We start from the raw sequence: 57671 nt of genomic DNA, 5'->3' as shown, positions 1-57671 counted from the left end.
CTTTAAGTTTAGCCATTTTTCTAATTTCATTATTTATGGCATATCTGTTCCGTTCATTCAGAATGATTATTGTGTCTTTAATTCCTAATTTGTTGCCATTATTAGTTACGGCTGGTTTAATGGGTTATTTAGGTGTGCCTATAAAGCCTTCGACCATATTAGTATTTAGTATTGCATTTGGTATTTCTGTAGATGATACCATTCACTTTTTAGCAAAATATAGACAAGAATTACAAGCTAACCACTGGAAAATTAGGAAATCCGTTTATGCAGCATTACGAGAAACCGGAGTCAGTATGTTTTATACTTCTATAGTATTATTCTTTGGTTTTTCAGTATTTACAATTTCAAGTTTTGGTGGTACAGTTGCCTTAGGTGCATTAGTATCCATAACATTACTTTTCGCCATGTTATCTAACTTACTTTTATTACCATCTTTGTTATTATCATTAGAGCGTAACATTGCAAATAAAGAGGTATTGAGAAAGCCAGCAATTAATATTATTCCTTCGGAAGACGAAACCGAAGATGATATAGAAAATCAAGAAGAAAATTTATCTTAGCATTTCAAAATAATTAAAAATGACAACAAAAACCGTAGCAGAATTACTATCGCAAGATGTAACCATACAAGACGTTACTGTAAAAGGATGGGTACGAACGTTTAGAGCGAATCGCTTTATTTCATTAAATGATGGCTCAACTATAAATAATATTCAGTGTGTTGTAGATTTTGAAAATTTTGATGAAGCCCTTTTAAAGCGAGTTACAACAGGTGCAGCAATTCATATTTCAGGGGAATTAGTAGAAAGCCAAGGTAAAGGACAATCTGTTGAAATTGCTGTGAAAACAATAGAGGTTTTAGGAGATTCTGATCCTGAAACGTATCCGATTCAACCAAAGAAACATACTTTCGAGTTTTTAAGAGCTAATGCTCATTTACGTACTAGAACTAATACGTTTAGTGCTGTAATGCGCTTGCGTTCGTCACTATCGTTTGCAGTTCATAAGTATTTTAACGAGAATGGCTTTTATTATATGCATACACCTATCATTACTGGAAGTGATGCTGAAGGAGCTGGTGAAATGTTTCGTGTTAGTACATTAGATCAGAAAGAACCACCATTAACAGAAGACGGCAACATAGATCATACTAAAAATTTCTTCGGAAAAGACACAAACCTTACTGTATCTGGTCAGTTGGAAGCGGAGACCTATGCCATGTCTTTAGGAAAAGTTTATACTTTTGGACCAACGTTCAGGGCTGAAAATTCTAATACATCTCGTCATTTATCTGAATTCTGGATGATTGAACCAGAAGTCGCTTTTATGGATTTAGCTGGTAATATGGATTTAGCAGAAGACTTTATGAAATCTGTTTTGGGCTATATTCTTGAAAATAACAAAGAGGATTTAGAGTTTTTAGATAAACGTTTACTTGACGAAGAAAAGAAACTTCCTCAAGCGCAACGAAGTGATATGAACTTAATTGGAAAAATTAAGTTTGTTGTAGATAACAATTTTAAACGCGTAAGTTATACTGAAGCTATAGACATACTTAGGAATTGTAAACCTAACAAGAAAAAGAAATTTAAATATTTAATCGAAGAATGGGGAGCAGATTTACAATCTGAACATGAGCGTTTCTTAGTAGAAAAACACTTTAAATGTCCTGTCATATTATTTGATTATCCTGCAAACATAAAAGCATTTTACATGCGTTTAAATGAAGATGGAAAAACGGTAAGAGCAATGGACATTCTTTTTCCAGGCATAGGTGAAATGGTTGGAGGTTCTCAACGTGAAGAGCGTTTAGATGTGCTTAAAGAAAAAATGAAGGCATTGGATATTCCTGAAGAAGAATTATGGTGGTATTTAGATTTACGTAAATACGGAACAGCCGTACATTCTGGCTTTGGATTAGGTTTTGAACGTTTAGTAATGTTCACCACAGGAATGGGAAATATTAGAGATGTAATTCCTTACCCAAGAACACCTCAAAATGCAGAGTTTTAATTACTTTTATATTTAAGTAGATTTTATGTCATTAAAACAATTTTTACAATTTAAGCTTTCTCAAAAGCTGTCACCTCAACAGATTCAACTTATGAAGTTGATTCAGTTGCCTACACAAGCTTTTGAGCAACGTTTAAAACAAGAATTGGAAGAAAACCCTGCACTAGATACGGGAAAAGAATCTGAAGCTTCTGAAGACGATATTGATGATTTCGATAATTCCACAGATGATTATGATGACAACGAATCAATTGACGCAGACGATATTAATATAGATGAGTACTTAAGCGATGATGAGATTCCTGAATATCGCACACAAGCAAATAATTATAGCGCTGACGATGAAGATAAAAGTGTGCCTTATGCTGCAGGAACTTCATTTACTCAACATTTAATCAACCAACTTAACACTTTTAGGTTATCTGATCAAGAAGAAGAAATAGCTTATTTTTTAGTAGGTAGTGTTGATGAAAGCGGTTATATACGTCGATCCTTATCTGACATTACAGATGACTTGGCATTTACTCAAAATGTCTATACCACAGAAGAAGAAGTCGAAAAGGTATTACAAATTGTACATCAATTAGATCCTGCTGGTGTTGGAGCGCGTAATCTTCAAGAATGTTTAAGTATTCAATTACATAGAAAAGAACAGCATCCAGATGTTGAATTGGCAACCTCGATCATAGATAAGGGGTTTGAACAGTTCACTAAAAAGCATTATAAAAAGTTGATGCAGAAGTTCAGCATTAACGAAGAACAACTTAAAGATGCTATTGAAGAAGTAGAACGTCTTAATCCAAAACCTGGTGGCTCTTATGCTGGTAATAACAAAATTGTTGAGCACATTGTACCCGACTTTGCTATTAAGATAGTTGATGGAGAATTAGAATTAACCTTAAATGGCAGAAATGCTCCAGAGCTTCATGTATCTAGAGAGTATAACAATATGCTTAAGGGCTATAAGGTCACTAAAGAAAAATCTAAAGCTCAAAAGGACGCAGTAATGTTTATTAAGCAGAAGCTTGATGCTGCCAAATGGTTTATTGAGGCTGTTAGACAGCGTCAACAAACATTGTTTGTGACTATGAGTTCTATAATGCATTATCAGAAAGAGTACTTCTTATCTGGTGATGAGCGTAATTTACGTCCGATGATTTTAAAGGATATTGCAGACGAAATTGAAATGGATGTTTCAACTATTTCTCGTGTAGCCAATAGTAAGTATGTAGACACTCCATATGGTACCAAACTGATAAAAGAATTTTTCTCTGAGTCGATGACTAACGATCAAGGTGAAGAAGTTTCTACAAGAGAGATTAAGAAAATTCTTGAAACTGTTATTGAAGAGGAAAACAAAAAGAAACCTTTGACCGATGAAGCACTTTCTAAACTATTGAAAGAAAAAGGCTATCCTATTGCAAGGCGTACAGTTGCAAAATATAGAGAACAATTAGATATTCCTGTTGCGCGTTTAAGAAAGGAACTATAAAGAACTCATTTGGATGAAAAATTTTATTTTAAAAAGCATTTCGTTTGTTTTTCATCCGCTGATTATGCCTTTATTAGGCGTATTATTTTACTTTTCTAAAACACCTCGCTTTATTCCTGAGCCTGTAATGAAGGCTAAGATTTTTTCTATTGTTATTCTAACTATTATTCTTCCCATCTTACTCTTCTTTTTATTGAGAACGATAAATAAAGTGGATTCTATTTACTTAAAAAGTACCAAAGAGCGATTGATTCCTTTATTTATCAATTGCGTTATTATTGTTTTAATTCTTATTCGTGTTCTATCATCTAATGAAATAATTGAGCTCTATTATTTCTTTCTTGGGATTCTCTGCTCTACACTTACCTGTTTCATCTTAGCTATATTTAAAATAAAAGCTAGTATCCATATGATTGCTGCTTCTGGTTTTTTTATGTTTGCTATTGCCTTAGGTATTCATTATCAAATAAATATTAATGGAACTATTGCACTAATGATGATAATTCTTGGGGCTATTGCAACATCTCGCTTACATTTAAAAGCACACACCAATCAAGAACTGATTATAGGTGTTTTTACAGGATTATTTCCGCAATTGATACTATTGAATTACTGGCTATAGAATATAAAACATAAGTCCTATTTTAAAGAATTTCATATCTATGGCTTTACTGTTTAGTTTAGTACTATCATCAAATATAGAATTCAATCCATAATACACATGAAAATTCCAAGTGCCATAACCAGCACTTAAGGTTAAACCATACTGAATTTTATTAAAGTCGTCGAGATTAGAAAGGTTTAGATTACCTGCATCGCTTTTAAATTTAGTAGAATTATATAACAAATAGCCAACTTTAAAGCCTGTATAAATACGCCAAAAATTATAATCTGTAGCAGTAGATGTTCTCCATCGAATCTCAAATGGCAATTCGACCAAATAAGTTGTGAATTTATTTTTAGATACATTGACTTCGCTTTCGTCAATTATGCTATAAGTAATATCATTATTCGTTTCTAAAATAGAAAGGTTTTGATTATATGAATTTGTAGAAATACCTAAACCTAATCCTATTGCAAAATTTCGTCTTTTATTAATTGGCATGTCTCTAATAAAACCCAAATGAAAACCCGAAGAAAAACCACTTTGAGACACTTTATTAGGCTTATTATTAAGAAGATTATAAGTTATAGAAGCATAGAACTGATCTTCTCTATAATTTTTATAAAGTTCTTCCTTATCTGCATTATTGTTTTGAGAAAATCCTAAACAACTTACAAATACCAATAAAAGGAGAAAGTATCGCTTCATGTTGATAAATCTACAAAATCTTTAGATGTTTATGAATAAAAAAGCGTCCAGATTCCTCAGGACGCTTTGTCTATAAAATTAAGATTTTAAATCTTATTGTTCAGTTTTTGTATTAGCAATATACATTACTTTTAATGCATTAGCTTTACGTAATTCTTGCTTAATATCTGACACTAAACCTGCATTGGTTTCTTTATCAATTTTAAGACCAACTACAACTTTACTTTGCAATTCCTCATTCATTTCAGTTATTCCTTGATAAATTGAAGGCTGAATATCCTCTATACCAATAAATGCATCATTATATTGAATTCGAGGTTCTTCACCAAATTGCTTGTACTGACTACTAGGCTTACCTGCATAGATAAAAATAGTTCTATCTTTTTTAAGTTTTTCTACTTGATCTGCACTTGGCAACCTATTTTCAATCATTAAAGAACTGTCACGCATTACCGTAGCTACCATGAAAAAGAAAAGTAACATAAATACAATATCAGGTAAGGATGCCGTCGAAATCGCTGGCAATTCATTTTTTCCTCCTTTTTTAAATTTTGACATAATTGCTACTTTTAATTTTTATCAGGTTCAGCTTCAGACAATTTCATAGGAAATAATTTCTTAATGGTCTCAATACGCTCATTAAGTTTTTCATCCTTACTAAATTGATTCTTTTCTTTCTCTTCTAACATTGCCGTGAACACTTTCTCAGCATCTGGATAATACTTTTGATACAGTCTTGCGGCTTCTCTTTCTCTTAAGATATTATAAGCTGCAACAAGTTCGTTCTGTACATCCATGTATTGTTCATACGATGTCTCTCTATCATGCTTCATCGAGATAATTGCTTTGTCAGGATGGTCAGATGAACTTTCTGATCGTTTCCCTTTACAATAATCACAACGTTCGCCCGCTGGATTTGTTCCTCCACCATTATCTAAGAACTCAATTGCTGCTTTTCTTAAATCCTTTAATTCCATTTGCTCATCTTCTACAAGCAATTGGTTATTACGATTTATAAGTACAGTAAATAAGTTTTTTTGCTTAATAATTGGTGGCTCAACCTCTGAGTCATCAATAGGTGGTAAACTTCTTAATAATCCTTTGTCTTTCTCAATCGTAGTTGTTACTAAGAAAAAGATAAGTAGTAAGAAGGCAATGTCAGCCATTGATCCTGCATTCACTTCGGGTGCTGCTCTTTTTGCCATACTATATTATTTACTAATTATTTTTTTAACTCCTGCAAAAATCATAGTTGCGGCAGCAACAAACAATAATATATAGAAAGCTACTAAACCAGCTCCTACCATTGTAGATTGTTCATCTGTAGCAAAACCATCTTGTAATTTATATTGCATTGCATCTCCGCCAGATACCACATAAGCAATTATCAATACTGCTGCAAAAGCACCAACACCAATAAGTGTATTCTTAAGACCCGCTGTATTTGTGAATAGATTCTTTAAAACAAAAACCACCACAAATAATAAAGTTAGTCCTAGTATAATATATGCAACCCAAGCCATTGGGTCAACAAGACCTGCCTTTTCACCAGTTTTGATAGCATCATCTCCAGCAGCCACAATTCTGACTAAGAAGATAACACCAGCAAGACCAATTACGGCAGCTACTATTTTTAATATTTTGTGTAAATTCATAATTACGTGGTCTTTTTATTTTTTGTGTCTTACTAATAAATCCATCAATGTAATTGATGCATCTTCCATATCATTTACAATACTATCAATTTTAGCAATGATATAATTATAAAAAATTTGAAGTATAATCGCTACGATAAGACCAAATACCGTTGTTAAAAGTGCAACTTTAATACCACCTGCTACTAAAGAAGGTTGCATATCACCAGCTGCTTCAATTTTATCGAAAGCTTGGATCATACCAATTACAGTACCCATGAAACCAAGCATTGGTGCCAAAGCGATAAATAAAGAAATCCAAGATACATTCTTTTCTAACTGTCCCATTTGAACTCCACCATAAGCAACTACAGCTTTTTCAGCAGCATCGATATCTTCATCTGCTCTATCCAAACCTTGATAGAATATGGAAGCAACAGGCCCTTTTGTATTTCTACAAACTTCTTTAGCAGCTTCAATGCCACCAGAGGCTAAGGCGTCTTCTACGTTTTGGGTTAATTTTTTAGTGTTTGTAGTTGAAAGGTTTAAAAAGATAATTCTTTCTATAGCAATTGCTAATCCAAGAATTAAACATAGTAGTACAATACCCATAAAGCCTGGACCACCTTCAATAAAACGCTTTTTTAATTCTTGATGGAAACTCAAATCTGCATCAGCAGCAGCATCTTGAGTTACACTTGTTGTTAGAGTTGCTGTTGTTGTTGCAAATGTCGTTGCATTAGCATTAACAGTTCCGATAGCCATTAAACATGTTATGGCAAGGATAGAAAATAATCTTTTCATTGTTCTGAATCTTAATTTTATTAGTTAAAGTGTTAAAGATAAAAAAAATAATGTAACTATCGCGTAAAATATCAGCAGAGAGGAAGGGATTCGAACCCTCGATACCCTTTTGGAGTATACACACTTTCCAGGCGTGCGCCTTCGACCACTCGGCCACCTCTCTGTAAAATTTTATTTAAAAATTACTGTAGGGCAAATAACGAAAAAAACTTTAAACGCTAAAATTTATACTGTTATTTTTAAGACATTTCGCCTCTTAAAGATCTTTCGAAAATAGATTGAAAATTTTCAGGCTTTATATTTTCACCTAAAAGATACATCAATTTAGTAATAGCAGCCTCTGTTGTTATGTCTTTTCCAGAGATAACTCCAATAGATTTTAATTGAGAACTTGTTTCATATTGTCCCATAGTTACACTTCCACCAGCGCATTGTGTGACATTAATTATATACATACCTTTATCAATAGCTTCTTTTAATACGTCTATAAACCAAGATTCGGTTGTAGCATTACCAGAACCATAGGTTTCAATAATTAAACCTTTAATCAATTGACTTCTAAGAACAGCTTCTATAATAGGTCTTGAAATTCCTGGAAATAATTTTAAAATACCAACATTAGTATCCATTGCTGTGCGTAGGACTAAACTTTCTTTAGGCTTTGAACGCCATAAATATCCTTTATTCACTTTTAGGTGCACGCCAGATTCTGCTAAATGTGGATAGTTTAACGATTCGAAAGCTTCAAAATGATCTGCATTTATCTTTGTAGTACGATTACCTCTGTAGAGTTTATGTTCAAAATACAAGCCGACTTCCCTTACTACTGGCAAACCATTCTCCTGTAACGATGCCATTTGTATAGATGTAATTAAATTTTCTTTAGCATCTGTACGCAAATCACCTATTGGTAATTGCGAGCCAGTGAATATAACTGGTTTCGTTAAGTTTTCTAACATAAAACTAAGCGCAGAAGCTGAATAACTCATTGTATCACTTCCGTGTAGTACTACAAAACCATCAAAAATTTCATAATTAGATGCTATGATTTGTGCAATATCTGCCCAATATTTTGGATTCATATTAGAAGAATCTATTGGTTCATCAAACGAAATCGTTTCTATATTACAATCTAGTAAACGCAGTTCCGGAATACGAATTAAAATACTATCGAAATCAAATGCTCTAAGGGCACCAGTATCTGCATCTTTTATCATTCCGATAGTTCCGCCAGTATAAATTAATAGGATATTAGGTTTTAGCATCATTTAAATTCCGAATACGTTTTTTGAATTTTCTGTTGTGATATTTGCGATTGTCTCTTCACTCATTCCGTAAAGTTCGGATAATTTTTCTAATACCTTATTAATATATAAACTTTCATTACGTTTTCCGCGATATGGCTTAGGTGCTAAATAAGGAGAGTCTGTTTCTAAAACGATATACTTTAAATCGATTTGATTGATAAACTGATCTATTTTACCATTCTTAAATGTAACGACTCCACCAATACCTAATTTCATATTATAGGAAATGGCTTGTTTCGCTTGTTCTAAATTTCCGGTAAAACAATGAAAAATTCCGAATAAATCATCAGACCTTTCTTGTTCTAAAACTTCAAAAATCTCGTCAAATGCTTCTCTACAATGTATTACAATTGGAAGTTTATATTGCTTTGCTAAATTTATTTGATATCTGAAGGCTTCAATCTGAATATCTAAAGTTGTTTTATCCCAATATAAATCTATTCCTATTTCTCCAACAGCATAAAATTTTCTTTTAGCAAGTTGCTCTTCAACATGGTTTAATTCATCTTTAAAATTCCCTTTAACATGAGTTGGATGTAATCCCATCATTAAAAAAATGTGATTAGGGAAATCTTTTTCAAGTCGAAACATAGATTCAGTATATGTAGAATCTATCGCAGGAATAAAAAAGCGTTTTACATTGGCATCAATTGCTCTCTGAATCATTTCCATTCTGTCTTCATCAAATGCTTCACTATATAAATGGGTATGCGTGTCAGTAATAATCATGATGCAAAAGTAGTTGTTTAGAATAATTTCAATCGAAAATTGGTTTTATATTTACACAAATTAAAAAAATGGAAACCTTAAAAGACTTTCTTACTAATAAAGGGTATTCTAAAATTAAATTGAAGTTTACGAAAACCAATCATTTTGAAATTAAAGCTTCAATTAATGGTGTTAAAGGACAATTTATTTTAGACACAGGAGCTTCTAGTAGCTGCGTAGGTTTTGAAGCAATAGAGCGTTTTAATTTAAAAGTAAAAGATTCTGAAATTAAAGCAGTTGGTGCTGGTGCTTCTGATATGATGACCAAGATTTCTAATTCTAATAACTTAAAAATTGGTAGGTGGAAAAAAAGCCGTGTAGCTTTAATTTTATTCAATCTTTCTCATGTTAATACTGGTCTAATTAACCATAATGCAGATCCTGTAGATGGCATCATCGGAGCTGATATCTTAAAGAAAGGCAAAGCCATAATAGACTACGAGAAAAAATACTTGTATTTAAAATTAAAAGAAATTTTATAAACTAGGGATTCTTAGTATCTTCACAATAATTGTTTAGTTGAATTAATAGTAAAATGAGCCCAACCATCATCATTGCAGATGACCATCCTTTGGTCTTAAAAGGTCTTCAAGATTTTTTAATTGAAAAAGAGTTTAATCTCTTAGCGAGTGCCAAAAATGGAAAAGAAGCTTTAACCTTAATTAAAGCACATACTCCAGATATTGCCATTTTAGATATTAAAATGCCTTTTCTAACAGGCTTACAAATTGCTGAGAAGTGCAAAGCTGAAAAATTACCTACCAAAATTATACTTATCACTTTTGAGAAAGATGAAAAAACATACTATGATGCAAAAGCTTTAGACATTTATGGTTATGTATTAAAAGAATTCGCCCTAGAAGAAATTGAGAATTGCATCGCATCGGTCGTAAAAGACAAGGCTTACTTTAGTCCAGAATTAATTGCATACCTAAAAGTTAACAATCCACCTGAAAAATTAGAATCTTTAACTGAAGCAGAAAAAAAGATTTTGAAGCTCATTTCTGAAGCTAAAACTGCCAAAGAAATAGCAAAAGAGCTATTTATTTCTGCCAGAACAGTAGAAAAACACAAAAGTCACATAAGAACTAAACTCGTATTAGGCTCAAAATCAGAAAGTTTGTATTTATTCGCCAAAGAAAATCTGGAATATCTCTAAAAATACGTAGTTCTACGTATAGTATTGCATTGTTTTATTTATGACCTTTACATTGTTATTAATTAAGGGTTAATAACGAGCTATTAATTAGTTCTTAGGGGATTATTTAAGCCTTGGACATTTGTTCAAGGCTTTTTTATGCACTTACCTTTCTTCTTGTTTTTAATCAAACATGTAAACATGAGGTAATTCTTAAGTTACAGAAGCCCATTTGTGGCAATTTTCAAAAGATATAGTATAGCTAAGAATAAAAAAAGTGACGAAAAAAATAAACGGTTTTAGTGATTTATGATGACAGAAAATAATTAAAAACAGGTATTTATACCTATAGCTTTGCATTGTTTTATTTATCACCTTAGCAAGGTTATTAATTAAGGGTTAATAACGAGCTATTAATTAGTTCTTAGGGGATTACTTAAGCCTTGAACATTTATTTAAGGCTTTTTTTATGAAAAAAAGCCAAAAAATACGTAGTTCTACGTATAGTATTGCGTTGATTTTATTCAGAAATTTACATCAGCTATTAATCAAAGCCTCAGATTAAGTTCTTAAAACTCTGGATTAGTTACTAATTCAGAGTTTTTAAAAAAGTTATTTTATATGGAAACAATGAAAGACAATACCTCAAAAAAAGATAGAGTATTTATAATTTTATTAATTATAAGTTCTGTAATAGTAATTTCAGCGAATGTAGCTGTTAATTTTTTTAGTTAGTTGCTCTTGTTAGTTAGGAGTAAAAAAAGCGCAATTTTGACAAAATTGCGCTTTTTTAGTTTTATTATTTAGTGTTTTATAATTCTAAAGCTTTCTTTACATTATTATCCATTAATAATTCTGTTGGGTTTTCTAAAGCTTCTTTTACGGCAACTAAGAATCCTACAGATTCTTTTCCATCAATGATTCTATGATCATAAGATAAGGCTACGTACATCATTGGATGTATTTCAACCTTACCATCCACAGCTATTGGTCGTTGAATGATATTATGCATTCCTAAAATTCCACTTTGTGGTGGGTTTATTATTGGTGTAGATAACATACTTCCAAAAACACCTCCATTAGATATAGTAAAAGTTCCTCCTGTCATTTCATCAACTGTAATTTTACCATCTCGAGCTCTTATAGCTAAACGCTTTACTTCAGACTCAACTCCTCTAAATGATAAGTTTTCAGCATTTCTAATTACTGGTACCATCAATCCTTTGGGTCCTGATACTGCAATACTAATATCTACAAAGTCGTAAGACAACATTTCTTTACCATCTATCATAGAGTTAACAGCAGGATACATTTTTAATGCTCTTACCACTGCCAAAGAAAAGAAACTCATAAATCCTAGACTAACACCGTGTTTAGCTTTAAAATTTTCTTTGTGCTGCTTACGCAAGTCAAAAATTGGTGTCATATTAACCTCGTTAAATGTGGTTAACATTGCTGTTGTGTTTTTAGCTTCTACTAAACGTTCTGCTACTTTACGACGCAACATTGACATTTTGCTATGGGATGTTCCTCTGTTTCCACCTGTCGGAGTTCCCATTGATGGTATTGCATTAAGCGCATCATCTTTAGTAATTCTGCCACCTTTTCCTGAACCAGATACAGAATTCGCATCCATTCCTTTTTCAGCTAAAATCTTTTTAGCAGCAGGACTTGCTGTTCCTGTAGCATAAGTTTTAGTTTCTGTAACAGCTGGTTTTGGTGCTTCTTCTTTTTTCTCAGTCTTAGCTGGAGCTTCACCTCCTTCTGGTTTTACAGCACTTGTATCAATTAAACATACAATAGCTCCAACCTCAACAGCATCACCTTCTTCAGCTTTTAGTGTAATAATTCCACTTGCTTCTGCTGGTAATTCTAAAGTTGCTTTATCACTATCTACCTCAGCAATGGCCTGATCTTTTTCTACGTAATCTCCATCTTGCACTAACCATTCTGCAATTTCTACTTCAGTAATTGATTCGCCTGGTGAAGGCACTTTCATTTCTAAAATCATGGGCTTTATTTTATTTAAGCTCTAATTTGAGTTGTATTAATTCTTCTTATCTCTGGTTGTTTTTGGTTTTATCAAAAACGTAATCTATAACTTCTTTATGACGCTTTTTAGAACGCACAGAACTACCTGCTGCTGGTGCACCATATGGTCTTCTACTCGCTGATCTAAATTGTCTAGCTTCATCTAAATGCATTAATAAATGACTGTAAGCTCCCATATTTCTTGGTTCTTCTTGTGCCCAAACAATATCGTCAGCATTTTTATACTTTTTCATAGTTGCTCGCATAGCTTCAGCTGGAAGAGGAAACAACTGTTCTACTCTAACTATAGCAACATCATCTCTCTCTAATTTCTCTTGCTCATCTGATAAATCATAGTAAAATTTTCCAGTCACAAAAACTAAAGTTTTTACTTTATCTGCTTTAGCAGTATCATCATCAATAAGCATTTGAAAGCTTCCATTTGCAAATTCATCTACAGAGGATACTACCTTTGGATGACGTAATAAACTCTTTGGAGTAAAAACAATTAATGGCTTTCTGAAATTTGCCTTCATTTGTTTACGCAATAAATGAAACATATTTGCTGGTGTTGTACAATCTGCAATAAACATATTGTCCTTAGCACACATCTGTAAATAACGTTCCATACGACCAGAGGAATGCTCTGCACCTTGACCTTCATAACCATGTGGCAATAACATTACCAAACCATTTTGCGTTTTCCATTTATCTTCACCAGAAGATATATATTGGTCAATCATAATTTGGGCACCATTGCTGAAATCTCCAAACTGTGCTTCCCAAATGGTTAATGTATTTGGACTTGCCATAGCATAACCATAATCAAAACCTACAACTCCATATTCTGACAATAGTGAATTATATATATTGAATTGGCCTTGCTCTTTAGAAATATTTTTCAGTAAAACGATTTCTTCTTCACTATCTTCTACCTTTACAACAGCATGTCGATGTGAAAACGTACCACGTTCAACATCTTGACCTGAAATTCTAACATCAAAGCCTTCAGATAAAAGCGAACCATAAGCTAAATGTTCTCCCATTGCCCAATCTAAACGATCTTCATCAAACATGGTTTGACGAGATTCAATCAATCTTTGGATTTTGCGAATAAACTTTTTATCAGATGGAAGATTAGAAATAACCTTAGTAATGTTTTTTAGAACAGATTTAGATACTGTTGTATCCACCTGCTCCATCATAACACCTTCTGCAACTCTAGTTAAACCTTTCCACTCTTCTTGCATAAAGGCCGTTATCTCCGTTTTATCCTCTTTACGCGAATCCACTAAGTTTTCCTCTAGCTTCTCTTTATATTTTGACTCAATGTGTTTTACATAACCTTCGTTAATTACACCTTCATCAAGTAATCGTTGTGCGTAAATATCTCTTGGATTTTTATGTTTTGAAATCGCCTTATATAAAACAGGTTGAGTAAATTTAGGCTCATCACCTTCATTGTGACCATATTTTCTATAACCCAATAAATCTATAAATACATCGCGCTTAAACTTCATTCTAAAATGCAAAGCGAAAAGTGCTGCATGTACTACAGCTTCTACATCATCAGAATTTACATGAAGTACTGGCGATAATGTAACTTTAGCCACATCTGTACAATATGTACTAGAACGACCATCTAAATAATTCGTCGTAAACCCTATTTGATTATTAACAACGATATGTATGGTTCCATTGGTTTTATAACCTTCTAATTGCGCCATTTGCACAACTTCATAAACCAACCCTTGTCCCGCAATTGCGGCATCGCCATGCACAACAATAGGAAGTACCTGAGATGCATCTATAATCTCATCTTTATCTTGCTTTGCTCTTGTTATACCTTGTACAACAGCTCCAACAGTTTCTAAATGTGATGGATTTGGTGCAATATTGAGATTAATCTTTTTATTATTATAAGTTTCTCGATTACTCGTCCAACCTAAATGATATTTCACATCTCCATCAAATACCTTTTCTTCATAATCTTTTCCATCGAACTCACTAAAAATATCCTTCGCTGATTTTCCAAAAATATTGGTCAATGTACTTAGACGACCTCTATGAGCCATTCCCATAACAAATTCCTTTACACCTTCATCTGCAGCCTTTTCTATGATGGCATCAACAGCAGGAATTAAAGATTCGTTACCCTCTAAAGAAAAACGTTTTTGACCTACATACTTTGTATGCAAAAACGATTCAAAAGAAACAGCTTTATTTAATTTCTTAAGAATATATTTCTTTTCATCCGTAGTGAAAATCGTGTGATTGTCATTTATATTTAACTTATTCTGAATCCATTGTATTTCTTCTGGCTTTCGGATATACATATACTCTACACCAATAGAACCACAATAAATGCTCTCTAAGTGATCTATAATATTTTGAAGTGTAGCAGAATTTAATCCTAGAATTTCACCTGCAGAAAAAGTAGTTCCTAAATCATTTTGGTTTAACCCGAAATTTTCAATTTCTAAAGTTGGAGCATACTTACGTCTAGCTCTAACAGGATTTGTTTTTGTAAACAAATGTCCTCTATTTCTATAACCATCAATAAGTTTTAAAACCTGAAATTCCTTTTGAAGTTGTTCTGGTATCTGAGTTGATACACCTTCAATAATTTCACCTTCCATTCCATAACTTTCCGAACCAAAATCGTAACCTTGAAAAAAGGCTCGCCAACTTGGTTCTACTGAATCAGGATTTTTTAGGTATTGTTCGTATAAATCAGCAAAATATGCTGTATGTGCTGCGTTGAGAAAGGAATATTTATCCATTACTTTTTATGAGACGTTGTCGTTTCAACAAAATTTATTCAAAAATACAACTTTTGCTAAAAATAGATGTGGTTTTATTATATTTATAACAAATAGAAAAACTAGAATTATTAAGATGATAAAATTAACTACTAATAGTCCTAAAAAATTGATTTTAAGTAGTGTTTTAATCTGTTTTTTTATACTATTTTCATTTTCACAAAGCACAAATGATAACGATGGGTTTTGGGAAAATGTACAATATGGAGGTGGAATTGGTTTAAACTTTGGAGATGGCTTTTTTAGTGGAGCTTTAGCACCTAACGCTATCTACAGATTTAATCCTTATGTTGCTACTGGTCTTGGTTTAAACTTTCAATACAGTTCTCAACGCGATATTTTTAAATCTACAGTTTTTGGCGCAAGTGCTCTTGGCCTTTTCAATCCATACAAAGATCTACAGATATCTACAGAGTTTGAACAATTACATGTTAGTAGAAATTTTGACGAGCAATTTGTAAGCAATGTGGATGATGACTATTGGTATCCTGCATTATTCTTCGGTCTAGGTTACACAAGTGGTAATATTACTTTTGGAATTAGATATGATGTATTATATAATGAAGAGAAAAGTATTCAAAACCAAGCCTGGATGCCTTTTGTTCGTTTTTGGTTTTAGATCAACCCAAGCCTTCTTAAAAGGAAAAAGACTTGCATTCACACACTTTATAACAAGTCTAATAATTTTGTACTATAATTATTCTTTTAATTAAGATCTATAGAACCTCTTGCTATATTTCACGCTTCACCAAAATAAAGTCCTAAAAACGAAACTGATCTAAGGTTAGTCTTAAGTTACCTCTATTAGGTAGACATATAGGTATATCTTCATGATTAATAAAGACCATTTTGTCCTAAATATGATTTATATCATGTTTTTTTTTTCTTCTCCTACCTATTTTTGTCGAAATAAATCTAAAATTATGAGAAAATCACTAAAATTCTTAACACTAATAGTAGCAGCTACTATACTTAGTTGTGGAGGAAATGATAAAAAAGAAGAGCCAGGTTATGGTAAAAAAACTCCTGCAAAAACAGAGAAAAAAACCCCAGCTTCTAAACGTATTGAGCTCACAAACAAAGGAGTTGGCTCAATTAAGTCTATAACCTTAGCTGCAGAAATAGACCAAGACATGGCGACACATGGTAAAGAAGTATATGATAAAATGTGTACCGCTTGCCACAAGGTAGATAAAAAGTTTATTGGACCTGCACCAACTGGTATCTTAAAAAGAAGATCTCCAGAATGGGTAATGAATATGATATTAAATCCAGAAGGAATGGTAAAAGAAGATCCATTAGCTAAAGATTTATTAATGGAATTCAATGGAGCTCCAATGGCAAACCAAGGGCTTTCAGAAGAGGATGCTAGAGCAGTATTAGAATACTTTAGAACTTTAAAATAATTAACTATGAAACTAATCAAACACTTATTTCTTGTTTTTGCAGTTGCAGCTTTTTTCTGCTCTTGTAAGGATGCGAACACAGATGCATCAACCACATCTTCAAAAGTAAAGACTGAAGCAGAACCAACAGAAAGAACTGGCCAAGCTTTTATTAAAGACGACGGAAGCACAACTGTTTTAAGTATCGCTATTGGCTCTAAAGACCACACTACATTAGTTGCAGCAGTCCAAGCTGCACAACTAGAAAATGCTCTAGTAAATGCAGGACCATTAATGGTTTTTGCACCAACAAACGAAGCCTTTGCTGCTTTGCCAGAAGGGACTGTTGAAAATTTATTGAAACCTGAAAACAAAAATGCTTTAGCTAATATCTTAAAGTATCATGTTACTCCGGGAAACTATTCTAAGGACTTTTTAAAGAAGTTTAAAAAATTAGGACAAGCAAACAATGCTTACGTAAAAGTAGAAGTTATTGATGGCGAACCTATGATTGGTGGAGCAAAAATACTTGCCAGTGTTAAAGCTGGTAATGGAATTGTCCACGTCATAGATAAAGTTTTATTACCACCTACCGAATAACATAAACACTAATTAAAACTATAAATAATGAAAAAAATATTAACATCAACACTTGCAATTGTAACGGTTTTAGCCGCATTTACAAGTTGTAATAACTCAGGTAATGCTAATGGTAAATCTGGTGCCTTATCTAGCAATGTGGCAGAAAAAGTTTACGTTGCACCTGGAGAGCATGACTCTCACTACGCCTTTATCTCTGGTGGTTATAGTGGTAACTTAACGGTTTACGGCTTACCATCTGGTAGAATGTTTAAGGAAATCCCTGTATTCTCACAATTTGCAACATCTGGATATGGTTACTCAGAAGAAACAAAACCAATGTTGAATACTTCTCATGGATTTATTCCTTGGGGAGATTCTCACCATCCAGACATTTCACAAACCAAAGGAGAAATTGATGGACGTTTCATTTTTATCAATGAGAATAACACACCAAGAATTGCGAAAATTGATCTAAAAACTTTTGAAACAACTGAAATTATTGAAGTACCTAATAGTGCAGGTAATCACAGTTCTTCATTTGTAACCGAAAACACAGAATATGTGGTTGCAGGTACTCGTTTTTCTGTACCAATTCCACAACGAGATATGCCAATTAAAGATTACAAAGGTAATTTTCAAGGTGCATTATCATTTATTAGTGTAGCACCAGAAACGGGTAATATGGATATAAAATTCCAAGTATTAATGCCTGGCTTTAACTATGATTTATCACATCCTGGACGAGGAAAATCTCACGGATGGTTCTTCTTCACCACTTATAATACTGAAGAAGCAAGTACATTATTAGAAGTTAACGCATCTCAAAATGATAAAGATTTTATTGCAGCAGTAAACTGGAAAAAAATTGAAGAATACGTAAATAATGGTGGAGGTAAAATGATGCCAGCTGATTATGCACATAATGTATATGATGAGCATACGCATACTGCAACTTCTACAATGAAAAAAGAAGTACGTGTCGTTAATCCTACAGATGTACCTGGAGCTGTATATTTCTTACCAACTCCAAAATCACCTCATGGTTGTGACGTTGATCCTTCTGGAGAATATATTGTTGGTAATGGTAAACTTTCAGCTAATTTAACGGTGCATTCATTTACAAAAATGTTAGCAGCTATTGAAAACAAAAAGTTTGATGGAGAAGCGTATGGAATTCCTATTTTAAAATTCGAAGATGTTTTAGCAGGTTCTGTTGAACAACCAGGATTAGGCCCTTTACATACAGAGTTTGATGGACAAGGAAATGCATATACAACCTTCTTTATTTCATCTGAAGTTGTAAAATGGAAATTAGGTACTTGGGAAGTTATTGATAGAAAACCTACCTATTATTCAGTTGGTCACTTAACTATTCCTGGAGGAAACTCTGGAAAACCACAAGGTAAATATATGTTTGCGATGAATAAAATCACCAAAGATAGATACTTACCAACTGGTCCAGAAATGGAGCATTCTGCACAATTATATGATATCTCTGGTGAAAAAATGGAATTGCTTTTAGATTTTCCAACACATGGAGAACCTCACTATGCAGCAGCAATGCGAGCTGACTTAATTAAAGAACGTTCTCAGAAAATCTATAATTTAGAAGATAACGAGCATCCTTATGCTGCTTTCAATGATGCTGATACTAAAGTAGTGAGAAAAGGTAACGAAGTTCATATATATATGACTACGATTAGAAGTCACTTCTCACCAGATAATATTGAAGGTATTAAGGTTGGAGACAAAGTATATTTCCACGTTACAAATCTAGAGCAAGATTTTGATGTACCTCATGGATTTGCAGTACTTGGTCAAAATACTTCTGAGTTACTAATTATGCCTGGACAGACTAAAACGTCTATTTGGGAACCTACAAAAGTTGGTGTATGGCCATTCTATTGTACAGATTTCTGTTCTGCATTACACCAGGAAATGCAAGGTTACATAAGAGTATCTGCTGCAAACTCCAGCACACCAATGAAATGGTCGATGGGAGAAGACATAGAATAAAAGTTTATAAAAATTAGAGAAATTTTGTTTTAGTGTTTATTTCTCTAACTTAAGGCGAGAGTTGATTTTTTCGCTCTCGCCTTATTATTTAAAACACTTCATTTTTTTTCAAGGCCTCAAACCCTTGTAATTATATACTTAAATTACATTCTGATGAAAAAGTCAAACCTCACAATGCTTATCGCTGCAATTTTACCTTTAGGTTTATTTCTATTTCCTTTGTGGAAAATCACCTTAGAAGCACCACAATACCCTACGCCTTTAGGCATGTATATTCATATTAATGACTTTGCAGATGTAAATCCGCACGATATAAAAAACATTAACTTAATGAATCATTATGTTGGGATGCAGTACATTCCTGATGCGATTCCTGAGTTTAAGATTTTTCCAGCAGGTATTCTTATCACTAGCTTTATAGGTTTATTAATTGCTTGGAAAGGTAACTATAAATGGTTTTTAGGATGGTTTATTTTAATGGTTGTTTTAAGTGCTGCAGGCATGTATGATTTTTACCTTTGGGAGCACGATTATGGTCATAATTTAGATCCAAAAGCCATTATGAAATTTACCAATCCCGATGGAACACAAATGGGCTTTCAGCCACCACTTTTTGGTAGCAGAGATATCCTTAATTTTAGAGCACATTCTTATCCACAAATCGGTGCATTATTCTTAGGATTAGGTATTGCTGGTGGACTTGTAGCCTATTGGATTGGCAAGAAAAGTAAAAAATTAATCCCTTCTTAATTAAATCCTTCCCTTTGGGAAGGGTTTGAGATGGGAAAAAACACTAAACACTAAAAAAATGCAAACACTAAAACACTATTTAACCCTTGCATTACTGTTGTTATTTTTAAACTGTAATGTATCACCTCAACCAATAGACTATGGAAGTGATGGTTGTCACTTCTGTAAAATGACCATTGTAGATAAAGTTCATGCTGCAGAAATTGTCACTAAAAAAGGTAAAGTTTATAAATTTGATGCTACAGAATGTATGATTAATTTTATGGATGAGTTTGACACATCTGAAATTGAGTTGTACCTTTCTAACAACTACACAGAACCAGCAACTTTAATTGATGCAACAAAAGCTACGTTTTTAATAAGCGAGAATATTCCGAGTCCTATGGGAGCGTTTCTTTCTGCTTTTAAGAATAAAGCAGATGCTGAAAATTTTCAAGCAAAAAAAGGAGGAAAACTATATATTTGGGAAGCGTTACTAGCACATCTTAAAGACTAGTATCATGAAACATATATTTATTTTTGTAATAGCCATTTTAATGGCTAACTCAACCATTGCCCAAACTATTGAGGTTTGTAAAACGTGTCCTATTTCAACTTTAACAGATGGTATTTTACAAGCAAAAGATTTTGACACTATTATTGTTAAGCAAGGAACTTACAAAGAATATGATATTGTAGTTGATAAACCCTTAACTATTATAGGTGAAAAATATCCAGTAATTGATGGCGAATTAAAAGGTGAAATCATTACCATTACTTCCGACAATGTCACTGTTGATGGTTTGTTTATTATAAATGTAGGCACAAGTTATACGGAAGATTATGCAGCTATAAGAGTTCGAAGATCCAAAAATTTTGTCATTCAGAATTTAGTTTTAGAGAAGCTTTTCTTTGGTATTTATATAGAAAAATCAAGAGATGGTAAAGTGTTTCATAATAAAATTATTGGTGATGCTGTAGAAGAATATAATTCTGGAAATGGCATACAGCTTTGGTACAGTAAAAATGTGCAGATTGAGCACAACTTTGTTCAACACGTTCGTGATGGTATTTATTTAGAATTTTCTGATGATTGTTTAATTAAAAACAATGTAAGTACGCTAAATGTGCGTTATGGATTGCATTTTATGTTCTCTAACGATGATACTTACCAAGATAACACGTTTGAAAATAATGGTGCTGGTGTTGCAGTAATGTTTTCAAAACGTATTAAAATGTACAACAACATTTTTAAAGAAAATTGGGGAACTGCATCATATGGTATGTTACTTAAAGAAATAAACGATGCTGAAATTGTAGGTAACACTTTTGAAGATAACACAATTGGTATTAATATTGAAGGCTCTAACCGTATCAATTATAAGCACAACAATTTTAAAAACAATGGTTGGGCTATAAAAGTAAAAGGCGCTTGCTACACCAATAATTTTACTGAAAACAACTTTTTATACAACTCTTTTGATATTGCCTACAACAGTAAGGTTAATGACAATATATTTGATAATAATTATTGGAGCAGTTATACGGGTTATGACCTTGATAAGGATGGAATTGGAGATGTGCCATATAGACCTGTAAAACTATTTTCTTACATTGTAAACCGTACGCCAGAAACCATTATTTTATTACGTAGTATGTTTATTGATATTATTGATTTTTCTGAAAAAGTATCACCTGTCTTTACACCAGATGATTTACTGGATAACAATCCACAAATAAAAAAACTAACATGGTAACGATTGAAAATTTACATAAAAAATTTGGTAAGAACCAAGTGTTAAGCGGTGTTGATTTAACCATTACAGATGGAGGAATTTTTGCAGTACTAGGACCAAATGGTTCTGGCAAAACCACTTTAATAAAATCTGTTTTAGGCATGGTAATTCCTAACAAAGGGAACATTACTGTGCTAGGAGAAAACATTAAAAAAAATTCCGATTACAGACATAAAATTGATTACCTACCACAAATTGCAAACTTTCCAAGTAATCTTCGTGTTAAAGAATTAATCAAAATGATTAAAGATTTACGAAAGCCAACCAATGAAGATGAACGACTTATACAGTTATTTAAACTAGAACCTTTTTTAGATAAAAAGTTAGGTAATCTTTCTGGAGGAACTAAACAAAAAGTAAACCTTGTGTTAACCTTTATGTTTGATAGTCCGTTAATTATTTTAGACGAGCCCACAACCGGATTAGATCCTATTTCACTCATTAGATTAAAAGATTTAATTAAAGCTGAAAAAGCCAAAGGAAAAACCATTCTTATTACCTCACACATTATGAGTTTTGTTGAGGAAATCTCGGATGAAATTGTATTTATTCTAGAAGGTAAAATCTATTTTAAAGGCAGTATTCAAAAATTAAAAACCAAGACCAATCAACCCGATTTTGAACATGCGATTGCGTCTATATTATCAGATAATCATGCTTAAAATATTAAAATATAGTTTTTACGATTTAATGCGTAGTCGTTGGAGTTACGTCTATTTTGCATTCTATTTATTATTAGGTGTGGTGCTCTTATTTTTAAATAATGATTTATCTAAAGCTGTCATAACATTAATGAATGTAATTATTGTTTTAGTACCTCTAATTGGAACCATTTTTGGCGTCATGTATTATTACAATTCCAAAGAATTTACCGAATTATTATTAGCGCAGCCATTAAAACGATCATCAATTTTTTTAGGTCAGTATTTAGGAGTTGCCTTATCTCTTTCTATGAGTTTAATTCTAGGTTTAGGTATTCCGTTTGTACTTTATGGTTTGTTTGAAAGTAGTGCGATTTGGGACTTCTCTTTATTGTTAGTTACTGGTACGTTTCTAACTTTAATCTTTACAGCTTTAGCATTTAATATTGCACTATCTAACGAAAATAAAATTAAAGGTTTTGGTTATGCTATTTTACTATGGTTATTTCTTGCTGTAATATACGATGGTCTGTTTTTAATGACGCTAATTATGTTTGAAGATTATCCATTAGACAAAGTATCACTTATAGGCACAATGCTAAATCCTATAGATTTATCACGTACACTCATTCTTTTAAAACTAGATATTTCAGCATTATTGGGATATACAGGTGCAGTTTTCAAACAATTTTTTGGGACTAGTTTTGGTTTAATTGTATCTTTCGTAATGCTAACTGTTTGGGTTATATTACCTGTACTTCGTATAGTATTTAAATCTAAGAAAAAAGATTTTTAAGCCAATAATTGACATTTAATTATTAGAAAACTATGAAAAAAAAATATCTTATTCTCCTGGTGTCTTTAGCATTAACTTTTGGCTGTAAAAAAGAAACAACCAAAACTGAAACACCAGCAGCAATCCAACTTGAAGGCTTAACACAAAACCATAACGAGAAATGGATTGCCAATGAAGAAACACACATTGGCATGAAACGCATCGATTCTATCTTAAATAACAATACATCTTTAGATGGAAAACTATTAGGCGAAGCACTTTCTAAAGAAACCAGTTATATTATTAAGAGTTGTAATATGACAGGTGAAGCACACGACCAACTTCATGTTGTACTTGTACCAATTCTAGAAGAAATTACTGATATAAAAGACACAAATAACACTTCAGAAGTAGATAAAAAAGTATCTTATTTAAAACGTCTAGTTACAACCTATTTTGAATACTTTAAAACTTAAAACACTAAGAATACTTTGCCTTATACCAAACCTTTTGCCACTCGCGTTGCAGAATTAAAAACGTAACATCTTCAGATAATTTTAGAGTATCAGAACCATCTAATTGTTTAATTTTTGGTTCTGACACATCTACTATGTATAATAGATTTAAATATTCTGAAAATTTATTTTGAATAAGCTTAAAAACAGTTTCATTTAGTACATACTTTAAGCTTGTTGGCAATGTTTCTTCATCAAACTCTACATCTACATTAGCATAAAGTAAATCCTTATTTAACTGAATGATTAGTTTATTATATAAATCTAATGACGTAGCTTCAGTAATTAAATCTTCAAAATTAGATGGTAAACTCATTACATACGTCTGTTCATTAATTGCTCTCCAAATAGTCTAAGTAATTGTTTTTTATCTTCAGAAATATTTAGGGCTTCTAGAACAGTAAACGCTTTATCTGTATAATCTTTTACAGCACTTTGAGTAGCATTTGAAGCACCAGAATTGTTGAATAAACCTTTTACTTTATCTACTTTATTCTCATCTAAAATTGAAGTATCAGACATAGTTTCTATCAAACTAGATTGTTCACTTTTAGAGCCAAGCTCTAATGTCTTAAGATATAAATAAGTCTTTTTATTTTCTAAAATATCACCACCTACTTGTTTTCCAAAAGTTTCTGGGTTACCAAAAGCATCTAAATAATCATCTTGCAATTGAAAAGCAATACCCAAATAACGACCAAAATCATAAATCGCATTTTGATCTTCATTTGAAGCTTCTGCCACAATAGCACCCATTTTCATTGCAGCACCAACTAATACAGCTGTTTTATATTCAATCATTTGTAGATATTCTGGGATAGTAACATCATTACGAGTCTCAAAATCTATATCGTATTGCTGTCCTTCGCATACTTCTAAAGCCGTCTTGCTAAATAATTTTGCTAATGCCTGAAATGTTTGTGAATCATAGTTTTCAAACAGTTGATACGCCAAAATTAGCATCGCATCACCAGAGAGAATTCCTGTGTTTAAATCCCATTTTTCATGGACAGTTTCTTTTCCTCTTCTTAACGGAGCATCATCCATAATATCATCATGGACTAGTGAAAAATTATGAAAAACCTCAACCGCAAGTGCAGCATTCATTGCCTCAGTTGCCTTTTCCCCAAAGACTTCTGTTGTCATTAATGTTAAAACAGGTCTTAAACGTTTACCACCAAGTTTTAGAATATAATTTATTGGTTCGTAAAGATTCTTTGGTTCTTTATCCACCGTAAAACCTTCTAAATAACTAATAAAAGAGTTTTGATACACTTCAATATTTTGCATAAAACAAAAATAATGCTTTCAACATATTTTAAGGCAATGTTATCTATGTTAAAAAAATATTAAAACTTTGGAAACTTTTTTTGTTTTTAAAGTTTCCTTGAGTATGTTTGCAAAGAATTTAGAAACCTATGAAAGAAAAAATTACAGATAAAGCAGGCGACATGTTTTTAACATTCGGTTTTAAGAGTGTAACCATGGACGATATTGCTAGTGAAATGGGAATCTCAAAAAAAACCATTTATAAATATTTTGATAACAAAGACCAACTTGTAGATGAGACAGTAGCCTACGTACAAAAAGCAATTGATACAATTATTGATGGTATTGTAGCCAAAGGGTACAATGCAATTGAAGAAAACTTTGTCATAAAAAACATATTTAAAAACATGTTTAAAAATGCCAAATCGTCTCCGATGTATCAATTAAAAAAGTATTACCCAGAAACTTTTACCAAATTAATGGATAGAGAAGTTTGCACATTTAGTGAATGTGTAACACAGAATTTAGAGAAAGGCATTGCAGAAAAACTTTATAGGCAAAATATTGATAAAGACATGGTAATGAAATTTTATTTCATACTCGTTTTTGGAATACATGAAAGTGACCTATTTGATAAAAAACTATCTGAAGTCGTTAAAACAGAAATTAAAGTTTTAGAGTACCATACTAGAGCTATTGCTACATTATATGGTCATTCTATATTAGAACAAGAACTTCTTAAATACAAAGAAAATCAATCATAAAAAATGAAAAAAAATATAATAATTATAATAACTATTTGCTTATCCTTCTATAGTTTTTCTCAAGAAACATCTCAAAGTTTCTCGTTACAAGAAGCTATAAATTACGCATTAGAAAATAATAGGAAAGCTATAAATGCAGCACGAGATATTGACGCAGCAAAAGCACAAAAACGTGAAACTACTGCGACTGGTTTACCACAATTAAATGCAGAATTAGGCTATAACAATTGGCTAAAACAACAAGTAATTATTTTTGATATTGACAATGATGGAAACTTGGACGCAATACCAAATGGTGCAAAACAATCTATCACTGGTACAGCCACTTTAAGTCAAAAATTATTTGATGGAACTTATTTAGTAGGCTTACAATCTGCAAAAGTGTTTTTAGAGATATCTAAAAATGCAAAAGTAAAAACAGATCTCGAAGTAAGAAAAGCAGTTATTGAAGCTTATGGAAATGTGCTTTTAGCAAAAGAAAGTATTTTAATATTAGAACGTAATATAGAGGTTCTCGAAAAAAACCTTTATGAAACCAATAAAATTTTTGAAAACGGTTTAGAAGAGGAAGAAAGTGTAGAGCAACTACAAATCACTTTATCTGGTGTAAAAAGTAACCTAAACAATACAAATAGATTAAAAACTTTAGCATTTCAAATGTTAAATATCACTTTAGGCTTAGAAATATATTCTAAAACTACGCTTACAGATGATTTAGAAAATTTATCATCTCAAAACATGAATTTAAGTCTATTAGATTCAAAAGATAATGTAGAACATACAATAGATTATCTCATTGCTGAGAATGACAAAACGTCTAAGGAATTATTATTAAAACTAGAAAAAAGTAAAGCGCTACCAACATTAAACGCTTTTATTAATGGAGCCTATTCTGGTAATAGCAACAAATTTACTTTTACACATAATGATCAAAAATGGTTTGGATCTTCATTGTTTGGAGTTAATATGAACATTCCAATATTCAGTTCTGGTATGAGAAGCGCAGCAACCCAACGCGCTGCTATTAATCTTGAAAAATCTATTGAAGACCTAACAGAGGTAGAGCAACAATTAAAATTTAAAATAGCCTCTGCCAAAAGTGATTATAAATTTGCTATTGAAGATTATGGAAATAAAAAAGACAACTTAAATCTTGCTGAACGTATAGAACAAAAGAATCAAGTTAAATTTTTTGAAGGCATAGCTTCAAGTTTCGACCTAAGACAAGCACAAACCCAATTATACACATCTCAGCAAGAATATTTACAAGCCATGCTAGATGTTATTAATAAAAAGGCAGAATTAGAAACTGTTCTAAACGAAATACAAAACAATTAATCAATCAAAAAAACATGAAAATCATGAAACATATATTCTCATTCTTATTAATTACCATTTTTATTACCTCATGTAGTAGTGATAAAAACAAAACTGTTGAAGCCGTTATTGAAACAGATAACTTAGAACAGATAAGGTTAAAACGTGGTGAAGTTGTTGCCAAGCAACAAGAAATCGCTGAGCAACTTAAACAATTAGATGAAAGAATTGCTGTCTTAGACACTACCAAGAAAGTCCCTCTAATTACAACGTTCACAGCGAAACTAGATGTATTTAATCACTATTTAGAGCTTCAAGGAAATGTAAGTACAAAGAACAATTTGGTTGTTTTCCCTGAATATTCTGGGATCTTATCACATGTGTATGTAAAAGAAGGTCAGAAAGTTACTAAAGGACAAACTTTAGCAAAAATAGATGATGGAGGCATGAGCCAGCAATTGGCACAAGCTCAAATTCAAGCTAATTTAGCTAAAACTACTTTTGAGCGTCAAGAACGTCTTTGGAATCAAAAGATAGGCAGTGAGATTCAATTCTTACAAGCTAAATCTACTTACGAAGGGCAAGAGCAAGCTGTCAATCAAATAAAACAACAAATCGGAAAAACCATAGTACGAGCACCTTTTACTGGGACAATTGACGATATTATTACAGAGCAAGGAAGTGTTGTTGCTTCAGGTCAATCACAATTAATGCGAATTGTAAACCTAAACAACATGTACATTGAAACTAATGTTCCTGAACGTTACATTACTAATGTTACAAAAAACAAAGACGTAGAAGTCGAGTTTCCAATTTTAGGAAAAAAAATGAATGCAAAAGTGCGCCAGGCAGGAGACTTTATCAATCCAGCAAATAGAACATTCAAAGTAGAAATTGCAGTGCCAAATAAAGACAGAAGCATAAAGCCTAATCTAACTGCTAAACTCAAAATTAACGATTACACTAACGAGAAAGCACTATTAATACCACAAAGCATTATCTCCGAAAATGCAAATGGAGAACAATACATCTATATTATTAAATCTAAAAATGCAGATGGAGAAGGTATTGCAGAACGTATTATCATTGAAACAGGCAAAACACAAGGTGATGTTATTGAAGTTTTAAAAGGCATTGAAAACGGAACCGAAATTATTCAAGAAGGTGCCAGAAGTGTAAAAAATGGACAGACTGTAAAAGTATTAGATATCTAACCAAACCATTATGACTAAAAAGAAAAACAAAAAGAAAGTTGAAAAGGAATTTGGTTTATCGTCTTGGGCAATAAACAACAAAACCACTATGTATGTGGTCATGGCTGTTATGTTCTTATTAGGTATTTCAGCCTTTTTTGAAATGCCTCGAGAAAACTTTCCTGAAATAAAAGAAACCAAAATTTATATAAGTTCAGGTTTTTTTGGAAATACCGCTGAAGACATTGAGAAACTGATTACAGATCCATTAGAGGACAAACTAAAAACGATTAGTAATGTCGTTGAAATTACCTCAACATCTCAAGAAGATTATTCCATGGTGATTGTTGAGTTTGATGAAGGAGTGACAATTCCAGAAGCTAGACAATTGGTAAAAGATGAAATAGATTCTCAAACTGCAAGTGAAGATTGGCCGACCTTTAATGGAGCTAAAGTAGAGCCTAATGTTTTTTCTCTGAGTATGAGTGAAGAAATGCCTATTCTTAATATTAATATTTCTGGTGATTATACTGTAGAAAAACTAAAAGAATTTGGAGAATATCTTCAAGATGAAATTGAAAATCTACAAGAAATCAAACAAGTAGATATTCGTGGTGTTCAAGACAAAGAGGTAGAAATTGCTGTAGACATTTATAAAATGATGGCTGCAAAAGTAAGCTTTGATGATATCATTAATTCTGTAAAAGGAGGAAATTCAACAATGTCAGCAGGAAACCTTATTTCAAGTGGACAAAGACGTACCATTAGAGTTTTAGGTGAAATTGAAACTCCTTTAGAATTAGAGAATTTTGTTGTTAAATCTGAGAATGATAATCCCATTTATTTAAAAGATGTAGCTGAAGTGTCTTTTAAATCTAAAGACAGAACAACTTATGCTAGAGAATACGGTCATCGGGTTGTTATGCTAGATGTAAAAAAACGTGCTGGAAAAAATATGGTTGAAGCTGCAACTCAAATTTATGAAATTGTAGATGAAGCTAAAGCTGATGTTTTTCCTTCAGATTTAACTGTAACCGTTGCTAATGATCAATCTACTAAAACCATTGGGCAAGTAGATGACTTAGTTAACAACATCATTTTTGGGGTTATTTTAGTAGTCACTGTATTAATGTTCTTTTTAGGTTTTAAAAATGCTGTTTTTGTTGGGTTTGCTATACCAATGTCTATGTTTATGTCTTTAATGATTTTAAACATGTTTGGCTACACTCTTAACACTATGATTTTATTTGGTCTTATTATGGGGCTTGGTATGCTGGTAGATAATGGTATTGTGGTGGTAGAGAATGTCTATCGACTAATGGATCAAGAAGGCATGAGTCGTGTTGATGCTGCTAAAAAAGGAATTAGTGAAATAGCTTTTCCAATTATAATTTCAACTGCAACTACTGTGGCAGCATTTATTCCACTTGGTTTATGGCCTGGTGTTATGGGCGAATTTATGAAGCTTCTCCCTATAACTTTAGCAACAGTTTTAGGATCTTCATTATTTGTAGCTATATTTTTTAATTCTGTTTTAGTCTCAGATTTTATGAGTACTGAAGATAAGGATATGCCGATTAAAAAAATCATTAAAAATTCAATTATAATTGCTGTTATTGGCATTCTTATTTTCATTTTTGGTGGTGAAAATAGAGCCTTAGGAACTTTAATGATCTTTACAGCAATTATGCTTTGGGTGTACAGATTGTTTTTACGTAAATGGGCAAATGGGTTTCAAAATAAAGTTTTACCTCGATTAGAAAACTGGTATGAAGGTGTTTTACGTGGCGCTTTATCAGGTAAAAAACCATATTGGTTAGTTGCTGGTACATTTGCATTATTAATTGCTTCATTCATGTCTTTTGGTGCATCTGTTGGCTCACAACGGACAAAAATAGAATTCTTTCCAGACAATAAACCCAACCAAATTATTGTCTATATAGAATATCCTCAAGGAACAGATATTGAAAAAACAAACGCAATAACAAAAGAGATTGAAACCAAAGTATATAGTGTCTTAAACGGTTCAGAATATATGGATGGAGAGCACAATTTCTTAGTAGAAAGTACGGTCTCTCAAGTCGGCGAAGGTGCTGGAAATCCACAAACAGATGGTGGTTCTTCTGCCGAAATGCCACACAAAGGAAAGATTACGGCCTCAATGCGTGAATATAAATACAGAAAAGGAGAAGATAGTGAGTTACTGCGTCAAAAAGTTCAAGAAGCATTAGTTGGTATTTATCCTGGTGTTTTAATTTCGGTAGAAAAAGATGCTGCTGGCCCACCAGCTGGAGCTCCAATTAATATTGAAATTGAAGGCAACGATTATAGTGAACTTATTGCTACTGCCGAAAAAATGCGCGATTTCATTAACACCAAAAACATTCCAGGAATTGATGAATTAAAAATTGATGTTAATAAAGATAAGCCTGGAATGCAGGTTATTGTTGACAGAGAAAAAGCTGGTGAATTAGGTGTTAGTGCATCTCAAGTTGGGCAACAAATACGTAACTCTATTTTTGGAGCCAAAGCTGGTATTTTTAAAGAAGATGGTGAAGATTATGATATCTATGTGCGTTTTAATAAAGAAAACAGATATAATACAAGTGCTATTTTCAATCAGAAAATTACATTTAGAGATATGGCTTCCGGTCAAATAAAAGAAATTCCAATATCAACTTTAGCGAAGCAATCTAATAATTCTGGTTTTAGTGCAATTAAGCATAAAGATTCTAAACGTGTTGTAACTGTATATTCTGCTTTATCGCCTGGTTTTACAGATGCTGGTGCGATTGTAGCTCAGGTACAAAATGAAATGAAATCTTATATAGATTTACCGAGTGATATTAAGATCGATTATACAGGCCAAATTGAAGAGCAAAACAAGCAAATGGCATTTTTAATGGGTGCTTTATTTACTGGTTTGGGGCTAATATTCTTCATCCTTATTTTCCAATTTAACTCTATTTCAAAACCAACAATCATAATGATTGCTATTCTTTTGAGTTTAATAGGTGTTTTTGGTGGATTGGTGATTTCAGGAAACCCTTTTGTTATTATGATGACGATGATGGGAATTATTTCCCTTGCTGGTATTGTAGTAAACAATGGTGTAGTACTGCTCGATTATGCCCAATTACTTATAGATAGAAAGAAACACGATTTAGGTTTAGGAGATAAAGAATATCTAAGTAAAGAAGACTTATTCGAAAGTATTGTAACTGCTGGTAAAGCACGTTTAAGACCAGTATTACTAACAGCAATTACTACAATATTAGGTCTTATTCCATTAGCCATTGGTTTTAATATTAATTTCTTTAGTATGTTTAAAAATTTTGATCCAAACATATATATGGGAGGTGATAATGTTATTTTTTGGGGGCCTTTAGCTTGGACTGTAATTTATGGCTTATTGATAGCAACATTCTTAACACTGATTGTTGTACCAATTTTATTCTACTTAATCACTTTGTTTAAAATGTGGCTAAAAAGACCGAAAAACACTTCCGAAGAATTAACAACGCAAGAAGTTTTTAACATGGATCAGCGATTAGATGAAAATACCATTTAAAACGAATAGTTTATAAATCATACTAGTAAAAGCCTTTAATTATTCCAAAAGGTTTGATTAATAGCGAGAAAAGCCTTGACAATTGTTGAGGCTTTTCATTTATATAGTCATTTAACTTCCTTAAATTTGCACGATTAAAATTTCATTATGTATAGAAGTCATAACTGTGGCGAATTAAGAGCCGTTCATAACAATAAAGAAGTCACTCTTTCTGGTTGGGTACAAGGTATAAGAGATAAAGGATTTATGATTTACCTAGATCTTCGTGATCGTTATGGCATTACTCAACTTTATTTTGATGAAGAGCGTACTTCTAAAGACTTAATGGAAAAGGCTCAGAAGCTTGGTCGAGAATTTGTGATTCAAGTTAAGGGGACTGTGATTGAGCGCGCTTCTAAAAACCCAAATATTCCGACAGGAGATATTGAAGTTTTAGTTTCAGAATTAAATATTTTAAACGCCTCTTTAGTTCCTCCTTTTACTATTGAAGACAAAACCGATGGTGGTGATGATTTACGTATGAAGTATCGTTATCTAGATATTCGTCGTAATCCTGTAAAAGAGAGTTTAATATTTAGAGCAAAAGTAACTCAAGAAGTAAGAAATTACTTATCTGGAGATGGTTTTATAGAAGTAGAAACACCATATTTAATAAAATCGACACCAGAAGGTGCGAGAGATTTTGTTGTGCCTTCTCGTATGAATGAAGGAGAATTCTATGCTTTACCACAATCACCTCAAACCTTTAAGCAATTGCTTATGGTTGGTGGTATGGATAAATATTTTCAGATTGTAAAGTGTTTCAGAGATGAAGATTTACGTGCCGATAGACAGCCAGAATTTACACAGATAGATTGTGAAATGGCTTTTGTTGAGCAAGAAGATATACTTAATGTTTTTGAAGGCTTAACACGTCATTTACTAAAAGAAGTTAATGGTGTTGAGATTGAAAAATTCCCAAGAATGCTTTACGATGACGCAATGTGTTTATACGGAAATGACAAACCAGACATTAGATTTGGAATGGAATTCGGTGAACTTAACGACGTTGCACAGCATAAAGAATTTGGTGTTTTTAATAATGCAGAATTAGTTATTGGTATCGCTGTTCCTGGTGGGAATACATATACAAGAAAAGAGATCGATAAATTAATTGATTGGGTAAAGCGTCCACAAGTTGGTGCTTTAGGAATGATTTACTCACGCTGTAATGACGATGGAAGCTATAAATCTTCAGTAGATAAATTTTATGACCAGGATGATTTAGCAAAATGGGCAGAAGTTACTGGTGCAAAATCTGGTGACTTAGTTTGTGTATTATCTGGTGAGACAAACAAAGTAAGAGCACAATTAAGTGCGTTGCGTATGGAATTAGCAACACGTTTAGGCTTAAGAGACCCTAAAGTATTTGCTCCGCTTTGGGTCATTGATTTCCCATTATTAGAATTAGATGAAGAAACAGGTCATTACCATGCGATGCATCATCCATTTACATCTCCAAAACCAGGACAGTTAGAATTATTAGATACCAATCCAGGCGATGTAAAAGCTAATGCTTATGATTTGGTTTTAAACGGAAACGAAATTGGAGGAGGATCAATTCGTATTCACGATAAAGCGACGCAAGCAATCATGTTGAAACACTTAGGGTTTTCTGAAGAAGATGCTAAAGCACAATTCGGTTTCTTAATGGATGCTTTTGAATATGGTGCACCACCACATGGAGGTTTAGCTTTTGGATTAGATAGATTGGTTGCTATTTTAGGTGGACAAGAAACAATACGAGATTTTATTGCGTTTCCAAAAAATAATTCGGGACGTGATGTGATGATTGATGCTCCTGCTCCAATTGATGATGAGCAACTAAAAGAACTAAGTTTAAAGCTTAATTTAAAATCATAAAAAAAATCCTGCTTAGTGCAGGATTTTTTTTGTTAATTTTATAATATGACTCTTAACTCTAAAAGTCTATTTCGCAAATTTTTAATTTGGAGATATAAACATATTTCTGAACGCCAATTTGTGTTTATGCTAAGTATTTTAGTTGGCTTTTTAGCTGGGATTGGCACTGTATTACTTAAAAACTTTACTCACTATATCCCTCTTCTTTTTGAATTATCTTTTTTTAAAAATTACCAAAATTCATTATACTTTATTTTTCCAATAATTGGGTTATTTCTTGTTTACCTTATCAAACAAATTTGGTTAAAAAAACATATTGGCCATGGCATTTCATCTACACTTTATGCTATATCAAAGCTTGGTGGTATTATTCCAAAATATAATATTTATGCTGGTTTAATTACAGCACCTCTAACCGCTGGCTTTGGTGGATCTGTTGGGCTACAAGGACCTGCAGTTAGTATAGGTTCTGCCTTAGGCTCTAATGCTGCTCAGTTTTTTCATATGAACCAAAAAACAAGAATGCTTTTAATTGGTTGTGCAGCAGCTGGCGCAATGGCTTCTATGTTTAAAGCTCCTATTGCTGCTATTATTTTTGCTGTAGAGATATTTAGTTTAGATATTGCTTTTACCTCATTAATACCTCTGTTATTAGCATCAGTGTCTGCTGTTGTAACTTCTTATTTCTTCCTTGGAACTGATATCTTACTTCGTTTCGAATTAGCCGATAAGTTTCAAATAAACGATATTGGTTTTTATGTCATTTTAGCACTTATTACTGGACTTGCCTCTGTGTATTTCTCTAAAGTCTTTTTTACTATCACTAACTTTTTTAAACAATTTAAAAATCGTGCTAAACGCCTATTAATTGGTGGATTAGCTATAGGAACAATACTCTATTTTATTCCGGCATTGTATGGTGAAGGCTATGGTATTATGAATAATTTACTTAAAGGTGATCATTTAGCCGCAATTGGGAAGACTCCTTTTAATTTCGATTTGTCAAATATATGGATTGTAATAGGTCTACTTCTAGGTATTGGTGTTTTTAAGGCTATAGCTATGACAACTACGTTTGGTGCTGGAGGAGTTGGAGGAGTTTTTATTCCTACACTTGTTATGGGAAGTGCTTTAGGCAATGCTTTTGCAAAAATAATTAATAATATAGGGTTAGATTTCCAAGTGTCAGAATCCAATTTCACACTTATTGGTATGACAGGCTTAATGGCTGGCGTTCTACACGCACCTTTAACTGCTATCTTTTTAATTGCTGAAATTACTGGTGGATATGAACTTTTTGTCCCTTTAATGATAGTCTCTGCAATATCGTTTTCAATAACAAAATATTACACTTCACATTCTATTTACACATTAAAACTTGCTCAACGTGGAGAATTAATGACGCACGATAAAGATAAAAACGTGCTTATGGTATTGAACATTGATAAAATTATTGAAACCAATTTTATCACATTAAAACCAGAAATGAAACTTCGTGATATTTTAAAAAATGCGGTTGCAAAATCATCTCGAAACCATTTCCCTGTAGTTGATGATGAAAATAGGTTTCTAGGAGTTATTCGTTTGGATGACATAAGGCATATGATGTTTGATTCAGATCTTTACGACAAAGTTGATGCTTCTAGTTTAATGCACGGAAGTAAGGATATTATAACTTATGAAAAAGATTCAATGAATATTATTATGGAAAAATTTAAAAAGAGCGGAGTATGGAATCTACCTGTTATTAAAAACGGAAAATATCACGGTTATATATCAAAATCTAAACTATTAACCGCTTACAGGGAGCAATTGATTAATTTTACGTCATAATTTAAATTAAAAATGAAACCCATAAAAATTATAACCTTTATAGCCTTCCTTGCTTCAGTATCGAGCATCATTTGTGGTTTAACTTTAGATATTGATTACTCTCAAAAATTGATTGGTTTTGGTGTTATTGGTCTGTTTTTAGTTGTTTTTCCATTGTTTTCTTACTACAGATGGAAAGGTAAAGATGTAAAAGATTATATGCTAACTAAAGAAAACCTTGATAAAATGCGAGAAAATCAAAAGCGTTAAAACAATTTCATAGTTCTAATCCATCTCACCTCTTCTTCCACTTAGACCTTTGTTAATAAGACCTTACAAGAGTTCACTTAACACATTGATTTTCAATCCTAGAGCTTCAAAATAAAATAAAACAATTTATTAACATTGGAATTAATTTATATTATATCTTTGCACTTTAATTTTTATTTATATCATACATGACTGGAACAGTTAAATTTTTTAATGATTCAAAAGGATTTGGATTCATTACCAACGAAGAAACAGGAAAAGACATCTTTGTACACGTATCAAACCTTAATGGTGTTGAATTACGCGAAGGTGACAACGTAGAGTACGAAGAAGAAGAAGGAAGAAAAGGATTAGTAGCTGCAAACGTACAGGTACTATAAGTATATATCTTACAAAGTTTCAACGCTCAGCCTACGGTTGGGCGTTTTTTTTGTCTCAATTTTTAGAAACTTGTTATAAACTCTATTGGTAAATTACGCTTGGCAATTTTTATAATATAATAAGGTTGAGTCATTACACTTGTTGCAACTCCATTAGGTGCAATCTTAGTTATATTAACTATAGTGTTCTCAGAATTAGTAGTGATCGTTAATTCTAAACTATGACCTCCACTTCCTTTTACTTCATCAAATACAGCAATTATTGTATGTTTAGAGAAATCAATATTTGTTTCTTTAAAACTATCAGAAACTTTGTTTACTGAGTTCATTTGACTAATTAATTTATCCCAATCGTTTTGATTAGTTATAACGAGGTTTTGAGCAACAATACCTTCGCTACCAGAACCATAAAGATTTCCTTTTGCAATGACATTAAATTCGGTAGTTCTCATCTCGCTGTTTTCTTTTTTTGCATTTTCAGCATTAGCATTTTCCATATTGGTTTTACAATTGAAAACACAAAATAGCACAATAAACAATAGAAGGTTTTTCATTCTAATCATATCTTAATTATTCTGAATTGATTTAATTCAAATTACGCTTTTCAATAAAGAATCGTTTCATTAATTCTGAAGCTTCTTCTGCAAGAATCCCACTTACTACTTTCGTCTTTGGATGCAATTGAGTCCCTAAAGTTTTAAATCCACGTTGCTCGTCTGATGCAGCATAGACAATTTTAGAAATCTGACTCCAATACAAAGCTCCAGCACACATCTGGCAAGGTTCTAAAGTCACATAAAGTGTACATTTATTCAAATATTTACCACCTAAAAAATTCGCTACAGATGTGATGGCTTGCATTTCGGCATGAGCTGTCACATCATTAAGTAATTCCGTTAGATTATGAGTTCTGGCAATAATTCGGTCTTCAACGACTATAATTGCTCCTACAGGAATTTCTCCTTTTTCATAAGCAGCTTCAGCTTCCTGAAGTGCTTTTCTCATAAAGTATGTGTCGTCAAAAGAGTTAATCATAGTTGTAAAAGTAAAAAAACAACTATACTTATTATTATTCTATTTTAAAATTATCAATTATCGTAGCTTTGCCTCATGCATAAAGCATTGCTAAAACATATCAATCTCCCACAAGATTTACGTCAACTTAAAGCTGAAGAGTTACCTGTTTTAGCTAAAGAATTACGTGACTTTATCATCAATATCGTTGCAACAAAAGAAGGGCATTTAGGAGCAAGTCTTGGTGTTGTAGAATTAACTATTGCTTTGCATTACGTTTTTAACACACCAGAAGATTTATTGATTTGGGATGTTGGTCACCAAGCTTACGGTCATAAAATACTGACTGGTCGTAAGACTATTTTTGAAACTAACAGACAACTTAATGGTATTAGTGGTTTTCCTAAACGCAGTGAAAGTGATTATGATGCTTTTGGTGTTGGACATTCGTCAACCTCTATTTCGGCAGCTTTAGGAATGGCAATTGCCTCTCAACTCAAAGGTAAAAACAAACACCACATTGCTGTGATTGGTGATGCTTCCATTGCTAGTGGAATGGCTTTTGAAGGTTTAAACCATGCAGGAGTTACAGATGCTAATTTATTGGTTATACTTAATGATAATGCGATTGGTATAGATCCGAGTGTTGGTGCTTTAAAACAATATTTAACCAACGTTAAGAAAGGTACAGAGAAACAAGACAATATTTTTGAAGCTTTAAATTTTGATTATTCTGGTCCTATTGATGGACATGACTTACCATTATTGATTTCAGAATTAGATCGTTTAAAAACCGTAAAGGGTCCAAAATTTTTGCATGTGATTACTACAAAAGGGAAAGGCTTAAAACAAGCCGAACTCGACCAAGTAAAATATCATGCACCTGGGAAATTTGATGCCAAAACTGGAGAGCTTCCAACTCAATCTGCCTTAAGGCAGCCACCTAAATATCAAGACGTTTTTGGAGAAACTATTGTAGAACTTGCTTTAAAAAACGAAAAAGTAATTGGTATAACTCCTGCTATGCCAACTGGTAGTTCTTTAAAATATATGATGGAAGAAATTCCTGATCGTGCATTTGATGTTGGTATTGCAGAACAACATGCAGTAACCTTAGCTGCTGGCATGGCAACCCAAGGTATGATTCCGTTTTGTAATATCTATTCTACTTTTTTACAACGTGCTTATGACCAAGTGATACACGATGTTGCCTTACAAAACTTACCTGTAATTTTCTGTCTCGATAGAGCTGGTTTGGTTGGTGAAGATGGAGCAACACACCATGGAGTTTTCGATTTAGCATATTTAAATTGTATTCCTAATTTGGTGATTTTCGCTCCAAGAAATGCTATTGCTCTTCGAAATGTCATGTACACAGTTCAATTAGGTATAAATTTTCCTATTGCTATTCGCTATCCAAGAGGAAGAGGTCATATTTTAGATTGGAAACAACCGTTTAAGTCTATCGATATCGGAAAAGGGATTTGTTTAAAAGAAGGAAATAGAATTGCTGTACTTTCTATAGGAACTACAGCTAAGACTATAGAAAATGTCATTTCATCATTAGAACAAAAAGATGCTATAGGACATTATGATATGCAATTTGTAAAACCTTTGGATGAAGAATTATTGCATAAAATCTTTAAGAATTATGAAGCCATAATTACTATTGAAGACGGAACTATAGTAGGTGGTTTTGGAGCTTCTATTTTAGCTTTTGCAAATACCTATAACTATAAGCAAACTATAATTACGCTAGGTATTAAAGATAAATTTATAGAACATGGTACAACAGACCAATTAAAGCAACTTCAACAATTGGATGCATTATCTATAAAAAAGAAGGTTCAAAACTTACTCTTCACTCTCAATAACCGCTAAATCTGTTTGATTTTCAGGTTGTTCTATCTGAGCTGTATCTTGTATAGAAGGCTCTTCTTGTGGGTTCGAAATGTCGTCAATCATTAATAAGCAAGTCACTACAACCATGAAGATGACTAGGCCTCCGAGTATATTATTTCTCATAAGTAGGTTTTTTGAGGGCTGATTATGAGATAAATAAAACAAATTTATCGTTAAAAAACAAACTTATTCGATGAAATGCGCTTTTATAAAATATGCCCTTTCAACTTTTGGTGTAATAACATAGCATTAGTGTCCGATAGTTTTGAAATATATAGACAGACAGCCATTACGTTTTTATATAAAGAATCATTGGTCAATATGACTGTTTCGGGTAATGCATTGAGCAGTAAGTTATCGTAATTAGACATATTACCTTCAAAAGAATTGAATGCCATTTTACCATACGCATTCAGTAATTGATTCAAAATTCCATAACCAGAAATTTCTTTATTAATTACTTCTTTTGAGCGGTAAACATTATTCACACTAATATCAATAATATCTTTAATCTGTGCTTTATACTTACTAACATCTAATAAAGCGGTTTCAAATTCACCAGCTAAAATACCTTCTTCATGTTTCATAAAAAGAGAAGCGGCTTCATCAATTAAAGTTCCTATAGCCAAGGCACGAAGATAACTGACGCGATCTTCTGTGGTTTTTAATTCGGAATACTTCGTCTTATTTATGTTCTTAACTAAAGTAATTAAATATTCTAACGCATATTCTTCTTGAATAAGCCCAAGATTAATACCGTCTTCAAAATCAATTATAGTATAACAGATATCATCCGCAGCTTCAACCAAGAATGCCAAAGGATGTCTTTGAAAACTTAAATAGTCATTGCTTCGTTTAGTTAAACCTAATTCTGAAGCAACGTCAGAGAACATGTTTTTCTCACTTTGAAAAAAGCCATATTTTTTATCTACTATATGGTTTGTTGGCTTTTTAGGAAGGGATTCTTTTGGGTATTTCATAAAGGCTCCTAATGTTGCATAACTCAATCGCAAGCCACCTTCTCTGCCTTCTCTACTTTCAGTAAGAATTTTAAAGCCGTTTGCGTTGCCTTCAAAATCACATAAATCTTGATATTCATTATCTGTTAAGTGTGATTTAAAGTTTGCACCATCACCATCTTTAAAATAGGCGCCAATCGCTTTTTCACCTGAATGTCCAAAAGGTGGATTTCCAATATCGTGTGCTAAAGCAGCAGCAGCAACTATAGCACCAAAATCATTCATTTGGTAACCATGAATGTTTTCTAAATGCGGATGTTTTTCTAAGAGTAATTTCCCAACTTTTCGTCCTAAAGACCTACCAACAACACTAACTTCTAAACTATGTGTTAAACGTGTATGTACAAAATCGGTTTTAGATAAAGGGACAACCTGTGTTTTATCTTGAAGGCCTCTAAATTCTGAAGAAAAAATAATACGGTCATAGTCGACTTCAAAACCTAAACGGGTTTCATCCTGTTCTTTTCTTAATCTTTTATTGGTATCACCAAAACGTTTTAAAGAGAGTAATTGTTCCCAAAGCATAGTTTAAATCTTAGAACATGCAAGATAGATAAATTGGTATAGAATTGATTATAAAAAGCTTAGTTAGATAATAGAAATCTTAATGTTATGTAATTGTTTCCTTAATGCTAATTGACATAATATTAAGCTAACAGTTATCTAACCTTTTAATTACAAATCTTTAATTTTTGAATAACCTACAAATAATGTAATCATAGTTTCTTTGCACCAGTACTATTTTAAAAACTGATGAGAAGATTACACTTAATACTTACTTTATTTATCACCACAATCTCTTTTGCCCAAAACACTGGATCAATAGAAGGAAAGCTAACTGATAAAGAATATAATAACGAACCACTTCCTTTTGCTAATGTTGTCATAAAAGGAACATCTCTAGGAACAAATTCAGATATTGATGGTATATACAAGTTCGAGGATGTAGAGACTGGATCATATATATTAATCTTTAGTTTTGTTGGTTACGAAACCCAAGAAATTAAAGTTGATGTTGTATCTAGCAATGTTTCAACGTTAAATGTTATAATGGGAGCAAGTACAGCAACTTTAGACGAAGTTGTATTAGGAACGGTTTCTAGAAAAAAAGAAAGTGAAGCTGCTTTATTATTAGATCAAAAGAAAGCTGTTGAAATTAAGCAAAGTATTGGAGCAGAAGAATTATCTCGTAAAGGAGTTAACGATGCAGCTGGAGCGGTAGCAAAAATATCTGGCGTTTCTAAACAAGAAGGATCTAGTAATGTTTATGTAAGAGGTTTAGGTGATCGTTATCTAAACACTACAATGAATGGTTTGTCATTACCTTCTAATGATGTAAACAAAAAGAATATTGATTTAAACTTATTCTCTTCGGATATTATTGAAAATGTATCTATAAGTAAGGCATACTCATCTCGGTTTTTTGGAGACTTTTCTGCTGGTAACGTGGATATTTCTTCTAAAGATTATAAAGGCAATGGATTTTTCGACTTTAATTTTGGCTCTTCAGTAAATTCAAATTCAGCTGATAAGAAATTTTTTAGAAGCGAAGGAACAAGTTATTTTGGATTTTATAACAGATATGATAACAATCCTTTCGCGGTTGTATTATCTCATGGATTTGATCCACAACAATCTAATACACCTTTAAACATCTCTTTTGGAGGAGCCTTTGGTAAATCATTTAATTTTGAAAACGGATCTAGACTGAGTTTTTATGGTACTGGTTCTTTTGAAAACGGATATGAATACAGAAGAGGCTCCAACATAGATTACACAAACGTTGAGAAGAAGGCTTTTGAGGATGCAGAAGAGTTTGAATATTCTACTAAAACTACAGCAATGGCTTCTGTTAATTACAAAATAGACGACGCCAATTCAATAAAGTTTAATTCATTATTTATTAATAATGCAACGGACAAAGTTGGTTATTTTGGTATAGATGGCTCAGGTAGAAATAGAGATGCAATTTTAAATACTGATCAAGGTTTTTATCAAATGAATGTTCAATTTAACCAAAACCTTATCTATGTGAATCAATTGACTGGTCGGCATAAATTTGAAGAAGGTAAATATAATATTGATTGGGGAATTGGATATAACGTTGTTAATGCTCACGAGCCAGACAGAAAGCGTATTAGTATAGAAAATTATCAATTTGCTTTAGACAATGATGCTTCTACAACACCTACATTCTACAGTAATGTTGTATTTGATAATCAACGTTATTTTCAAAACATCAATGACCAAGAGCTTAATAGCAGATTAAATTTCGCTTATAATACAAATGAAAGCTTGAAGCTAAACTTTGGTTTTGCTGGAAGAGCTAAAGAGAGACAGTTTGACAATATTAGATATGGTTACGATATCGTAAACCCAAACACACCAGTTAATAATGTTAATGATTTAAATAGCTTGTTTTCTCTTGAAAATTTAAATATCAGTTCTAATAGCAATGGTTTGTATGAGATAAAAGTCATCAACAACATTCCTGGTTTAAGCAATACAAATAGACCTGGTTTACCAGAAAACACCTATAATGGTAAATTAGATATTTATGCAGGCTATATTAATGCCGAACTAAAAATAGGAGACAAATGGTTATTTGTACCTGGTATAAGAACAGAATCAATAGATCAAGAAATAGCTTACGATGTAATTAACTTAGGTGCAGCAGGAAACAATACAATTGGAGCTAATGAAACTATATACTTACCTAGTTTAAGCATTAAATACGCTTTAAACGAAGATCAAAACTTACGCTTTTCTGCAAGTCAAACAATATCTCTACCAGAATTTAAAGAAGTTGCGCCATTTGTTTACGAAAGCATTTCTCAACGTATAGGTGGCAATCCAGATTTATTAGGTCGAACTAACGACATTGCCTACACAAATGTAAATGATGTATCCTATTCTAAAATTTTAAATATAGATTTTAAATACGAATGGTTTATTAGTAAAACTGAAATATTCTCTTTAGGCGCGTTTTACAAGCAAATAAAAGATCCTATAAACCAGGTTGTCGCTTTCGATGCAACTGGTACTCAACGGTTTTTTAGAACAGGTGAGCAAGCTGAAATTTTAGGCTTTGAAGCTGAAATAAGAAAAAATATTCTTATGGATGACGAAAAAGAAAATACAAAACTTTCTGCAGGTTTAAACTTTACTTACATGCACACTAAACAAGATTTATATGAATCTATTTTAGGTACTTATAGCGTTAGTTTTAATAAAGATGAAGAAGAGTTACAAGGAGCTTCACCAATTATTCTAAATGCAGATATAAACTACTCACCAACCTTTGGAAACTATAAACCAACGGCTAACTTAATTTTCTCATACTTCTCAGATAGAATTGATGCGTTAGGCTCAGGACAATTAGGTAATGTTATTGAAAAAGGTATTCCAACTTTAGATTTTGTACTTAAAAATAAGTTGAGCAAAAAAATGGAACTAAACCTTGGAGTTAAAAATATTTTAAATCCAACTATACAGTACTTAAGAGAAGGCACATCTGTTGGAGATGTATTAGTGACTTCACCCAATGGAAAAGATGTAACAAACTATAAACGAGGACTTACTGTAAGTCTTCAATTCAAATATAAATTTTAAAACAAATTAAATTAATTAGAAATTAAATTAAACTTAGAAACAATGAAAAATAATTTATTATTAGGATTAGCAATTTTCGGAATGCTATTTAACTCATGTACTTCGGATGATACTGCTGATATCATTATTAACGATAACAGTGTCACCAACAATAATGGAGGTGGTAATAACAGTACTGAAGCCATATTATTATCAGGCACTTATATTGAAGATTTAACCTTAGATGCTAACAACACATACAAAATAGATGGAGCACTTATTATGACTTCTGGTACAACATTAACAATACCTGCTGGTATGGTTATAGAAGCTGTAGCTTCTGGATCTGATGTTTATATTGCAATATCTAATGGAGCACAACTTATAGCTAACGGGAATGCTAGTAATCCTATCATACTAACTTCAGATTCTGCTGCACCACAGGCTGGTGATTGGGGAGGGTTAATTATTTTAGGTGATGCGCCTATCAACTCAGTAACAGGTAATGCTACTGCAACTTCTGAAATTGCAAGTCTACCTTATGGTGGGACAGATATTACTGACAATTCAGGGATTTTAAGATATGTAAGAGTTCAGTATTCTGGTGGTTCCGCTGACGGTCAATCAGAAAATAACGGTTTCTCTTTTTATGGTGTTGGAAATGGTACAACTGTAGAGTACATTCAAGTATTTGAAGGCAAAGATGATGGTATTGAGTTCTTCGGCGGAACAGTAAATGTAGATTATGTATCAGTGGTTAACGCACAAGATGACTCTATTGACTGGACAGAAGGTTACTCTGGAATAATTACAAATGCACACGTAATTCATGGTGCTTCACACGATAAAGGAATCGAAGCAGATGGTTACAATACAGACATAGGGAATAACTCTAGCCCAATATTTTGGTCTAAACCTACTGTAACTAACTTAACAATAATTGGTAATGGTTCTGAAACTGGTAATGAAGCAATAAGGTTAAGAGCTGGTACTCAAGGTATATTTTCAAATATATTAATTGAAGGTTTTGCAGAAGGTTTTGATTTAGATGGAGATGCTGGATCAGATAGTTCTAACCCAACAGGAACTGGTGTATTAAATGGAGATCTATCTGTAACAGATGTAACTTTCACAGATGTGACACTTCAGGTAAAAAATGATACAGGCGAAACATTTACAGATTCAGATTTACTATCTGGTATTGGTAATGCTGCAGGTACTGACTTTGCAACTTGGGGAACAGGTTGGACAGTCGGGAATAATTAAATTTCAATATTTCACAAAACACTATGAGCAAAAAAGCATCCTAAATATAGGATGCTTTTTTATTTGTAAAATGTTTTTATTAATTCCGAATTGCTATAGATGACTCATCATCTTTTTGCCATTCAATAATGCTAACAATAGCATTATTCGTATAATCTATTTCTTTTAAAGTTTTATCTATCCAATAAAACCACTTGCCGACTTTTTTCCCATTATCATAATTCGCCGAAATACTCTTTTTACCTTCAGTATCAAAACTCAACCATTCACCCTGTAATTTACCATCTAAAGTGTAAAACCCTGTTTGGCTTACAACTCCATTGTCGTGATAATACGTTACATCAATTAAATTGGTGTCTTTGTTAAGTTCTAATTTCCTCTCTTGCTGAGCAAAAGAAACCATACTGATAAATAAAGCGAATAAAAGCAACACTTTTTTGTTCATAATTATGGGTTTTAAAAATTACTTAGTACTCAAAGATAAAGATTAGTTAATATTTAAGCAACAATTGCTTAACATTAAGTTTACATTGATTAATTAAACAACTTAAAATCAAGTGTTTAAATTCATTAATCCAATCTCTAATCTTAATGATTAGTTAATACTAAGATTACACTCTAGTCATACGTCGTATATATATTTACTTCGTCTTATAAGACCTATTAGTTTCGTATAATCTATTAGTTTTTGTCGACTAATTATCATGAATTCTAATGACTGCCTTTGGCCAAGGCAGTTTTTTTATGCCAAAACTTAACGTTATGGAAACATTCATAATTGAAATAAGTAAGTTATTTGTAGCGACAAAAACTAATACTTATAATGAAATTTAAATTTACTTTAGTTGCTATTGCCCTAATAGCTCTAACCTCGCTTAACTCACAAGAAATCAGTGATACTTCATTTGGTAAAGGCTTAATTAATTTTGTAGCCAAAGACAGTTCTTTTAGTATAAAATTTGCACCTCGTTTTCAAGTACGTTCTATGTCTTCTTGGAATCATGATGGCAACCAATATGGAAGCCCAGAACATAACTTTATAGTACGTAGAGCACGTTTAAAATTTGATGGTTTTGCTTATAGTCCAAAATTGAAATATAAATTAGAACTTGGTTTATCTAATAGAGATATATCTGGAGCTAATGAATTTAATAGAAATACACCTCGATATATTTTAGATGCAGTACTTATGTGGAATTTCTCAGGAAACTGGGAATTATGGGCAGGACAAACCAAACTTCCAGGTAATGTGGAACGTGTAGTATCTTCTGCTAATCTTCAATTAGTAGATCGTTCGTTATTAAACAGTCGTTTTAATATAGATCGTGATTTAGGTATTCAGTTGCGTCACAAAACTAATTTAGGTGATAAATTTCTAATGCGAGAAAAATTTGCAATTTCTCAAGGTGAAGGTCGTAATGTTACTGAAGGAAACGAAGGCGGATTGCAATATACAGGACGCTTAGAGTTCTTACCTTTCGGAACCTTTAAATCTAAAGGAGATTATAGTCAATCGGATTTAAAACGTGAAGAAAAACCAAAATTAATGCTTGGCTTTACTTATAACTACAATCAAAATGCTGTAAGAGAAAGAGGTTTTGCTGGAGATTATATGATTAGAATGGATGGTACTATATTTGAAACTAACCAGACCACAATTTTCGCTGATGCCATGTTTAAATACAATGGATTTTCATTTATGGGAGAATATGCTAAGCGAACTGCTGATGATGTTATAGCTACTGAAGCTGATAGTACTACTCCAACTGGTGATATAGTTTTAACAGGTAACGCGCTAAACTTGCAAGCTGGCTATTTATTTAAGAGTAACTATGAAATTGCGGCACGTTTTACTACTCTAGACTATGAGGCTGAGACTGGTGCATTACCAACAGCTCAATATACTTTAGGGGCTTCAAGATATATTGTTGGTCATAAACTAAAAGTGCAGTCAGACATAAGCTATACAACTCTAGATGGTAATGAGGATAACATTACATTTAGAATGGGCTTTGATTTTCATTTTTAAACAATAAAGAAATAACAATTAGGTAACATTTTACTTAAATACTATAAAGATATTTGCGAACTTATTTTAATTAAAGATTATGGATAATATTTACTTATTAATGTTAATTGCTATTACGGTTTTAGCTGTTGCTGATATTATTGTTGGTGTAAGCAACGATGCTATTAATTTCTTAAACTCTGCGATTGGTTCTAAGGCTATTTCGTTGCGCACAATTATGATTGTTGCTAGTTTAGGAATTTTTATTGGTGCTGTATTCTCTAGTGGAATGATGGAAGTGGCAAGGAAAGGTATTTTTGTTCCAGCTCAATTTGAATTTGGTGAAATTATGCTAATTTTTATGGCTGTTATGATTACAGACATTTTGTTGCTAGACTTCTTTAATACTCTTGGATTACCAACATCAACTACTGTTTCGATTGTATTCAACTTATTGGGAGCTGCAGTAGTAATGTCGTTAATAAAAATTAGCCATTCCGACTCGCATACTTTCTCGGATTTAGGAACTTTTATAAATACCGAAAAGGCAATTGAAATTATATCTGGTATTTTGTTGTCAGTGGTTATTGCATTCTCTGTTGGTGCATTAGTGCAATGGGTGTCTAGACTTATTTTCACATTTAACTATGAGAAAAAGATAAAAAACTTTGGGATTGTTTTTGGTGGTGTAGCATTGACTGCTATTACTTATTTCATTTTCCTTAAAGGTCTAAAAGGAACACCATATTATAAAGAGCTAAAAAGTGTAGTAGAAGGGAATGAAATTTATATAATACTGGGAAGTTTTATTTTCTGGACTTTGTTTTCGTTCATATTTGAGAAATTAACCAAAAAAACCATTTTGCTTGTTGTAATAGCTATAGGAACTTTTGGATTGGCATTAGCATTTTCCGGAAATGATTTAGTAAACTTTATTGGTGTACCCATGGCTGCTTATCATTCATACGAAGCTTGGGTTGCTGGTGGAATGGACGTTACCATGTCAATGGCGGTATTAGAGAAAAAAGTACCTGCTGAGCCTTATTTATTATTTATAGCAGGATCTATAATGGTATTAACACTATGGTTTTCTAAAAAAGCAAAAACTGTTGCAGAAACAGAATTAAGCTTATCTCGTCAAGGCGATACACACGAAAAATTTGAACCTAATCGACTTTCGAGAGCGATTGTAAAAGGAACAACACAATTATCAAATTACTTTGGTGTTATCATACCTGAATCAATTCAAAAAAGTGTTGGTAAGAGTTTTGAAAAACCAAACTTTATAATGACCAAAGATCAAAGTATCGATGCACCTTCATTCGACATGATTCGTGCTTCGGTTAATTTAATGGTAGCAGGAGTATTAATCGCAATTGCAACCTCAATGAAGTTACCACTATCAACAACTTATGTTACATTTATGGTTGCCATGGGTACGTCTTTAGCAGATAGAGCTTGGGGAAGGGAAAGCGCTGTATATCGTGTTGCTGGTGTATTGAATGTTATTGGCGGATGGTTTGGTACTGCTTTAGGAGCATTTGTTTCTGCAGGCATTGTAGTGTTTTTAATTAACTGGAACCCTAGAGTTATAATACCAATATTACTTCTATTAACTGCTCTTTTATTGTACAGAAATTACATCTCTCATAAGAAAAAATCTTCAAAGGTTGTTGACGAAGACAGTCTGACAAAATCAGAAAGCAGCTCCTTACAAGGTGTTATTCTTGAAAGTGCAAATAACATGGCTAATGTAGTGAAGCGAACCAATAGAATCTACTCAAATGCTATTGTTGGACTTGCTAGACAAGATTTAACTTTACTTAAAAAGAGTAAAAAACAAGTTGTAAAGTTAACCTCAGAGGTTGATGACTTACGTGATAATGTATTCTATTTTATTAAAAATTTAGATGAGTCTAGTATAGGCGCAAGTGATTTCTATATTAATATTCTAGGATATCTTCAGGATATGACACAATCTCTAGAGTATATTTCAAAAGTCAGTCACAAACACATTAATAACAATCATAAGAAACTTAAGTTCAGTCAAATTAAAGAGCTAAAAGAGATTGATGATAAATTGGAAATTTTATTTGAAGACACTAGAATTGCTTTTAAATCTGAATCCTTCGAACAAATAGGTGCTATCCTAGATGAAAGAACTGAAGTTTATAAACTTGTAAAAGAGAAAATTAAGAAACAAGTTGCACGAACTAGAACTGACGAATCGAGTCCTAAAAATACGACGCTCTATTTTAGTGTATTATTAGAAACTAAAGATTTAATTAAATCGACAATGAGTTTACTAGAAGAGTATCATAATTCTTTTGACAGTACTGTAGAACCTGCAACAATTACAGTTGTAGATGAAATTATTGAAAAACCAGAATCTTCAAAAAAAGAAGAATAAATAGATTTAATATTATAATTCTAAGCCATCATTTGAAATAATGATGGCTTTTTTATGTTGTTAAAGCAATCAATAAGAACCCTAAAACGACTCCAATAATAATCGTCCAGATAGTACTTATTTTGGTGTTAAACGTTAAAAATACAGCAACTAAGGCAATTAGAATACTTTGCCATTCTACAAGTGTCTCTTTTGCCATTACAAGCAATACAGCAAGCATAATAGCAACAGCCGCAACATTTACAGAATCTAAAAAATAACGTAATACTATTGATTTACGCATTCTCGGAATAAATGGATTAAGTATTAACACAAACAAAAATGAAGGTAAAAAAATACCTGTTGTAGCTACTAGAGCACCTGTAAATCCAGAAAGTTGATAACCAATAAATGTTGAAGTTGATAATACAGGTCCTGGTGTAAACTGGCCTATGGCGATTGCATCAATAAGCTCAGCTCTAGTTAACAGCCCACGAGTTACTAATTCTGCATCTAAATAGGCAAACAAAACATAACCACTACCATAAAGAATAGCTCCTACTTTTAAGAAAATTAAAAAGATTTTAATTGTAGATAATTTAGCTAATGTGGTATTTATTCCAATGAATAAAAGAAATGGTGAAATTGAGCTAAGGTTAGATTTTGCTTTAGATTTTATATAGAAATAAAGCATCCCTAAAACACCTGCTGTTAATAAAGCTATCACTTCATTTACACCCAAAAGGCTGACAATTAACACTAACAATCCTAGAATAATAAGCTCTGTACTTTTTAAGGCTTTTTTTCCTAGCTTTAAAATTGCACCTGCAATAATGGCTAAAACAGCTGGCTTAATACCATAAATAAAAGGTTCTACTTCTGGTAGCTGTCCATATTCTACATACAAATATGCTAAAATTGCTGTGATAATAGTTGCTGGAAATATAAAAGTAATACCAGCTACAAATAGACCAGCTCTGCCAGCTCTTTCATAGCCACAATGCATTGTCATTTCTGTTGAGTTTGGCCCAGGAATTAAATTTGTAGTGCCTATGAGATCAAGGAAATAATCTCTAGTCATCCACTTACGCTTTTCAATAATTTCGTCTTCCATCATTGCTATGTGAGCAGCAGGACCACCAAATGCAAAGCAACCTAATTTAAAAAACACTTGCGCTACTTCGAGCAGTTTTTGATTCATTTTTATGGTTAATAGTTTCTCAAAATTATTCACTATCTAAAAGTGGGTCTTTTTTCCCATAAAGAAGATCTGCAACATCTATTAAATTATCAATCATATCATTTGCATTCTCAAAATCATTGAATAAAGAAGAAGCCATATCAACAGTGATTAAATCCTTCCGAATTAATTCATCTATTTGAAGATTATTAGAATGAATATTGATTTTTGCTTCTTTTTTAAGCTTCACAAGTTTCTTATGATAGGTTTTATTTTCCTTTTCCGTTCTAAATAAATGAATTATACGTAATACCTTAACTGCTTTGTTTCGCAGCTTATCATATTCTTTTCTGATATATTTATTTTCTGAATCTAAATATAAAGTTACATTTCTACTCAACTCGTTAACATCCTTAATAATTTCTACCATTTTTCTATTGGCAATTATCAATTCTGATATTTGGTTATTTTGAGCTTCAGTCATGGGTAAACCACTCTGTGCCTTAGTCGCATAATTAATAATTTGACCATAAATATTTTTTACTTTAGTCGCGTATAATTCCCTGACATTAGCATCAAATAAAACTTTTGATTTCTTTACTATTTTTTTAACCTTAATATCCGATTTAATATCAGCTCTATGGATATTTAATGCATGTGCTACTATTTCAAAAATGGCATTTTTATACAAATACTTAGACTCTTTTATTAATGCAGAAATTGCTGTTTCCGGGTATTTTAAAACACTTTTAGTTAAGAATTTAGGTTCATCAATTTCTTTGTCTTCCTCATCCTTTTCGGGTACTAATCGTTCAACTAACTTTGCAATAGGTCTTACAAACCAAACCAATAAAAAAGTATTTGCAATATTAAACGTGGTATGAAATAAAGAGATAGCTACTGGAATAGCCGCAGCACTAACGTAAGGTGATTCTGAGCCTAGATATACAGCCAACCAACTCACCATTTTTAAGAACGGATAAAACAAAATCAACATCCATAAGACTCCCATTAAATTAAAAATTAAATGCGCTCGAGCAGTTTGTTTGGCCTTATAATTACCTATAATTGCCGCCAAATTTGCTGTAATCGTTGTCCCAACATTTTCGCCTAATACCATGGCTGCAGCCAATTCAAAAGGGATCCAACCTTGTGCAGTCATTATTAAGGTCAATGCCATTGTTGCACTAGAAGATTGAATAACTACCGTTAATAAGGTTCCTATAAGTAAGAATAATAAAATAGACAGATAGCCCAAATCTGTATACCGCGATAAAAATTCTAGTAATCCTGGATTATTCTTAATATCTGGCATTGCCTCCTTAAGAAATTGAAGTCCTATAAACAACAAGGCAAATCCAATTATAAAGGTTCCCAAGTTTTTAAGTTTCTCTTTTTTAAGAAAGGTAAAGCCAAAGCCAAAGCCTACTAAAGGCAATGCAATAGTGCTCATACTTACTTTAAAACCTAATATCGTAATTAACCATGCTGTAATTGTTGTACCAATATTAGCACCCATAATGACACCAATAGACTCAACTAAAGTTAATAACCCTGCATTTGCAAAGCTCACCACCATGAGTGTAGTTGCAGATGATGATTGGATAACTGAAGTAATTAAAAATCCTGTTCCAATGCCAAAGACTCTATTAGAAGTCATCTTAGCTAAAATAGAGCGCATCTTATTACCAGCTAGTAATAAAAGTGCGTCGCTCATAACTTTCATTCCAAAAAGAAAGACACCTAAAGCTCCTAAGAGTTGTAATATTTCGGTAAATCCGTATTGCATGTATACTTTGAGCTATTAAATTACTCTAAAGAACTTATAAAAAAAATAAAATGATGAAAAATCAGAATATTATTTGTAGTTCAACGTCCAAAAACAAACCTTCGTCGTATATGTTACTGTATTGAATTAATTAACATAAAACCAAAAAATGAAAAAAATTTCAATCCTTTTAGTGGCAGCAATTGTATTAAGCTCTTGTGTTTCAAAAAAGAAATACTTAGCCTTAGAACAAGAAAATGGTGAGATTAAAAGTCAACTAACCAAAACTACAGTTGCAAAAGAAGAATTAGAGTCTAAGTTTGCTAAAATCCAATCGAGAGTAGCTGTTTATAATTCTAAAATCAATTCTTTAAACGAAGATGTTGAAGGCTTAAAAATAGAAAATGACATTAAGTTAAACGTTAATGCAGACGGAACTGTGATTTCTAACGAAAGCAAACGTAGAATGCTTGCGACATTAGAAAATGTAGATGCTGCAAAATTAGCTGAAGCTAAAACATTAAAAGATTCTATGAACTTAGCTGTTCAGTATAATCTTGCAAAGACAATGAATACGACAGATTTAAACGAAGATGAAGATATTGCTGTAAATATCAATGAAACTGTAGTTATGATTTCTATTTCTGATAAGATGTTATTTAACTCAGGAAGTTATAGAATAAGTTCTAAAGCAAATAACATATTACAGAAGTTGGCAGATGTTATTAATTCTGAAGAAAGTATTGATGTTATGGTAGAAGGTCATACAGATTCTAGAAGCATAAATACCGAAAAAGTGTCAGATAACTGGGACTTAAGTGTATTAAGAGCAACGTCAGTCGTTAGAAAATTACAGAATAAGTATAATGTAAATCCGGCTCAATTAATTGCGTCTGGTCGTAGTAGTCACCAACCATTAGTTGAAAACAACTCTAGAGAAAACCGTTCTAAGAATCGTAGAACTCGCATTATATTAATGCCAAATATCGATAAGTTCTTTGCTTTAATGGAAGCAAAGTAAAACACAAATCTATCTAAACATTATAAAAAGCATCCTCCCGTAAAATTCGGCATTGGATGCTTTTTTTATTTTGTAAATTGTAGAAAATATCAATTTGTATGAAATCATTTTTCACCTTTTTAGTAGTATGCTGTTGTCTGTCAATTTATAGTCAAAACATCACCTCTATACAATTATTAGAAAATGCTATCAACTATCACGATGCAAACGATAATTGGAAACAATTTAATGATAAATTCACTGTGGTTATGACAACACCAAATGCACCAAAACGCACTAGTGTTATTTCCATTAATTTACCTGCTGAGTATTTCAGCGTAACAACCACAAGAGATACGATTACTACAGTCTATACTTTAACAAAGGATAAATGCACTATAAAATATAATGCTAAGGTTTTAGATAGCATTGCAGCTAAAGAAAAAAAGATGAGTTGCGATAGAGCTACGCTTTACAAAAACTACTATTCTTATTTATATGGTTTACCCATGAAACTAAAGGATGCTGGTACAAACCTCAGTGATAAAGCCGAAAAGAAAACCTTTAAAGGCAAAAACTATTTGGTTTTAAAAGCCACTTATGATAAAGCTGTTGGTAGCGATGTTTGGTATTTCTATTTTAATCCTGAAACCTTTGCTATGGAAATCTATCAGTTCTTTAAAACAAATGACAATGGTAAAGAAAAACCAGATACTGGTGAATATATATTACTCTCTGAAGAAGCTGTTGTTAATGGCATTAAAATGCCTAAAGTTAGAGCTTGGTATTATAATAAAGATGACAAGTATTTGGGCACTGATACTTTGGTTGCCGATTAAAAATCTATTTGTTTTGTCATGCTGAACTAAATTCAGCATGACAAAACATATTCATTTAGAACTAAAAAAGCATCTCAAAAAATGAGATGCTTTTTTTAATATTTAATTTAAGATTCTTGCTTTCGCAGGAATTTGAATTTAGTTAACCTTCACAGCTAGTACATTCCTTCTTTTGCTTAAACTTCTGTGCAGCATTCATACTATGTTGATAGTACAATGATTTAACACCTAGTTGCCAAGCCGTAACGTATAGTTTATTAATATCTTTAACTGGCATATCTGGATGTACCATAATATTTAACGACTGCGCTTGGTCAATGTGATTTTGTCTATTTGCTGCCTGATAAATAATAGTCATCTGGTCTATTTCAGAATAGGTTTTAAACACATCTTTTTCATGATCTGTAAGCTCTTCTAAATGTTGTACCGAACCATCGTAATCTCTGATGCTTTTCCAAACATCACTAGTATTCATTCCTTTATCCTTTAATAATTCAACTAAATAAGGATTCTTTATAGTTGTTTTTATTTTAGCAATATCCTTTACATAACTATTAGACCAAATTGGTTCAATACCTTGTGACACTTGTCCTAAGATAAAAGCAGAAGATGTTGTTGGTGCTACAGCATTTAATGTTGCATTACGTCTTCCGTATCCTTTTAATACTTCTGGCTCACCAAATAATTTTGCTAATTCTTCTGATGCCTTAACCGATTTTGTTTTAATAGTTTTAAATATTTCACTATTTAAATCAAATGCTTCTTTGCTATCAAAACCAACCATTTTAGATTGTAATAATGAGTGCCATCCTAAAGCTCCCATTCCTAAAGCTCTATTTTCTTTAGCGAAATTATAAGCTTTTTCCATGAACATGAAAGTTTGCCTATCATCTCTATCTTCAGAATCTCTATATACTTCTAGTTTTGTAATAAATTCTTCTAAAACAGCATCTAAAAAGTATACCATTGTTTCAACAGCATCAGTATCTTTCCACTTATCGTAATGCAATAAGTTTATTGAAGATAATACACATACAAAAGACCATCTGTCATTAGTTGGTAACATGATTTCTGAACATAAGTTACTTGCGTATATCTCATGTTTCTTATCTCTATATACATCTGGAGCAGTATTATTAGCGTTATCTTTAAAGAAGATATAAGGATAACCAATTTCACCTCTTCTTTGTAAAACTTTAGCCCAAATTGCTCTTTTATCAGTATCTCCATCAATCATTTCTTGCATCCACTCGTTACCAACAGTAACACCATGTGTTAACTCTTGGATTGGATTTCCTTCTGTTCCTATTTCTAAAAACTCATGTATATCGTTGTGCTCAATTGGTAAATATGGAGAAAAACGACCTCTTCTTACAGAACCTTGACTTACAACATCAACCATTTTTTCGAAGAGTTGCATAATATGTACAGCTCCTGATGATTCTCCGTTGTTTTTTACTGGTGCACCTCTATGACGAAGTTTACCGAAGTAACCAGAAGTTCCTCCACCTAATTTAGACATCATTCCTACTTCTGACTGTGTATAAAGGATATCTCCCATGTCATCAGAAATATGCGAACCAAAACAACTAATTGGTAAGCCACGTCTTTTACCAAAATTAGACCAAACAGGTGATGCTAAAGAATAATAGCCTTCAGCCATATAACCATAAAACTTATCTGCAAAACCATCAATGCCTAATATTTTCTCAGCATTATTGGCTATTTCTCTAATACGTTCTTCTGGTGTTGTGTCTTCTGTAAGGTAACCAGATGCTAAAAATTTGCGACTATTTTCTGTTAACCATTTTATCTCTGGTTCTTTATTAGCTTCTTTTATTGCCTCTTTTCTGGCTTTAATTAAATCGTCGTGCTTAGAGGTTTTTGCAGTTTCTAAATTTACTTTTTGTTCAAGGTTGGGATTAATGTGGTCATTCATAGTTTAAAATAGGTCGTCGCTAGTTATACTTTTTGTTCTTTTGCTATAGTTGATAGAACGCTTCACAAAGAAATCTCCATGTTTTGTTCCTATAATTTCGTCGTCAAACCATTCGGTTTGCTCTAATAATGTTTCGTTTATTTCAAATACTTTTTCGATGCCAATACTTTCTAATGAGTTATTAAATCTATTTTTAATAAACTCATTTATTACATCTTTTGGTAGAAATTCTAATTCACCTGCTTCAAAAATCCAATCTACAAGTGTACTTTCAGATTTAAAGGCTTCTATACATAATTCTCTTACAACTTCATTATGTTCTGCATCAAACCATGTTGGGTTTTCGTCCTTAATAATTCTAATAATATCAATTCCGAAATCTCCGTGAATTTGCTCTTCTTTTGAAGTTGCTTCAACAACATTAGAAACACCTTTAAGCATGTTTTTATGTTTGTTGAAAGCCATAATTATTAAAAACTGTGAGAACAAAGACACATGCTCTATAAAGAGAGAAAACAATAAAATAGATTCTGCATACTCCTTGTTGTCTTCACTTTTCGCATTCTTTAAAGCCGTTTCTAAGTAATGAACACGCCTCATTATTACTGGCTTCTTCTTTAAGTTTTTAAACTCATTATTAAGTCCTAATATTTCTAACAAATGTGAATAAGCATCGTGATGGCGCACTTCACTTTCTGCAAACGTTGCTCCTACCGATCCTATTTCTGGTTTTGGCATTTTATTATAAATCTCACCCCAAAACGATTTTACTGCAACTTCGATTTGCGAAATAGCAAGCATTGTATTTTTAATTGCATTTTGCTCTACAATAGTCAATCTTGTTTTAAAATCTTGAATATCGCTAGTGAAATTAAATTCTGAATGGATCCAATACGAATGTCTTATAGCATCTACATAATCATTAAGCGCAGGATACTCGTAAGGTTTTAAGTTTATACGCTTTTCAAAAATGTTAGTTTTTCTGCTTCTTGCTTGCTCGTCTCTATATAAAATATAAGCTTTTGCTACAGCCGGAAAAGAGCTTACCATCAATTTTTCTTCTACAAGATCTTGTACTTCTTCTACTGTTGGTAAATATTTATGATCTCTTCCTTTTCTTTCTAATAAGGTTTTTAAAACATCTACAGAGATTATATTGGCATCTTCCTTAGTACCATTTCCAACAGACAACATTGCTTTTTCAATGGCATTAGAAATTTTATTTAAAACAAACGGACTTGTTTCATAATCTCTTTTTATAATCTCGGTAATCTCCATATTTTTTTTAATCTTAAAGACTAGAATAGTCGCTAGAATGATACTTAATCATCCAATTTTAATTAGTAATTCCGTAAAACGTGTTATATTTTCCTTAAGAGGAATAAAAGGTGGCTAATTTTTAAAAACAGAAAAATCTATTTTGTTTTGCCTTCAACAAAGATTGACTTTTGTGTTTAAAAATGAAAGACTATTTTACAAACGTTGTCAACAAGTTTTTAACAAACTCTTGTAATG

At 32.3% G+C, this 57671-nt stretch carries 50 protein-coding genes and 1 tRNA gene (1 of these 51 running past the window's edge); 31 read left to right on the top strand and 20 right to left on the bottom strand.

The features are described from left to right. The 4 genes in view from QZZ53_RS02675 to QZZ53_RS02660 are tightly spaced (at most 25 nt apart) and all read left to right on the top strand, a layout consistent with a single transcriptional unit that may run on beyond the window. Positions 1 to 563: the final stretch of an efflux RND transporter permease subunit gene (locus QZZ53_RS02675; RefSeq protein ID WP_296381182.1), read on the top strand. Its footprint begins 1858 nt before the window's first position; the window shows 563 of its 2421 coding nt (coding positions 1859-2421); the start codon falls outside the window, past its left edge; the stop codon is at positions 561 to 563. A 19-nt stretch (positions 564 to 582) separates the two neighbouring features. After that, positions 583 to 2016, top strand: coding sequence for an asparagine--tRNA ligase (gene asnS / locus QZZ53_RS02670; RefSeq protein WP_296381180.1), 1434 nt, complete (start codon positions 583 to 585; stop codon positions 2014 to 2016). A gap of 25 nt (positions 2017 to 2041) precedes the next feature. Beyond that, entirely contained in the window at positions 2042 to 3508 is a 1467-nt protein-coding gene (gene rpoN, locus QZZ53_RS02665) for an RNA polymerase factor sigma-54 (RefSeq protein WP_296381177.1), read from the top strand. A 13-nt stretch (positions 3509 to 3521) separates the two neighbouring features. Further along, the gene (locus QZZ53_RS02660; RefSeq protein WP_296381175.1) at positions 3522 to 4130 is read left to right on the top strand and encodes a hypothetical protein; all 609 of its coding nucleotides are present in this window, start codon (positions 3522 to 3524) and stop codon (positions 4128 to 4130) included. On the opposite strand, the gene QZZ53_RS02655 is transcribed toward QZZ53_RS02660, so the two are convergent. From QZZ53_RS02655 to QZZ53_RS02620, 8 genes are all read right to left on the bottom strand, one after another. Next, a complete protein-coding gene (locus QZZ53_RS02655; RefSeq protein WP_296381173.1) occupies positions 4125 to 4820 on the bottom strand; it encodes a porin family protein in 696 nt (231 codons plus the stop codon). The genes QZZ53_RS02660 and QZZ53_RS02655 overlap by 6 nt on opposite strands. A 93-nt stretch (positions 4821 to 4913) precedes the next feature. Next, positions 4914 to 5378 (bottom strand): biopolymer transporter ExbD, encoded by a 465-nt coding sequence (locus tag QZZ53_RS02650; protein WP_296381171.1) that lies wholly within the window; start codon positions 5376 to 5378, stop codon positions 4914 to 4916. Between the two features lie 11 nt (positions 5379 to 5389). After that, on the bottom strand, positions 5390 to 6025 hold the full coding sequence (locus tag QZZ53_RS02645; protein WP_296381169.1) for a biopolymer transporter ExbD: 636 nt from the start codon (positions 6023 to 6025) through the stop codon (positions 5390 to 5392). 6 nt (positions 6026 to 6031) lie between these two features. Beyond that, entirely contained in the window at positions 6032 to 6475 is a 444-nt protein-coding gene (locus tag QZZ53_RS02640) for a hypothetical protein (RefSeq protein WP_296381167.1), read from the bottom strand. 15 nt (positions 6476 to 6490) lie between these two features. Continuing rightward, positions 6491 to 7258, bottom strand: a complete 768-nt coding sequence (locus QZZ53_RS02635) for a MotA/TolQ/ExbB proton channel family protein (RefSeq protein WP_296381165.1) — start codon at positions 7256 to 7258, stop codon at positions 6491 to 6493. A 75-nt stretch (positions 7259 to 7333) separates the two neighbouring features. Next, a tRNA-Ser gene (locus QZZ53_RS02630) sits at positions 7334 to 7421 on the bottom strand. Between the two features lie 76 nt (positions 7422 to 7497). Further along, positions 7498 to 8526, bottom strand: a complete 1029-nt coding sequence (locus QZZ53_RS02625) for an asparaginase (RefSeq protein WP_296381163.1) — start codon at positions 8524 to 8526, stop codon at positions 7498 to 7500. After that, complete coding sequence (locus QZZ53_RS02620) at positions 8527 to 9294, bottom strand: TatD family hydrolase (RefSeq protein WP_296381160.1); 768 nt, start codon at positions 9292 to 9294, stop codon at positions 8527 to 8529. A gap of 68 nt (positions 9295 to 9362) precedes the next feature. Here QZZ53_RS02620 and QZZ53_RS02615 point away from each other — a divergent pair, with 68 nt between their 5' ends. Together QZZ53_RS02615 and QZZ53_RS02610 are read left to right on the top strand one after the other, a co-directional pair. Further along, entirely contained in the window at positions 9363 to 9815 is a 453-nt protein-coding gene (locus tag QZZ53_RS02615; protein WP_296381158.1) for a retropepsin-like aspartic protease, read from the top strand. Positions 9816 to 9868: 53 nt separating this feature from the next. Beyond that, complete coding sequence (locus QZZ53_RS02610) at positions 9869 to 10492, top strand: response regulator transcription factor (protein ID WP_296381154.1); 624 nt, start codon at positions 9869 to 9871, stop codon at positions 10490 to 10492. 790 nt (positions 10493 to 11282) lie between these two features. On the opposite strand, the gene odhB is transcribed toward QZZ53_RS02610, so the two are convergent. Beyond that, on the bottom strand, positions 11283 to 12482 hold the full coding sequence (gene odhB, locus QZZ53_RS02605; protein WP_296381152.1) for a 2-oxoglutarate dehydrogenase complex dihydrolipoyllysine-residue succinyltransferase: 1200 nt from the start codon (positions 12480 to 12482) through the stop codon (positions 11283 to 11285). Positions 12483 to 12528: 46 nt separating this feature from the next. Next, positions 12529 to 15285, bottom strand: a complete 2757-nt coding sequence (locus QZZ53_RS02600; protein ID WP_296381150.1) for a 2-oxoglutarate dehydrogenase E1 component — start codon at positions 15283 to 15285, stop codon at positions 12529 to 12531. Positions 15286 to 15400: 115 nt separating this feature from the next. Here QZZ53_RS02600 and QZZ53_RS02595 point away from each other — a divergent pair, with 115 nt between their 5' ends. The 10 genes from QZZ53_RS02595 (at position 15401) to QZZ53_RS02550 (ending at position 23724) form a co-directional block, all read left to right on the top strand. Beyond that, positions 15401 to 15943 (top strand): alpha-ketoglutarate decarboxylase, encoded by a 543-nt coding sequence (locus tag QZZ53_RS02595; protein WP_296381148.1) that lies wholly within the window; start codon positions 15401 to 15403, stop codon positions 15941 to 15943. A gap of 304 nt (positions 15944 to 16247) precedes the next feature. Continuing rightward, positions 16248 to 16730, top strand: a complete 483-nt coding sequence (locus QZZ53_RS02590) for a cytochrome c (RefSeq protein WP_296381146.1) — start codon at positions 16248 to 16250, stop codon at positions 16728 to 16730. Between the two features lie 6 nt (positions 16731 to 16736). After that, positions 16737 to 17309 (top strand): fasciclin domain-containing protein, encoded by a 573-nt coding sequence (locus QZZ53_RS02585; protein WP_296381144.1) that lies wholly within the window; start codon positions 16737 to 16739, stop codon positions 17307 to 17309. Positions 17310 to 17336: 27 nt separating this feature from the next. Beyond that, complete coding sequence (gene nosZ / locus QZZ53_RS02580; protein WP_296381142.1) at positions 17337 to 19307, top strand: Sec-dependent nitrous-oxide reductase; 1971 nt, start codon at positions 17337 to 17339, stop codon at positions 19305 to 19307. A 153-nt stretch (positions 19308 to 19460) separates the two neighbouring features. Next, a complete protein-coding gene (locus QZZ53_RS02575; protein WP_296381140.1) occupies positions 19461 to 20057 on the top strand; it encodes a hypothetical protein in 597 nt (198 codons plus the stop codon). Positions 20058 to 20115: 58 nt separating this feature from the next. Further along, positions 20116 to 20553, top strand: a complete 438-nt coding sequence (locus QZZ53_RS02570; protein ID WP_296381138.1) for a nitrous oxide reductase accessory protein NosL — start codon at positions 20116 to 20118, stop codon at positions 20551 to 20553. A 4-nt stretch (positions 20554 to 20557) separates the two neighbouring features. Continuing rightward, positions 20558 to 21793: a nitrous oxide reductase family maturation protein NosD gene (locus QZZ53_RS02565; protein ID WP_296381136.1), complete on the top strand. Its 1236-nt coding sequence runs from the start codon at positions 20558 to 20560 to the stop codon at positions 21791 to 21793. Continuing rightward, positions 21787 to 22494 carry an ABC transporter ATP-binding protein gene (locus tag QZZ53_RS02560; RefSeq protein WP_296381134.1) on the top strand — a complete coding sequence of 236 codons (708 nt, stop codon included), beginning with the start codon at positions 21787 to 21789 and terminating at the stop codon, positions 22492 to 22494. Before QZZ53_RS02565 ends, QZZ53_RS02560 begins: the two co-directional genes overlap by 7 nt. Then, complete coding sequence (locus QZZ53_RS02555) at positions 22487 to 23269, top strand: ABC transporter permease (protein WP_296381132.1); 783 nt, start codon at positions 22487 to 22489, stop codon at positions 23267 to 23269. The genes QZZ53_RS02560 and QZZ53_RS02555 overlap by 8 nt, the downstream gene beginning before the upstream one ends. Positions 23270 to 23301: 32 nt before the next feature. Continuing rightward, entirely contained in the window at positions 23302 to 23724 is a 423-nt protein-coding gene (locus tag QZZ53_RS02550) for a hypothetical protein (protein ID WP_296381130.1), read from the top strand. A 4-nt stretch (positions 23725 to 23728) separates the two neighbouring features. On the opposite strand, the gene QZZ53_RS02545 is transcribed toward QZZ53_RS02550, so the two are convergent. Continuing rightward, positions 23729 to 24079 carry a hypothetical protein gene (locus tag QZZ53_RS02545; protein ID WP_296381129.1) on the bottom strand — a complete coding sequence of 117 codons (351 nt, stop codon included), beginning with the start codon at positions 24077 to 24079 and terminating at the stop codon, positions 23729 to 23731. Next, positions 24079 to 25053 (bottom strand): polyprenyl synthetase family protein, encoded by a 975-nt coding sequence (locus QZZ53_RS02540; protein WP_296381127.1) that lies wholly within the window; start codon positions 25051 to 25053, stop codon positions 24079 to 24081. The genes QZZ53_RS02545 and QZZ53_RS02540 overlap by 1 nt, the downstream gene beginning before the upstream one ends. A 128-nt stretch (positions 25054 to 25181) precedes the next feature. On the opposite strand from QZZ53_RS02540, the gene QZZ53_RS02535 reads away from it, so the two are divergent. The 8 genes from QZZ53_RS02535 (at position 25182) to QZZ53_RS02500 (ending at position 36241) form a co-directional block, all read left to right on the top strand. Beyond that, the gene (locus QZZ53_RS02535) at positions 25182 to 25796 is read left to right on the top strand and encodes a TetR/AcrR family transcriptional regulator (protein WP_296381125.1); all 615 of its coding nucleotides are present in this window, start codon (positions 25182 to 25184) and stop codon (positions 25794 to 25796) included. A gap of 3 nt (positions 25797 to 25799) precedes the next feature. Further along, positions 25800 to 27134, top strand: coding sequence for a TolC family protein (locus QZZ53_RS02530; RefSeq protein WP_296381123.1), 1335 nt, complete (start codon positions 25800 to 25802; stop codon positions 27132 to 27134). Between the two features lie 23 nt (positions 27135 to 27157). Continuing rightward, complete coding sequence (locus QZZ53_RS02525; RefSeq protein WP_296381121.1) at positions 27158 to 28327, top strand: efflux RND transporter periplasmic adaptor subunit; 1170 nt, start codon at positions 27158 to 27160, stop codon at positions 28325 to 28327. 10 nt (positions 28328 to 28337) lie between these two features. After that, on the top strand, positions 28338 to 31877 hold the full coding sequence (locus QZZ53_RS02520; protein ID WP_296381118.1) for an efflux RND transporter permease subunit: 3540 nt from the start codon (positions 28338 to 28340) through the stop codon (positions 31875 to 31877). Positions 31878 to 32024: 147 nt separating this feature from the next. Next, complete coding sequence (aspS, locus tag QZZ53_RS02515) at positions 32025 to 33779, top strand: aspartate--tRNA ligase (protein WP_296381115.1); 1755 nt, start codon at positions 32025 to 32027, stop codon at positions 33777 to 33779. A 45-nt stretch (positions 33780 to 33824) separates the two neighbouring features. Beyond that, positions 33825 to 35612 carry a chloride channel protein gene (locus QZZ53_RS02510; RefSeq protein WP_296381112.1) on the top strand — a complete coding sequence of 596 codons (1788 nt, stop codon included), beginning with the start codon at positions 33825 to 33827 and terminating at the stop codon, positions 35610 to 35612. 12 nt (positions 35613 to 35624) lie between these two features. Further along, complete coding sequence (locus QZZ53_RS02505; protein ID WP_296381110.1) at positions 35625 to 35861, top strand: hypothetical protein; 237 nt, start codon at positions 35625 to 35627, stop codon at positions 35859 to 35861. A gap of 188 nt (positions 35862 to 36049) precedes the next feature. After that, positions 36050 to 36241, top strand: a complete 192-nt coding sequence (locus QZZ53_RS02500) for a cold-shock protein (RefSeq protein ID WP_296381108.1) — start codon at positions 36050 to 36052, stop codon at positions 36239 to 36241. Positions 36242 to 36303: 62 nt separating this feature from the next. Here the strand turns inward: QZZ53_RS02500 and QZZ53_RS02495 are convergent, their stop codons facing one another. Beyond that, complete coding sequence (locus tag QZZ53_RS02495) at positions 36304 to 36795, bottom strand: protease complex subunit PrcB family protein (protein WP_296381106.1); 492 nt, start codon at positions 36793 to 36795, stop codon at positions 36304 to 36306. Between the two features lie 31 nt (positions 36796 to 36826). Then, positions 36827 to 37276 (bottom strand): nucleoside deaminase, encoded by a 450-nt coding sequence (locus QZZ53_RS02490; RefSeq protein ID WP_296381104.1) that lies wholly within the window; start codon positions 37274 to 37276, stop codon positions 36827 to 36829. 75 nt (positions 37277 to 37351) lie between these two features. On the opposite strand from QZZ53_RS02490, the gene QZZ53_RS02485 reads away from it, so the two are divergent. Next, positions 37352 to 39136, top strand: a complete 1785-nt coding sequence (locus QZZ53_RS02485) for a 1-deoxy-D-xylulose-5-phosphate synthase (RefSeq protein WP_296381102.1) — start codon at positions 37352 to 37354, stop codon at positions 39134 to 39136. Between the two features lie 227 nt (positions 39137 to 39363). Here the strand turns inward: QZZ53_RS02485 and dgt are convergent, their stop codons facing one another. Next, positions 39364 to 40701: a dGTP triphosphohydrolase gene (dgt, locus tag QZZ53_RS02480; protein WP_296381100.1), complete on the bottom strand. Its 1338-nt coding sequence runs from the start codon at positions 40699 to 40701 to the stop codon at positions 39364 to 39366. A 228-nt stretch (positions 40702 to 40929) separates the two neighbouring features. Between dgt and QZZ53_RS02475 the strand changes: the two genes are divergently transcribed. Both QZZ53_RS02475 and QZZ53_RS02470 read left to right on the top strand, forming a co-directional pair. Next, on the top strand, positions 40930 to 43788 hold the full coding sequence (locus QZZ53_RS02475) for a TonB-dependent receptor (RefSeq protein WP_296381098.1): 2859 nt from the start codon (positions 40930 to 40932) through the stop codon (positions 43786 to 43788). 42 nt (positions 43789 to 43830) lie between these two features. Further along, positions 43831 to 45033: a multidrug transporter gene (locus QZZ53_RS02470; protein WP_296381095.1), complete on the top strand. Its 1203-nt coding sequence runs from the start codon at positions 43831 to 43833 to the stop codon at positions 45031 to 45033. 79 nt (positions 45034 to 45112) lie between these two features. Here the strand turns inward: QZZ53_RS02470 and QZZ53_RS02465 are convergent, their stop codons facing one another. Then, positions 45113 to 45478, bottom strand: a complete 366-nt coding sequence (locus QZZ53_RS02465) for a nicotinic acid mononucleotide adenyltransferase (RefSeq protein WP_296381093.1) — start codon at positions 45476 to 45478, stop codon at positions 45113 to 45115. Positions 45479 to 45856: 378 nt separating this feature from the next. Between QZZ53_RS02465 and QZZ53_RS02460 the strand changes: the two genes are divergently transcribed. Next, positions 45857 to 47062 carry a porin gene (locus tag QZZ53_RS02460; RefSeq protein WP_296381090.1) on the top strand — a complete coding sequence of 402 codons (1206 nt, stop codon included), beginning with the start codon at positions 45857 to 45859 and terminating at the stop codon, positions 47060 to 47062. 79 nt (positions 47063 to 47141) lie between these two features. Beyond that, positions 47142 to 49451 (top strand): inorganic phosphate transporter, encoded by a 2310-nt coding sequence (locus QZZ53_RS02455; protein ID WP_296381088.1) that lies wholly within the window; start codon positions 47142 to 47144, stop codon positions 49449 to 49451. A gap of 52 nt (positions 49452 to 49503) precedes the next feature. Here the strand turns inward: QZZ53_RS02455 and chrA are convergent, their stop codons facing one another. Both chrA and QZZ53_RS02445 read right to left on the bottom strand, forming a co-directional pair. Continuing rightward, on the bottom strand, positions 49504 to 50631 hold the full coding sequence (gene chrA / locus QZZ53_RS02450) for a chromate efflux transporter (protein ID WP_296381086.1): 1128 nt from the start codon (positions 50629 to 50631) through the stop codon (positions 49504 to 49506). A 25-nt stretch (positions 50632 to 50656) separates the two neighbouring features. Then, entirely contained in the window at positions 50657 to 52399 is a 1743-nt protein-coding gene (locus tag QZZ53_RS02445) for a Na/Pi cotransporter family protein (RefSeq protein WP_296381084.1), read from the bottom strand. Positions 52400 to 52547: 148 nt separating this feature from the next. On the opposite strand from QZZ53_RS02445, the gene QZZ53_RS02440 reads away from it, so the two are divergent. Further along, on the top strand, positions 52548 to 53399 hold the full coding sequence (locus QZZ53_RS02440) for an OmpA family protein (RefSeq protein WP_296381082.1): 852 nt from the start codon (positions 52548 to 52550) through the stop codon (positions 53397 to 53399). Between the two features lie 98 nt (positions 53400 to 53497). Then, the gene (locus QZZ53_RS02435) at positions 53498 to 54217 is read left to right on the top strand and encodes a DUF6503 family protein (RefSeq protein WP_296381080.1); all 720 of its coding nucleotides are present in this window, start codon (positions 53498 to 53500) and stop codon (positions 54215 to 54217) included. A gap of 142 nt (positions 54218 to 54359) precedes the next feature. On the opposite strand, the gene QZZ53_RS02430 is transcribed toward QZZ53_RS02435, so the two are convergent. Then, positions 54360 to 56156: a ribonucleoside-diphosphate reductase subunit alpha gene (locus QZZ53_RS02430; protein WP_296381078.1), complete on the bottom strand. Its 1797-nt coding sequence runs from the start codon at positions 56154 to 56156 to the stop codon at positions 54360 to 54362. Positions 56157 to 56159: 3 nt separating this feature from the next. After that, complete coding sequence (locus QZZ53_RS02425) at positions 56160 to 57434, bottom strand: ribonucleotide-diphosphate reductase subunit beta (RefSeq protein ID WP_296381076.1); 1275 nt, start codon at positions 57432 to 57434, stop codon at positions 56160 to 56162. Between the last annotated feature and the right edge of the window lie 237 nt (positions 57435 to 57671).

It is taken from the genome of Winogradskyella sp. (assembly GCF_016744625.1).
Taxonomy (GTDB): domain Bacteria; phylum Bacteroidota; class Bacteroidia; order Flavobacteriales; family Flavobacteriaceae; genus Winogradskyella.
The sequence above is the reverse complement of the archived record's forward strand: the minus strand, read 5'-3'. Positions and strand labels throughout refer to the sequence as shown.

Coding starts and splice junctions, on each gene's coding strand:
- asnS (WP_296381180.1), top strand. CDS start 583: ATGACAACAAAAACCGTAGCAGAATTACTATCGCAAGATGTAACCATA.
- rpoN (WP_296381177.1), top strand. CDS start 2,042: ATGTCATTAAAACAATTTTTACAATTTAAGCTTTCTCAAAAGCTGTCA.
- QZZ53_RS02660 (WP_296381175.1), top strand. CDS start 3,522: ATGAAAAATTTTATTTTAAAAAGCATTTCGTTTGTTTTTCATCCGCTG.
- QZZ53_RS02655 (WP_296381173.1), bottom strand. CDS start 4,820: ATGAAGCGATACTTTCTCCTTTTATTGGTATTTGTAAGTTGTTTAGGA.
- QZZ53_RS02650 (WP_296381171.1), bottom strand. CDS start 5,378: ATGTCAAAATTTAAAAAAGGAGGAAAAAATGAATTGCCAGCGATTTCG.
- QZZ53_RS02645 (WP_296381169.1), bottom strand. CDS start 6,025: ATGGCAAAAAGAGCAGCACCCGAAGTGAATGCAGGATCAATGGCTGAC.
- QZZ53_RS02640 (WP_296381167.1), bottom strand. CDS start 6,475: ATGAATTTACACAAAATATTAAAAATAGTAGCTGCCGTAATTGGTCTT.
- QZZ53_RS02635 (WP_296381165.1), bottom strand. CDS start 7,258: ATGAAAAGATTATTTTCTATCCTTGCCATAACATGTTTAATGGCTATC.
- QZZ53_RS02625 (WP_296381163.1), bottom strand. CDS start 8,526: ATGATGCTAAAACCTAATATCCTATTAATTTATACTGGCGGAACTATC.
- QZZ53_RS02620 (WP_296381160.1), bottom strand. CDS start 9,294: ATGATTATTACTGACACGCATACCCATTTATATAGTGAAGCATTTGAT.
- QZZ53_RS02615 (WP_296381158.1), top strand. CDS start 9,363: ATGGAAACCTTAAAAGACTTTCTTACTAATAAAGGGTATTCTAAAATT.
- QZZ53_RS02610 (WP_296381154.1), top strand. CDS start 9,869: ATGAGCCCAACCATCATCATTGCAGATGACCATCCTTTGGTCTTAAAA.
- odhB (WP_296381152.1), bottom strand. CDS start 12,482: ATGATTTTAGAAATGAAAGTGCCTTCACCAGGCGAATCAATTACTGAA.
- QZZ53_RS02600 (WP_296381150.1), bottom strand. CDS start 15,285: ATGGATAAATATTCCTTTCTCAACGCAGCACATACAGCATATTTTGCT.
- QZZ53_RS02595 (WP_296381148.1), top strand. CDS start 15,401: ATGATAAAATTAACTACTAATAGTCCTAAAAAATTGATTTTAAGTAGT.
- QZZ53_RS02590 (WP_296381146.1), top strand. CDS start 16,248: ATGAGAAAATCACTAAAATTCTTAACACTAATAGTAGCAGCTACTATA.
- QZZ53_RS02585 (WP_296381144.1), top strand. CDS start 16,737: ATGAAACTAATCAAACACTTATTTCTTGTTTTTGCAGTTGCAGCTTTT.
- nosZ (WP_296381142.1), top strand. CDS start 17,337: ATGAAAAAAATATTAACATCAACACTTGCAATTGTAACGGTTTTAGCC.
- QZZ53_RS02575 (WP_296381140.1), top strand. CDS start 19,461: ATGAAAAAGTCAAACCTCACAATGCTTATCGCTGCAATTTTACCTTTA.
- QZZ53_RS02570 (WP_296381138.1), top strand. CDS start 20,116: ATGCAAACACTAAAACACTATTTAACCCTTGCATTACTGTTGTTATTT.
- QZZ53_RS02565 (WP_296381136.1), top strand. CDS start 20,558: ATGAAACATATATTTATTTTTGTAATAGCCATTTTAATGGCTAACTCA.
- QZZ53_RS02560 (WP_296381134.1), top strand. CDS start 21,787: ATGGTAACGATTGAAAATTTACATAAAAAATTTGGTAAGAACCAAGTG.
- QZZ53_RS02555 (WP_296381132.1), top strand. CDS start 22,487: ATGCTTAAAATATTAAAATATAGTTTTTACGATTTAATGCGTAGTCGT.
- QZZ53_RS02550 (WP_296381130.1), top strand. CDS start 23,302: ATGAAAAAAAAATATCTTATTCTCCTGGTGTCTTTAGCATTAACTTTT.
- QZZ53_RS02545 (WP_296381129.1), bottom strand. CDS start 24,079: ATGAGTTTACCATCTAATTTTGAAGATTTAATTACTGAAGCTACGTCA.
- QZZ53_RS02540 (WP_296381127.1), bottom strand. CDS start 25,053: ATGCAAAATATTGAAGTGTATCAAAACTCTTTTATTAGTTATTTAGAA.
- QZZ53_RS02535 (WP_296381125.1), top strand. CDS start 25,182: ATGAAAGAAAAAATTACAGATAAAGCAGGCGACATGTTTTTAACATTC.
- QZZ53_RS02530 (WP_296381123.1), top strand. CDS start 25,800: ATGAAAAAAAATATAATAATTATAATAACTATTTGCTTATCCTTCTAT.
- QZZ53_RS02525 (WP_296381121.1), top strand. CDS start 27,158: ATGAAACATATATTCTCATTCTTATTAATTACCATTTTTATTACCTCA.
- QZZ53_RS02520 (WP_296381118.1), top strand. CDS start 28,338: ATGACTAAAAAGAAAAACAAAAAGAAAGTTGAAAAGGAATTTGGTTTA.
- aspS (WP_296381115.1), top strand. CDS start 32,025: ATGTATAGAAGTCATAACTGTGGCGAATTAAGAGCCGTTCATAACAAT.
- QZZ53_RS02510 (WP_296381112.1), top strand. CDS start 33,825: ATGACTCTTAACTCTAAAAGTCTATTTCGCAAATTTTTAATTTGGAGA.
- QZZ53_RS02505 (WP_296381110.1), top strand. CDS start 35,625: ATGAAACCCATAAAAATTATAACCTTTATAGCCTTCCTTGCTTCAGTA.
- QZZ53_RS02500 (WP_296381108.1), top strand. CDS start 36,050: ATGACTGGAACAGTTAAATTTTTTAATGATTCAAAAGGATTTGGATTC.
- QZZ53_RS02495 (WP_296381106.1), bottom strand. CDS start 36,795: ATGAAAAACCTTCTATTGTTTATTGTGCTATTTTGTGTTTTCAATTGT.
- QZZ53_RS02490 (WP_296381104.1), bottom strand. CDS start 37,276: ATGATTAACTCTTTTGACGACACATACTTTATGAGAAAAGCACTTCAG.
- QZZ53_RS02485 (WP_296381102.1), top strand. CDS start 37,352: ATGCATAAAGCATTGCTAAAACATATCAATCTCCCACAAGATTTACGT.
- dgt (WP_296381100.1), bottom strand. CDS start 40,701: ATGCTTTGGGAACAATTACTCTCTTTAAAACGTTTTGGTGATACCAAT.
- QZZ53_RS02475 (WP_296381098.1), top strand. CDS start 40,930: ATGAGAAGATTACACTTAATACTTACTTTATTTATCACCACAATCTCT.
- QZZ53_RS02470 (WP_296381095.1), top strand. CDS start 43,831: ATGAAAAATAATTTATTATTAGGATTAGCAATTTTCGGAATGCTATTT.
- QZZ53_RS02465 (WP_296381093.1), bottom strand. CDS start 45,478: ATGAACAAAAAAGTGTTGCTTTTATTCGCTTTATTTATCAGTATGGTT.
- QZZ53_RS02460 (WP_296381090.1), top strand. CDS start 45,857: ATGAAATTTAAATTTACTTTAGTTGCTATTGCCCTAATAGCTCTAACC.
- QZZ53_RS02455 (WP_296381088.1), top strand. CDS start 47,142: ATGGATAATATTTACTTATTAATGTTAATTGCTATTACGGTTTTAGCT.
- chrA (WP_296381086.1), bottom strand. CDS start 50,631: ATGAATCAAAAACTGCTCGAAGTAGCGCAAGTGTTTTTTAAATTAGGT.
- QZZ53_RS02445 (WP_296381084.1), bottom strand. CDS start 52,399: ATGCAATACGGATTTACCGAAATATTACAACTCTTAGGAGCTTTAGGT.
- QZZ53_RS02440 (WP_296381082.1), top strand. CDS start 52,548: ATGAAAAAAATTTCAATCCTTTTAGTGGCAGCAATTGTATTAAGCTCT.
- QZZ53_RS02435 (WP_296381080.1), top strand. CDS start 53,498: ATGAAATCATTTTTCACCTTTTTAGTAGTATGCTGTTGTCTGTCAATT.
- QZZ53_RS02430 (WP_296381078.1), bottom strand. CDS start 56,156: ATGAATGACCACATTAATCCCAACCTTGAACAAAAAGTAAATTTAGAA.
- QZZ53_RS02425 (WP_296381076.1), bottom strand. CDS start 57,434: ATGGAGATTACCGAGATTATAAAAAGAGATTATGAAACAAGTCCGTTT.